General features: G+C 47.5%; 56 protein-coding genes, 1 tRNA gene and 6 pseudogenes. 36 read left to right on the top strand and 27 right to left on the bottom strand.

Annotation, left to right across the window (positions count from 1 at the left end):
* Positions 1-145: 145 nt before the first annotated feature.
* The 3 genes from OH663_RS23200 to OH663_RS23190 form a co-directional block, all read right to left on the bottom strand.
* Positions 146-227: transfer RNA gene (locus OH663_RS23200), tRNA-Pro, on the bottom strand.
* A gap of 111 nt (positions 228-338) precedes the next feature.
* Positions 339-1211 (bottom strand): hypothetical protein, encoded by an 873-nt coding sequence (locus OH663_RS23195; protein ID WP_200011521.1) that lies wholly within the window; start codon positions 1209-1211, stop codon positions 339-341.
* Positions 1212-1778: 567 nt separating this feature from the next.
* Complete coding sequence (locus tag OH663_RS23190) at positions 1779-2093, bottom strand: hypothetical protein (protein ID WP_200011524.1); 315 nt, start codon at positions 2091-2093, stop codon at positions 1779-1781.
* 266 nt (positions 2094-2359) lie between these two features.
* Between OH663_RS23190 and OH663_RS23185 the strand changes: the two are divergent.
* Positions 2360-2536: pseudogene (locus OH663_RS23185) on the top strand (isocitrate/isopropylmalate family dehydrogenase); the annotation flags it as partial.
* Positions 2537-2845: 309 nt separating this feature from the next.
* On the opposite strand, the gene OH663_RS23180 reads toward OH663_RS23185, so the two are convergent.
* Positions 2846-3733, bottom strand: a complete 888-nt coding sequence (locus tag OH663_RS23180) for a LysR family transcriptional regulator (RefSeq protein WP_045441863.1) — start codon at positions 3731-3733, stop codon at positions 2846-2848.
* Between the two features lie 98 nt (positions 3734-3831).
* Here OH663_RS23180 and OH663_RS23175 point away from each other — a divergent pair, with 98 nt between their 5' ends.
* On the top strand, positions 3832-4812 hold the full coding sequence (locus OH663_RS23175) for a Rossmann-fold NAD(P)-binding domain-containing protein (protein WP_156184445.1): 981 nt from the start codon (positions 3832-3834) through the stop codon (positions 4810-4812).
* A 404-nt stretch (positions 4813-5216) separates the two neighbouring features.
* Positions 5217-5372: pseudogene (locus OH663_RS26160) on the top strand (NADP-dependent isocitrate dehydrogenase); the annotation flags it as partial.
* Between the two features lie 333 nt (positions 5373-5705).
* On the opposite strand, the gene OH663_RS23165 reads toward OH663_RS26160, so the two are convergent.
* Both OH663_RS23165 and OH663_RS23160 read right to left on the bottom strand, forming a co-directional pair.
* A complete protein-coding gene (locus OH663_RS23165) occupies positions 5706-7004 on the bottom strand; it encodes an anaerobic C4-dicarboxylate transporter family protein (RefSeq protein ID WP_200011530.1) in 1299 nt (432 codons plus the stop codon).
* 107 nt (positions 7005-7111) lie between these two features.
* Entirely contained in the window at positions 7112-8542 is a 1431-nt protein-coding gene (locus OH663_RS23160) for an aspartate ammonia-lyase (protein ID WP_200011533.1), read from the bottom strand.
* A 136-nt stretch (positions 8543-8678) separates the two neighbouring features.
* Here OH663_RS23160 and OH663_RS23155 point away from each other — a divergent pair, with 136 nt between their 5' ends.
* The 10 genes and pseudogenes from OH663_RS23155 to OH663_RS23110 all read left to right on the top strand — a co-directional run bounded on the left by OH663_RS23155 (position 8679) and on the right by OH663_RS23110 (position 14482).
* The gene (locus tag OH663_RS23155; RefSeq protein WP_045441878.1) at positions 8679-9620 is read left to right on the top strand and encodes a LysR family transcriptional regulator; all 942 of its coding nucleotides are present in this window, start codon (positions 8679-8681) and stop codon (positions 9618-9620) included.
* A 312-nt stretch (positions 9621-9932) separates the two neighbouring features.
* Positions 9933-10649 (top strand): YebC/PmpR family DNA-binding transcriptional regulator, encoded by a 717-nt coding sequence (locus tag OH663_RS23150; RefSeq protein WP_045441888.1) that lies wholly within the window; start codon positions 9933-9935, stop codon positions 10647-10649.
* A 133-nt stretch (positions 10650-10782) separates the two neighbouring features.
* Positions 10783-10896: pseudogene (locus OH663_RS23145) on the top strand (hypothetical protein); the annotation flags it as partial.
* 728 nt (positions 10897-11624) lie between these two features.
* On the top strand, positions 11625-12005 hold the full coding sequence (locus tag OH663_RS23140) for a hypothetical protein (RefSeq protein ID WP_200011536.1): 381 nt from the start codon (positions 11625-11627) through the stop codon (positions 12003-12005).
* Between the two features lie 24 nt (positions 12006-12029).
* Entirely contained in the window at positions 12030-12284 is a 255-nt protein-coding gene (locus OH663_RS23135) for a membrane lipoprotein lipid attachment site-containing protein (RefSeq protein WP_045441892.1), read from the top strand.
* 494 nt (positions 12285-12778) lie between these two features.
* Complete coding sequence (cspE, locus tag OH663_RS23130) at positions 12779-12991, top strand: transcription antiterminator/RNA stability regulator CspE (RefSeq protein WP_045441895.1); 213 nt, start codon at positions 12779-12781, stop codon at positions 12989-12991.
* 10 nt (positions 12992-13001) lie between these two features.
* Positions 13002-13190 (top strand): cold shock small protein YmcF, encoded by a 189-nt coding sequence (gene ymcF, locus OH663_RS23125; protein ID WP_071829076.1) that lies wholly within the window; start codon positions 13002-13004, stop codon positions 13188-13190.
* Between the two features lie 77 nt (positions 13191-13267).
* Positions 13268-13495: a hypothetical protein gene (locus OH663_RS23120; protein ID WP_045441897.1), complete on the top strand. Its 228-nt coding sequence runs from the start codon at positions 13268-13270 to the stop codon at positions 13493-13495.
* Between the two features lie 332 nt (positions 13496-13827).
* Positions 13828-14001 carry a GnsA/GnsB family addiction module toxin gene (locus OH663_RS23115; RefSeq protein ID WP_045441900.1) on the top strand — a complete coding sequence of 58 codons (174 nt, stop codon included), beginning with the start codon at positions 13828-13830 and terminating at the stop codon, positions 13999-14001.
* A 178-nt stretch (positions 14002-14179) separates the two neighbouring features.
* Complete coding sequence (locus OH663_RS23110; RefSeq protein ID WP_200011538.1) at positions 14180-14482, top strand: putative quinol monooxygenase; 303 nt, start codon at positions 14180-14182, stop codon at positions 14480-14482.
* Positions 14483-14570: 88 nt separating this feature from the next.
* On the opposite strand, the pseudogene OH663_RS23105 reads toward OH663_RS23110, so the two are convergent.
* Positions 14571-16657 (bottom strand): annotated as a pseudogene (locus OH663_RS23105) (TonB-dependent receptor).
* A gap of 434 nt (positions 16658-17091) precedes the next feature.
* On the opposite strand from OH663_RS23105, the gene OH663_RS23100 reads away from it, so the two are divergent.
* From OH663_RS23100 to zinT, 7 genes are all read left to right on the top strand, one after another.
* On the top strand, positions 17092-18678 hold the full coding sequence (locus OH663_RS23100) for an ABC transporter substrate-binding protein (RefSeq protein WP_200011540.1): 1587 nt from the start codon (positions 17092-17094) through the stop codon (positions 18676-18678).
* Positions 18678-19652 (top strand): ABC transporter permease, encoded by a 975-nt coding sequence (locus OH663_RS23095; RefSeq protein WP_045441907.1) that lies wholly within the window; start codon positions 18678-18680, stop codon positions 19650-19652. The genes OH663_RS23100 and OH663_RS23095 overlap by 1 nt, the downstream gene beginning before the upstream one ends.
* Positions 19642-20454, top strand: coding sequence for an ABC transporter permease (locus OH663_RS23090; RefSeq protein ID WP_200011542.1), 813 nt, complete (start codon positions 19642-19644; stop codon positions 20452-20454). Before OH663_RS23095 ends, OH663_RS23090 begins: the two co-directional genes overlap by 11 nt.
* A complete protein-coding gene (locus OH663_RS23085) occupies positions 20448-21242 on the top strand; it encodes an ATP-binding cassette domain-containing protein (protein ID WP_200011552.1) in 795 nt (264 codons plus the stop codon). The genes OH663_RS23090 and OH663_RS23085 overlap by 7 nt, the downstream gene beginning before the upstream one ends.
* Positions 21226-21831 carry an ATP-binding cassette domain-containing protein gene (locus OH663_RS23080; RefSeq protein ID WP_200011563.1) on the top strand — a complete coding sequence of 202 codons (606 nt, stop codon included), beginning with the start codon at positions 21226-21228 and terminating at the stop codon, positions 21829-21831. Before OH663_RS23085 ends, OH663_RS23080 begins: the two co-directional genes overlap by 17 nt.
* A gap of 59 nt (positions 21832-21890) precedes the next feature.
* Positions 21891-22400 (top strand): phospholipase D family nuclease, encoded by a 510-nt coding sequence (locus OH663_RS23075; protein ID WP_233617153.1) that lies wholly within the window; start codon positions 21891-21893, stop codon positions 22398-22400.
* Between the two features lie 83 nt (positions 22401-22483).
* Positions 22484-23128, top strand: a complete 645-nt coding sequence (gene zinT, locus OH663_RS23070) for a metal-binding protein ZinT (RefSeq protein WP_413814479.1) — start codon at positions 22484-22486, stop codon at positions 23126-23128.
* A gap of 70 nt (positions 23129-23198) precedes the next feature.
* Here the strand turns inward: zinT and ycaC are convergent, their stop codons facing one another.
* A complete protein-coding gene (gene ycaC, locus OH663_RS23065) occupies positions 23199-23825 on the bottom strand; it encodes an isochorismate family cysteine hydrolase YcaC (protein ID WP_045441920.1) in 627 nt (208 codons plus the stop codon).
* A gap of 250 nt (positions 23826-24075) precedes the next feature.
* Here ycaC and leuE point away from each other — a divergent pair, with 250 nt between their 5' ends.
* The 4 genes from leuE (at position 24076) to OH663_RS23045 (ending at position 26309) form a co-directional block, all read left to right on the top strand.
* Positions 24076-24714, top strand: coding sequence for a leucine efflux protein LeuE (gene leuE, locus OH663_RS23060; protein WP_045441923.1), 639 nt, complete (start codon positions 24076-24078; stop codon positions 24712-24714).
* A gap of 175 nt (positions 24715-24889) precedes the next feature.
* Positions 24890-25252, top strand: coding sequence for a DUF1971 domain-containing protein YeaR (gene yeaR / locus OH663_RS23055; RefSeq protein WP_045441926.1), 363 nt, complete (start codon positions 24890-24892; stop codon positions 25250-25252).
* Between the two features lie 3 nt (positions 25253-25255).
* Positions 25256-25438, top strand: coding sequence for a DUF1869 domain-containing protein (locus OH663_RS23050; protein ID WP_045441929.1), 183 nt, complete (start codon positions 25256-25258; stop codon positions 25436-25438).
* A 226-nt stretch (positions 25439-25664) separates the two neighbouring features.
* On the top strand, positions 25665-26309 hold the full coding sequence (locus OH663_RS23045) for a hypothetical protein (RefSeq protein WP_045441932.1): 645 nt from the start codon (positions 25665-25667) through the stop codon (positions 26307-26309).
* Positions 26310-26363: 54 nt separating this feature from the next.
* On the opposite strand, the gene fdhF is transcribed toward OH663_RS23045, so the two are convergent.
* On the bottom strand, positions 26364-28511 hold the full coding sequence (gene fdhF / locus OH663_RS23040; protein WP_200011574.1) for a formate dehydrogenase subunit alpha: 2148 nt from the start codon (positions 28509-28511) through the stop codon (positions 26364-26366).
* A gap of 360 nt (positions 28512-28871) precedes the next feature.
* On the opposite strand from fdhF, the gene OH663_RS23035 reads away from it, so the two are divergent.
* Positions 28872-29120 (top strand): GlsB/YeaQ/YmgE family stress response membrane protein, encoded by a 249-nt coding sequence (locus OH663_RS23035; protein ID WP_045441938.1) that lies wholly within the window; start codon positions 28872-28874, stop codon positions 29118-29120.
* A 49-nt stretch (positions 29121-29169) separates the two neighbouring features.
* Here OH663_RS23035 and yoaJ read toward each other — a convergent pair whose 3' ends face one another.
* The 3 genes from yoaJ to OH663_RS23020 are packed head-to-tail and all read right to left on the bottom strand — an operon-like array spanning position 29170 to position 30418.
* Positions 29170-29244 carry a protein YoaJ gene (gene yoaJ / locus OH663_RS23030; RefSeq protein ID WP_099530266.1) on the bottom strand — a complete coding sequence of 25 codons (75 nt, stop codon included), beginning with the start codon at positions 29242-29244 and terminating at the stop codon, positions 29170-29172.
* On the bottom strand, positions 29244-29345 hold the full coding sequence (locus tag OH663_RS23025; RefSeq protein WP_144243066.1) for a YoaK family small membrane protein: 102 nt from the start codon (positions 29343-29345) through the stop codon (positions 29244-29246). Before OH663_RS23025 ends, yoaJ begins: the two co-directional genes overlap by 1 nt.
* Positions 29346-29392: 47 nt before the next feature.
* Positions 29393-30418: a sensor domain-containing diguanylate cyclase gene (locus OH663_RS23020; RefSeq protein WP_045441941.1), complete on the bottom strand. Its 1026-nt coding sequence runs from the start codon at positions 30416-30418 to the stop codon at positions 29393-29395.
* Positions 30419-30605: 187 nt separating this feature from the next.
* Between OH663_RS23020 and OH663_RS23015 the strand changes: the two genes are divergently transcribed.
* On the top strand, positions 30606-30854 hold the full coding sequence (locus tag OH663_RS23015; protein ID WP_045441944.1) for a putative hemolysin: 249 nt from the start codon (positions 30606-30608) through the stop codon (positions 30852-30854).
* Positions 30855-30861: 7 nt separating this feature from the next.
* On the opposite strand, the gene OH663_RS23010 is transcribed toward OH663_RS23015, so the two are convergent.
* Positions 30862-31209, bottom strand: a complete 348-nt coding sequence (locus tag OH663_RS23010; protein ID WP_045441950.1) for a DUF488 domain-containing protein — start codon at positions 31207-31209, stop codon at positions 30862-30864.
* A 210-nt stretch (positions 31210-31419) separates the two neighbouring features.
* Here OH663_RS23010 and OH663_RS23005 point away from each other — a divergent pair, with 210 nt between their 5' ends.
* Positions 31420-32127, top strand: a complete 708-nt coding sequence (locus OH663_RS23005) for a CTP synthase C-terminal region-related (seleno)protein (RefSeq protein ID WP_200011576.1) — start codon at positions 31420-31422, stop codon at positions 32125-32127.
* A 36-nt stretch (positions 32128-32163) separates the two neighbouring features.
* On the opposite strand, the gene OH663_RS23000 is transcribed toward OH663_RS23005, so the two are convergent.
* Entirely contained in the window at positions 32164-33351 is a 1188-nt protein-coding gene (locus OH663_RS23000; RefSeq protein WP_048221621.1) for a CynX/NimT family MFS transporter, read from the bottom strand.
* Between the two features lie 99 nt (positions 33352-33450).
* Here OH663_RS23000 and OH663_RS22995 point away from each other — a divergent pair.
* A pseudogene (locus OH663_RS22995) lies at positions 33451-34297 on the top strand (AraC family transcriptional regulator).
* Here the strand turns inward: OH663_RS22995 and OH663_RS22990 are convergent.
* The 3 genes from OH663_RS22990 to dgcJ all read right to left on the bottom strand — a co-directional run bounded on the left by OH663_RS22990 (position 34226) and on the right by dgcJ (position 36860).
* Positions 34226-34672 (bottom strand): DUF441 domain-containing protein, encoded by a 447-nt coding sequence (locus OH663_RS22990; RefSeq protein ID WP_045441958.1) that lies wholly within the window; start codon positions 34670-34672, stop codon positions 34226-34228. The pseudogene OH663_RS22995 and the gene OH663_RS22990 overlap by 72 nt on opposite strands.
* Positions 34673-34820: 148 nt before the next feature.
* Positions 34821-35324 carry a YbaK/prolyl-tRNA synthetase associated domain-containing protein gene (locus tag OH663_RS22985; RefSeq protein ID WP_045441960.1) on the bottom strand — a complete coding sequence of 168 codons (504 nt, stop codon included), beginning with the start codon at positions 35322-35324 and terminating at the stop codon, positions 34821-34823.
* Between the two features lie 45 nt (positions 35325-35369).
* Positions 35370-36860, bottom strand: a complete 1491-nt coding sequence (gene dgcJ / locus OH663_RS22980) for a diguanylate cyclase DgcJ (protein WP_045441963.1) — start codon at positions 36858-36860, stop codon at positions 35370-35372.
* Positions 36861-37035: 175 nt separating this feature from the next.
* On the opposite strand from dgcJ, the gene OH663_RS22975 reads away from it, so the two are divergent.
* Positions 37036-37806: a class I SAM-dependent methyltransferase gene (locus OH663_RS22975; protein WP_045441965.1), complete on the top strand. Its 771-nt coding sequence runs from the start codon at positions 37036-37038 to the stop codon at positions 37804-37806.
* Positions 37807-37845: 39 nt separating this feature from the next.
* Here the strand turns inward: OH663_RS22975 and OH663_RS22970 are convergent, their stop codons facing one another.
* Complete coding sequence (locus OH663_RS22970; RefSeq protein ID WP_045441968.1) at positions 37846-39129, bottom strand: YeaH/YhbH family protein; 1284 nt, start codon at positions 39127-39129, stop codon at positions 37846-37848.
* 123 nt (positions 39130-39252) lie between these two features.
* Positions 39253-41187: a protein kinase YeaG gene (gene yeaG, locus OH663_RS22965; protein ID WP_045441971.1), complete on the bottom strand. Its 1935-nt coding sequence runs from the start codon at positions 41185-41187 to the stop codon at positions 39253-39255.
* A 433-nt stretch (positions 41188-41620) separates the two neighbouring features.
* Between yeaG and OH663_RS22960 the strand changes: the two genes are divergently transcribed.
* Both OH663_RS22960 and OH663_RS22955 read left to right on the top strand, forming a co-directional pair.
* Positions 41621-42364, top strand: a complete 744-nt coding sequence (locus tag OH663_RS22960; protein WP_045441974.1) for a MipA/OmpV family protein — start codon at positions 41621-41623, stop codon at positions 42362-42364.
* Positions 42365-42655: 291 nt separating this feature from the next.
* Positions 42656-43510: an aldo/keto reductase gene (locus OH663_RS22955; RefSeq protein ID WP_200011578.1), complete on the top strand. Its 855-nt coding sequence runs from the start codon at positions 42656-42658 to the stop codon at positions 43508-43510.
* Positions 43511-43568: 58 nt separating this feature from the next.
* On the opposite strand, the gene OH663_RS22950 is transcribed toward OH663_RS22955, so the two are convergent.
* Together OH663_RS22950 and gapA are read right to left on the bottom strand one after the other, a co-directional pair.
* On the bottom strand, positions 43569-44453 hold the full coding sequence (locus OH663_RS22950; protein WP_200011581.1) for a D-hexose-6-phosphate mutarotase: 885 nt from the start codon (positions 44451-44453) through the stop codon (positions 43569-43571).
* Positions 44454-44721: 268 nt separating this feature from the next.
* Positions 44722-45717: a glyceraldehyde-3-phosphate dehydrogenase gene (gene gapA, locus OH663_RS22945; RefSeq protein WP_045441983.1), complete on the bottom strand. Its 996-nt coding sequence runs from the start codon at positions 45715-45717 to the stop codon at positions 44722-44724.
* Positions 45718-46058: 341 nt separating this feature from the next.
* Here gapA and msrB point away from each other — a divergent pair, with 341 nt between their 5' ends.
* A complete protein-coding gene (gene msrB / locus OH663_RS22940; protein WP_045441986.1) occupies positions 46059-46472 on the top strand; it encodes a peptide-methionine (R)-S-oxide reductase MsrB in 414 nt (137 codons plus the stop codon).
* A gap of 41 nt (positions 46473-46513) precedes the next feature.
* The gene (locus OH663_RS22935) at positions 46514-46789 is read left to right on the top strand and encodes a YeaC family protein (RefSeq protein ID WP_045441989.1); all 276 of its coding nucleotides are present in this window, start codon (positions 46514-46516) and stop codon (positions 46787-46789) included.
* A 43-nt stretch (positions 46790-46832) separates the two neighbouring features.
* On the opposite strand, the gene yajD is transcribed toward OH663_RS22935, so the two are convergent.
* From yajD to sppA, 5 genes are all read right to left on the bottom strand, one after another.
* Positions 46833-47177, bottom strand: a complete 345-nt coding sequence (yajD, locus tag OH663_RS22930) for an HNH nuclease YajD (RefSeq protein WP_003832478.1) — start codon at positions 47175-47177, stop codon at positions 46833-46835.
* Positions 47178-47274: 97 nt separating this feature from the next.
* Positions 47275-48528, bottom strand: a complete 1254-nt coding sequence (gene chiD / locus OH663_RS22925; protein ID WP_200011584.1) for a chitinase ChiD — start codon at positions 48526-48528, stop codon at positions 47275-47277.
* 232 nt (positions 48529-48760) lie between these two features.
* Positions 48761-49399, bottom strand: coding sequence for a bifunctional nicotinamidase/pyrazinamidase (gene pncA / locus OH663_RS22920; protein WP_233617155.1), 639 nt, complete (start codon positions 49397-49399; stop codon positions 48761-48763).
* Positions 49400-49413: 14 nt separating this feature from the next.
* Positions 49414-50430, bottom strand: coding sequence for an asparaginase (ansA, locus tag OH663_RS22915; protein ID WP_048221612.1), 1017 nt, complete (start codon positions 50428-50430; stop codon positions 49414-49416).
* A gap of 57 nt (positions 50431-50487) precedes the next feature.
* Positions 50488-52344, bottom strand: coding sequence for a signal peptide peptidase SppA (gene sppA / locus OH663_RS22910; RefSeq protein ID WP_200011598.1), 1857 nt, complete (start codon positions 52342-52344; stop codon positions 50488-50490).
* 175 nt (positions 52345-52519) lie between these two features.
* On the opposite strand from sppA, the gene OH663_RS22905 reads away from it, so the two are divergent.
* From OH663_RS22905 to topB, 3 genes are all read left to right on the top strand, one after another.
* A complete protein-coding gene (locus OH663_RS22905; RefSeq protein WP_200011600.1) occupies positions 52520-53071 on the top strand; it encodes an NAD(P)H nitroreductase in 552 nt (183 codons plus the stop codon).
* A gap of 116 nt (positions 53072-53187) precedes the next feature.
* On the top strand, positions 53188-54231 hold the full coding sequence (gene selD / locus OH663_RS22900) for a selenide, water dikinase SelD (RefSeq protein WP_045442004.1): 1044 nt from the start codon (positions 53188-53190) through the stop codon (positions 54229-54231).
* 4 nt (positions 54232-54235) lie between these two features.
* The gene (topB, locus tag OH663_RS22895) at positions 54236-56185 is read left to right on the top strand and encodes a DNA topoisomerase III (RefSeq protein WP_045442006.1); all 1950 of its coding nucleotides are present in this window, start codon (positions 54236-54238) and stop codon (positions 56183-56185) included.
* A 39-nt stretch (positions 56186-56224) separates the two neighbouring features.
* Here topB and OH663_RS22890 read toward each other — a convergent pair.
* Positions 56225-56465: pseudogene (locus OH663_RS22890) on the bottom strand (NADP-specific glutamate dehydrogenase); the annotation flags it as partial.

Here is a 56465-nt window from a genome sequence, read left to right as displayed (position 1 = left end):
TCATCATCGACTACACACAGCTGTTATCCTGCCAGGTGAATTCTAATTTGGGCGGGGTTTCTCCCCAGTAATTCCCCAAAGTTTCCCCGTGCAAAAGACAGGCATAAAAAAACCAGCCGTAAAGGCTGGTTCTTAAAGGAGTTTTTGGTCGGCACGAGAGGATTTGAACCTCCGACCCCCGACACCCCATGTCGGCGAGCTACCGCCTTAAGAACTACTATGTGCCATGAGTGGACATCTATTTAGTGATCCATATGACTGCTGCTTTCGGCATATTATAAAAAATTAACACTAAAAATTTATTCACAATCGATTATGCCTTAAAAATATTTTATAGATCAAACTTGACGATAAAGACCTATATTTTCGGATATTGAAGCTGAGAAATCATTTTTGCAATCGATAAGAGTTTTTAACATTTCTTTAGGATCTGAGGGTTTACTCGATCCATTGATAGAGATATTGGTTAAAATACAAAATTGATGATAGGGATAGCTAGATGCTTTCATATTCGGGAATGAAACAAAAATACTCGCATCTTTATAAAAGCTAGATATAAAACGTGCATCGCTATTTATTAAAGCCTTTGCATATGCCGTGAGGTCATTCCCATTAGAAATAGTTAATTTTACTGGTAAGTAATCCTGAAAATCATAGATAACATCATCTATTGGTAATCCATTAACTAAATTAGCATTACTATAAACCATCTGGTGAATTAGTTCAGAATCTAAACCCTGAAATTTTAATTTACTTTTTAATCGTAAAAAATCTTCCCATTTTAATCTGTGTTCATCTAACTTATACCCCCACTCCATAACCACTTGCTTTTTCTTCTCATTTTCTTGATGATAGTTAAGAAAAGCATCAAAAATAAATGCGGCGACAATAGAGTAACTAACATTCTCGATAACAGCAAAACCTAAAGAACGAAGAAAAATCAAATAACTTAATGCAAGAATGAACAAAGTCATTAAGTTTTTCCTTGTTGCTGCTGATGTACTCCAAAAAAAGCAGTAAGAACTTATAGGTCGAAGTAGAGCCTTAAATTTTTTAGAGTGACTTTTTATTTTGTAATTAGTTATATACTTACTTAGTCCCAATGAGAAAATTAACACAAATACTGACTTAACGATCTCCTCATTGATTTTCATAAAGTTGTAAATGGTAAGTGAGGTTTCCGTCAAGTTATTGACAACACCTGGTAACATTATTAATTCCTTAGATAGAAAAAGGCACTTTTTGATAATTAATACTTATCTCAGCCATACATTTACTCGGTTAACAAACTTGCTCACATTAGGATTATCTTCCATTCTCATCAGGAATATTATCCATTACAGGTAAGCAGGGCAACCGTAAGTTGACATGATCTCAGTCATTGATGCACCCTTGATTAAGGATAGCGTTGCATCGACCCGTTGAACTCACAGCTCATAGCAGACGCTCATATCAGGTATGTCTAAAAAGCAGGTATGAGGGGAAGGTGACAGACTATGGTGAAAGAAAAGTGGGCTGCTGTTTGTGGTTGCATTGAGGGGGGCGAATGAGGCAAAAGAGCAAAAACAAAAAAGCCCGCAGTATAAGCGGGCTTTTTTGTCACTCGGGAGCCACGGCTCCTTTGCGTATCCTTTTTTGTCCCCTCACCGTCTGGTCGGTGTCCTGCTGAGACTGCTAACTTCCTGTTTTTGCTAGTGCTGTCCTGGCACTGTCCAATCATGATTGGTGGAGCTGGCGGGAGTTGAACCCACGGTGATTTTCCCGAGGTGTGAGAACAATTAATCCAGTTTTTCACGCAGTTCTTTGGCGACTGCAGCAATTTGGCTTCTCTGTTTTGAGTTATCAGGCAGAGGAGGGAGCTGCGTTTCAGGAGTCAACCACTGGTCTGCCTCATCTTCGTCTCCAGGAATGCAAACGCTAATATCATTCTGATATTCTTCTCGTAAATCTAATGTTTTTTTAACTGCATCAATTGCTGAACTACGGTCTACGCCATTGACAATCACAAAAGTGGCAGCTGTTTCAGCTATGAAATCTTTTCTTTGTTCTTCAATTTCTTCCATCTGCTGCTCAAGAATGTAGTCGGCGGCCATTATATATCCTTAATTTTAGGAATAAAAAAGGGGTTGTGCACGAAGTAGTATACGGTGGTTAGGGTATGGGATATCAATCAGAGGTCACAAAAATTCCAATGTTCAAAGTTAAAAAACATTGGCCCTGGCGTAATCGAAGGCCAGAAAGTGGTTATCAAAACTCAAAAAAGATCTAGCTAATTCAGACAGTTAGATTCAAGGCAATAAGGCGAGTTTAGGATGGTTGAACGTATATTTCATCCTACTTATCAATTGGTAAAGTGTAATCCCGTAAGATGCTGCTGCGCCACATGGGTTGGGTTGAAGCGGCTGACCTGATTGTTAAAGGTATGGAAGGCGCGATCAACGCTAAGACCGTAACCTATGACTTTGAACGTCTGATGGAAGGCGCTAAACTGCTGAAATGTAGCGAGTTTGGCGACGCAATCATCGAAAACATGTAATATGGTAATTTGTTAAATTTACTAACGGGAGCGTAACGCTCCCGTTGTTTTTTGTTAGGCTGCTAACGGTTATCAAAATTTTATCAAAATAAGTTATCAAAACTTCCTGGTAGTTTGGGGGAGGTTGGTCGGTCAGATGGAAGTTCTATTGCCAGGTTCCCATTAGGCATTCCTCAGCTTTTTATTATTTCTGGTGCACGCTCGTTAATATTTAGGTCCGTTCTGTGCCAGGTGCGGACGTTAATGACATTCATATGTTCTATAAAACGAGGAGTACTTATTACGGGCATTCCCCTGACGTTGCAGGTATTAGTGATGATTTTTTATATACTCAACAAAAGCCTGAAATGCTGCGGAGGCATATTTTCGATTGGAATAATAAAGATAGAAGCCGGGAAGATCTGTCAGCCAATCCTCAAGTAATGAAACGAGTTTGCGACTGTGTATATGGGGTTCAGCCATTTCATACAACACGTAGCTGATACCAGCGCCATTCAGTGCGAGACTTAGTGCAACATCGAGGTCATTTACCTCAAGCATTCCCTTCACATTAATCTCAATGCGCTCGTTATCTCGACCAAATTGCCACTGATAGCTGCGCCCACCAGGATAGCGAAACTGGATACAGGAGTGATTCAGAAGATCCTGAGGCTGCTTTGGGCTGGTATGCGTTTGGAGGTATTCTGGGCTTGCCACAACGGCGTAACGAACAGGCTGACCAAGTGGGATAGAAATCATGTCTTTTTCGATGATATCACTCAGCCTCACTCCGGCGTCGTATTCACTACTCACAATATCAACCAGATTATCGTCCTGAATTATTTCCACTCTGACGTCGGGATAGTCCTTGTTAAACCCAGCAACCAAAGGGGCGAGTCGGTAACGCCCCCCCAGCCTGACCGCGTTAATGCGTAGCGTGCCTATGGGTGTGGCACGATAATCATTTATTGCTTCAATGGCATCCATCGCATGATTGAAAAGTGGGGAAAGCGATTCAAATAATTTATGCCCGGCATCCGTTAGAGATACGCTGCGAGTCGTGCGATTAAATAATCGTACCTTTAATCGTTCCTCGAGCTGGCGGATCGAATGACTCATTGCCGAAGATGTCACGCCTGCGGCTTCTGCTGCCAACCGGAAACTACGAAAAGTTGCTACTGCGATAAAGGGTTCAAAATCGGAAATTTTAACATTCATTACTGATTTAAACTCACTAACTCATAAAAATTAATGAGCTTAATTAAAGTTTATTTGTGTTCTAAAGTCACCTCATCAGCAACGTTAAATGAGGAAATATGATGAATTTCAAACTGACACAGCAGATTTTTATTGCCGGCGGATATGGGATGATAGGCAGTAATCTGGCCACCCAACTGCGGACGCGTTTTCCGGATGCGAAATTAATCCTGGCAGGCCGCTCGCCGCAAAATGGCGAAAAACTTGCGGCCCAGTTGGGAAACGCCATGACTGTTTGTCTTGATTTGATGAGCGGGGAGCTTCCGCCGCTTGTATCGACTTCACAGCTTATTATCAGCGCCGTACCCGATCCAAAACATACGCTAGGTGAATACGCTATTCGCAACAATATTGCTTTTATTGATATTACGGTAGGGACTGCCGACGGCTATGCACCTCTACTGAACATGGCGCTGCTCCATCATGCGACTTCGCCGATCGTACCATTAGGTTACTATGAGGCGGGAATGTTTTTACCGCTGGTTGATAAACTTGCCAGCCAGTTTAATTCTGTTAAACGTGTACAGCTGACCGCAGTGCACGACCCAGAAGATCCTATAGGTAAAGTCACTGAAAAAGAGCTTAATCAGGCGATAGCTCCTGCATTTGTACGGGAAGATGGTATCTGGGGTTATACCGCTGAGCAGAGTAACATTTGCCTTATCAGTGGTGAATGTGTCGAGACTACGCCGTTTGGTATCCTGGATGTCAGCGCTATTGCGGCAATGACTCGTGCTGACAATATCAGGCTTGATGTCGCCGTGGGGACTTCAGAGGGTAAGAGAAATGCCACTCAAGCGTCGGTAGAACTGTATGTTGATATACAGGGTGTTAACGTGTCAGGCGCTTCAGAGTCCAAACGAATTATCGCTTCAGACCCACAAGGACAGGCGCATTTCACAGCCCTTGGCGTTACTATCGTCATCGAAGCGCTACTCAAAAGCCCATTGACCGGTTTTATGTTGCCAGAGCAAATAATGGATCAAGAGGCGGCCCTCACAGCGATGCAGGATGCAGGTGTCGTATTGATTACGGCCTAACCAGTTTTCGTACTCGTCATTTATGAGTTTTGATTCGTACAAAGACAAACTCATACCTACGGGGATTGATGCCAGTAAAAACACTTCAAGTAAGTCGTACTTACCAGAAGTAACTTATATCCCCCGATAGGACTTTATTCAACGTATGCTTCTCGCTCATAGCGGATCTATACGGCTGTATGGCTTTAGCATGGTAGGCATTGAGAGTTGCCATTAGCGGTAACCATTTTGAATGGTCGGGTGGTTGTATTTACCCAAAAACGGTTATCAAAACCCTAAAACATATATTGATCATCAGTGGGTTATGAGAGTCCCAATAGTCAGTGAGATATATGAGAATTGGTTAAATTATACTTTAATATCAGATTGTTGTGATTGAACGATCTAACTACTTCACCGACATATGGGTAGAAGTGGCTGACCTGATCGTTAAGGGTATGGAAGGCGCGATTAACACGAAATCTATAACCTATAATTTCGAATGTCTGATGGACGGCAGCTAAGCTGCTGAAATGTTCGAGTTTGGTGACGGGATCATCGAAAAACATGTAATGCGATAATTTGTTAAATTTACTAACGGGAGCGTAACGCTCCCGTTTTTTTTGGTTAGGCTGCCAACGGTTATCAAAATAAGTTATCAAACCCCTGCAGTAGTTTGGGGGAGGTTGGATGGTCAGATGGTAGTTATACCGCCAGGTTTCAGTTAGATATACCTCAATTTTTTTTTGCGGTTATTACTGGTGGATGTTCGTTAATATTCAGCTCCATTCTTGCCTGGAGCGGACGTTGTTTTTGATAGTTTTGCAAGAAATGAATTGTCATTTATCTGTGAATGACAACATATTTTGGGTTGTTTCTTACTATTTCCTATACTTACTTAGTAATGATATAAATTAAAGAATAACTTTTGCCAAAGCGAAACCTACTGGGACTGCAGTCAATATAGAAATGCAGCCTGGCAAAAAGAATGGATGATTAATTATCTTAGATCCATTCCACCGATTACTTAAAAAAGAGCCTGTATCATCGGTTGCAATTGCAAATGCAGTTGTTGGGTAAATATTAGTGAGATAAAGCGCACTAACAGCGACGAAACTAGCTAATATTGCGTCAGCGCTAATGCCAATAGAAGCAGCAATGGGCATTAATAAAGCACATGTAGCACCCTGGCTGAACAACATTGCGCTGGTACAGAAAAAAACTACCGCCAGTAGTCCTGGATACATACGTAACATATCACTAGCTTGTATTTTTATCTCGTCGATATGGGCGCCAATAAGCGTGCTGCTTAACCATACAATACCTAACACCACAACCAGTGATTCAGCACCAGATTTAAATATAGGTGAGTTCTTCAGTTCTTTCATGTCTAGTTTACAGATAAAAATAATTATCGTGGAAACTATAAACATAGTAATGATTATTAGATCACGGGAGTTAATTGTATGTCCGATAACCGATTTAAACATCAACATGCAAACAACAAATACAACACCTACCAGGAATATTACTACCGAGGATTTAGCACTGGCGGGGATTTTACAGCTGATGTGTTTATTTATAACGACTTTATTTTCCTGCATGATTTTTAGGCAAACGGGATCGTTAGCCAGACTTTCACCTTGTCTGCTGGCGATGAAAGCTGCGACCAACATAGCAAAAAAAGCGGTGGGAAAAACAATCAACATAGCATCACCAAAACTGACTCCCATTATCTCCACGGTGCCATACATAATTGCCGTGGCTGCAGAGATTGGTGAGGCTGTAATACCTAGCTGTGAAGCTACAACGGCAGAGCTTAATGGTTGGCTGGGTCTAATGCCGTTATCTTTTGCAACTTCCTGAATCACATTCATGACCGACATGGCGGTATATCCCGTACCGGAAAGTACAGTCAGGATAAAGGTCACTGTTGGCGCGAGAATATTTAGGTAACCTGGGTTATTGCGTAATAATTTCTCTGTCAGAGTTACTAAATAATCCATTCCACCAGCCTGTTGCATTGCAGAGAGCGCAACAATAGTAGACAGAATAATGAGCATGACGTCGACAGGTGGAGCACCAGCCGGAACATCAAAAATAAAAACTGAAATTGCTAATCCGATCCCGCCAGCAAACCCTACGCCAATTCCCCCCCAACGGGCGGCAAGCATGATAGTTCCCAGCAATAACACGATATGTAACATCACCATAAAATTGACCTGCTTTTATTTATAATTCTCACAAAAGGGATGGTTAGGTAATGAATATAAATATTCATTACCTCCAGTTAAAACTGATTATTTATTTAATTGATAAACTACGAAATATTCATTTCTTTTTGATAGCGTTTAATCACTGCTGTACTTTTTTGTGGATCGGTCATATTCATTGGATCAAGCAAATAATCTGCCTGTACTGGCGTCAGCAGCTTTTCTGCTAACACGACCTGCTTTACACTGGTCTGTTGCTGAAACGCAGTCTTGGCAATTCGAGAGCCAACCTGATAGCCAAACAGTGTTGCGATAATGGTCGCAAGCGCTGTACTTTCCTCTGCATAACGAGCGCTCACTTCTTCATTGATCGCGATATCCTTCAGGCACTTGTCAATAAATAAAGGTATCCCTTTAGTCAATAACGAGCAGGATTCAAAGAGCGCTTTCAACAGCACCGGTTCCCACACGTTCAGATCAAGTTCACCACCCTCAACAGCCATCGTCACAGTTAGGTCATTGCCAATCACCTGATACGCAATTTGATTTATCAGTTCGGGCATTACAGGATTAATTTTGCCTGGCATAATTGAAGAGCCCGGTTGCACCGCAGGGACAATAATTTCATTAAAGCCAGCTCTTGGCCCTGAACCCTGAATACGAAAATCGGTAGCCATTTTGGAGAGAAACGCAGCTATTTTTTTAAGCTGTGCGGAAAATTCAATATAAAAGTCACCGTGTTGGAGACCATCAAAGAAATCTGCTTCCGGGGTATATTTATCACCAGTAATAATTTCCAGCCACTGATAAACTGCCGGGATATATCCTTCGTGAGTGGACAATCCCGTACCTATAGCTGTCGCTCCCAACGGTAAGAATAATGCTTCTTCTCTGACTTCCACCATTTTTGCTTTAAGTCTGCTTACCTGCGTGCGATAAGCGCCAAATTGCTGGCCAAACGTCATCGGCACTGCATCTTGTAAGCAGGTTCTCCCTAACTTCACCTTGTCAGCAAACAGGCAACTTTTTTCTGTTAACACTGCTTCCAGTTTTTCCAATTGGACTAACAATTGATCTATATTCATGCGGCTGGTCATTTTCATTGCCGCTGGGATGACGTCATTCGTTGACTGTCCCATATTTACGTGGGTATTCGGGTGAATCTCATCATATCCACGTTTTCCGGTAATTAGCTCATTAGCACGGTTTGCGACCACTTCATTCATGTTCATGTTGGTTGAAGTGCCTCCGCCTCCCTGAAAAACATCAATGGGGAAATGGGCATCAAAATCACCGGCCATTACCTCCTTCAATGCTGTAACGATGGCCGACGCTTTCTGCTGATCCAGCGCACCAATTTGTCTGTTCGCTTGTGCTGCCGCTTGCTTGATTGCGGCGATAGACCATAAAAAGTGTGGGATTTCTCCTGCTGTTTTGCCCGACACTGAGAAATTCAGCACCGCACGTTGTGTTTGAATACCGTAGTAAGCTTCATCTGGCACCATTAAAGTTCCTAATAAATCCTTTTCTTCACGCATTTCTGTTTCTCTTGTGTATTAAGGTGGTTATACCTTAATTTAGTGATATGACAGATAGTTTGAAGTAGCTCAAAGAAAAAATACCATTTAAAAGTTAGATAGATACTATTAAAAAATGTAATGCTAAGGGATGAGAATGAAGGATATTAACTTCGATTTTAAGCAATTACAGGCATTTTTAGCCGTGATAGACACAGGCTCATTTACAGCTGCAGCCAGGAAACTCAACGTGACTCAGTCATCAATTTCGCAGCAGGTTGCAAACCTGGAGGTAGGATTAAATACTGCTCTGGTCAACCGTTCACAGCGACCAATCCAGATGACAATTGCCGGGCAAGCACTCTACCCGCTAGGAAAAAAAATTATTGATAACGGTGTTCACCTGCAAGAACATATCAATGCAATAAGCGACGGACATATTTCGAATCTGAAAATTGGTTTTGTGGATTCAATTAGTAAAACCGTTGGCCTGGATATCCTTAAGTTTCTGCAACCACAGGTGAAGCATATTTTTCAGGTGACAGGCACAGCATCTGGATTGCTCCAGGCGCTTAATAAGGGGGATATTAATCTGGCTGTAACCATGTTACATACTGAAATGCCGCCCAATGTTAGAATGTACCCGTTGATTGAGGAAGAGTTTCTATGTATTTGTCCCAAAACATGGCCGGAAACAGAGTTGGAAGAATTATGTAAGCAGCGGAACTACATTGCTTATACCCAAAATACGCCAACGGGAATCCAGACACTCAACTGGCTAAAATGGCAAAACTTTTCTCCTGCCATTCAGTTTGAAATGGACAATGCTGATGAGATTTTGAAACTGATAGCCTGTGGTTACGGGTGGACGTTAACTACGCCGCTGTTTATTACTACTATTCCAGCTTTTTCTGACTCGCTAAAGATCATCCGGATCAAAAAACGTAAAGAGCGTCGCAAAATTGTTCTGTTGTGCAAAAATGACGAGTTTTCGGTTTTTTATAAAAATCTGGCATTTGAGATTCGTTCGATACTGGAAACGAAACTGGAGCAGGAGTTTTATAACCAGGTGGATTTGGATGCTAATTTGCCATCATAAATATGTATACGAACATAGCATCTCTCCGACACAGTAGGTGTTTTTGTCTGGATTATCACTTTTGTTTCTCTTGCCTTATGTATTATTGCTGCAGATCAATTATTAAGAAAAAACAAAAGAACCAGAAGGAAGTTCGGAAGTAGCTTATCTACAATATTAGCTATTGATAAAATCAAAGTAACATTTCGTAAAGTTTGGATGTTTTATTTCTCATAGACGAGTATTTACATATTATGATATAATATGACGGAAAAAACTGGCAGGTTATTAACCTGCCAGTAATGTAAATAAATTGTCGAGGAGAGCATTCCAGTGGGACGTAAATGGGCCAATATTGTTGCTAAAAAAACGGCTAAAGACGGTGCAACGTCAAAAGTATATGCAAAGTTCGGTGTGGAAATCTATGCTGCTGCTAAACAAGGCGAACCAGATCCAGAATCAAACTCATCTTTAAAATTCGTTATTGAACGTGCAAAACAAGCACAAGTTCCAAAGCATGTTATTGATAAAGCAATTGATAAAGCCAAAGGTGGCGGAGATGAAACGTTCGTGCAAGGGCGTTATGAAGGCTTTGGGCCAAATGGTTCAATGATTATCGCTGAAACCTTGACATCAAATGTTAACCGTACGATTGCTAATGTCCGCACTATTTTCAATAAAAAAGGCGGGAATATCGGAGCGGCAGGTGCTGTCAGCTATATGTTTGACAATACTGGCGTGATTGTATTTGAAGGCACAGACCCTGACCATATTTTTGAAATTTTGCTTGATGCTGAAGTTGATGTTCGTGATGTAACCGAAGAAGAAGGAAACATCGTTATTTATACTGAACCTACAGATCTTCACAAAGGAATTGCAGCTCTAAAAGCAGCTGGAATTACTGAATTCTCAACAACAGAATTAGAAATGATTGCTCAATCAGAAGTTGAGCTTTCACCAGAAGATTTAGAAATCTTTGCAGGACTTGTTGATGCCCTTGAAGATGACGATGATGTACAAAAAGTATACCATAACGTTGCAAATCTCTAATTATAAATTAAAGGAATCTGTCATTATGGCAGATTTTTTAATTTCATAAATTTGTATAAAAAACATATCTAGCCAGATATATTAATGATGACAAATAGATAAAAACTGCTATCTTCCAAAAGAAATTCCATTAATGGAAGACGCAATCAACGCCAAAACCGTAAGTTATGATTTCGAACGTCTGATGGGCGGTGCTAACCCGTTGGAATATTCAGAGTTTGGCGACGTGATCATCGAAAACATGTAATCCAGATTCTGGGTTGTGGGAGAACGGGAACCGAACGGTTCCCGTTTTTTTGCCTGTCTATCCTTATCGTTTATGGCCTGCACGATGATAAGTTTATCAACATCCAACTTTTATATGTGAAATATTATTGAAATAACTTCGGTTACAATATTTTGTTATATATTGAATAATAAACTTATACATTTTTGCAACGTTCTGTATCGGGCGATATTTAGAGCAGGTGCTTTTCAAATGAATGTCTACATTATTTCATGCGCAATACTCGCAGTCAGAATAATCCCATTAAGGGGTGGGTTGTAAAAACTGTTTGCATATCTGATATGCATGGTGATATTTATTAATACAGCAAAGATGCATTTGGTTTGCGTGTTAATAGCATGTTTAAGATAAACTAAATGCCATGTTTTTGTCGTTAGTAATCTGCCGTCATGCAAATAAATGTCAACATTGATTCCATCGTGAGTCAGAAGTCTATATTTATTAAGATGTTAAATTCGACTTGTGAATGAAAGTAAAATATGCGGTTTATCATTGTGAAGTTGTTATTTTTTACGGAGTTAATGTCTATATTGCCAGAGTGTTTCAGGTTACTGAATGAAGAGCTTCCATTGAGAAAGGGCCGGGATTAAAGGGCGTCCAATATCAGATGAAATAGTTTGTGCTGACAGAAAACTTGAAGCATGTCGTGCGGGCTTTGATACCGCTGAAAATATTTAAGAGGTAATATTATGAAGAAGTTAATTGCTGTGGCTATTGTTGCTGTAATTCATACATCACCGGCTTTAGCTATTAATGCTCAATACCGCGCTCAGCTTGAGCGTTCCGGTTGTACTGAAATGAATGCAGGTACCACTTGTAATATTCACAAAACTGCAGAGCAGAATGAGCGAAATGCTCGTCGTCACGGAGGATATAATTCTCCGGATGTAATCCGCGCGCATTTAAATCAGATGGTTGTGGGATCCTTTCGTGGGGAAGCTGTTGATGTAATGGAGTCTGATGGGTGGAGACGTATCTCTCAGGACGGTAGTAAATATCGTAAGGATGACCGTTATGCGACTCTGGTTTGGGGACAGGATGATGCTGTTGCATCGGTAGTTGTTCGCTAATTTATAATAAAAGAGACACAACACATGAAAAAGTTAATCACATTTATTGTATTCACAACTTTATTGTCTGGCTGTTCTGCGGACTTCGCACAACGTTATGCTGACGCAAAGCGTGACCAGGAGCGTAAGGAACATCACCATCATGAACATCAGAACGACGATTACACCAGTTCCGATGGATATCGCATGGTTACGAGACACGGAGTAACTCTTCCTGATTGCGAGGAACTGCCGGATGCGAGTCAGGCAGATAATGGTGGACGCTGCTGGTATAAGTAAGACAGCCATTTTTATACTCAGAACCGCTATCTCGCAGATTCATCATTCTTTAAGATTTCAATCTCCGGTTTGTACAACCTGAGCCTCCTGCGCCATCGGAGAACCCTTGGCGCAAAATCCCCCCAGATAATGACGTTGATCGATGACAGCATTTTCTTTCTTTCACTAATAGGGCTTTAATATTTTGATATAAGATTATCAGCCAAATTTACTGTATGATTTGCAGTGGCTTACAATAAATTTCATCCTCTTTTTATTGGGAAACTTCACTTGTTCTTCTGTGTGTTGGAAGAAGTAATGAGTCAGGATGAAACTAAAGCTTGCGATGTTTGGTTAACCATGCGTTAATGGTTGTGCGGTTTGATACAAAATTATCTGAAGTAGTTATTGAAGTATTTCTCTTCACTTTCACCTCTTAAGAATCCTTTTGGTTTTTTCTGATAAATTTTTTTCGGACCATTCTGCCTAAGGGCTTACTCATAAAGGTAATAGTGATGTCTAATAAAATGACTGGTTTAGTTAAGTGGTTCAATCCTGAGAAAGGATTTGGATTCATTACTCCTAAAGACGGTAGTAAAGATGTGTTTGTCCATTTTTCTGCCATTCAGGGAACCGATTTTAAAACTCTGAATGAAAATCAGGAAGTCGAGTTTGGTGTGGAACAGGGACCCAAAGGCCCATCGGCAGTTAATGTCGTGACACTTTAAGGTAACTGTTATTACTAATCATATTCACTTCCGGTGTCCATGTTGTCATGGTTCTCAATACAGAACATCGACTTTCGATGTTACTGACAGAAATCCTTTCGGGGCAAAATGTATTTTTTGCAAATCTACAATGATTACATTTGATAATATTGCACTGTACATTCGTTCCGGCCAGGCTCCATTGGATTTCAGGAAATAATTTTATTGGGCTCCTTTATGGGGCCTTTTTTTCAACCTGTTAAAAGGTGTTCCAGTCAGGAGCATCATGGTGCGGTTATGAAAAAAGTGATTGTTTTTTTTAACACAGAACCAGCGGTTACTGTGTCATTGATGGAAGGCATCACCACGATATTACGTGAGTATCCAAATGGTGAGAAAGCTCACCTAACCGTGATGTCAGCTGGCTTCCCTTCACTAACAGGAGATCATAAAGTGGTCTATGTTGCCTCTGATCGTGATGTTAGTTCTGATGAGATTCTTGAGGCTGCATCGAAGTTGTTGTAATGGCTGTCGGGCGTTTTTACTACCAAGTTGTATAAACTCTTCTGCTGTTGTTTCATCTATGAACAATTCTTGTCTAACTAATAGACAGTAACTCTGTGGTTATTGAATCTTCTTACTGAATAGTCTATAGATATCAACGGTTGCATATACTCGTCGTACTTCAGGTTGCATATATGCTGGCTGTGCTTGTCCATCCGGATCACTTACCGGAGTCAGGTCCCCGAGATCGTCTCGCTGGCTGTCTTCCTGCAACTCGATTTATTTAGAGTATAGTTATACTGAATCATACCTACTGGCGCGTTGATGCCGTTACAGACCAGAAGAGGTGCATAGTGAACGTCGAAGATTTGAAACGTAAAACTGAAACAGATATATCTGAATTTATCACAAAGAAAATAGCTGAGCTCAAAAAAAAGACAGGAAAAGAAGTTTCTGACATTCAGTTTATTGCTCGTGAGAAAATGACGGGTCTTGAAAGTTATGATATTAAGATTAAATTGATCTAGTTCCCCAAAGCAATTCAACATTATCAAAAGCATCATCATCCATAAGATGTGATGCTTTTTTGTCCATGAAAAACTGCAGTGAATTTTATCCTATCAGTTCAACCGCCAGGTCAGTCCATCTTGTTTAAAACGGTTCTTTCACACATAGTGTGTAGTCAGATTTAGCCTGGAGGTTCGAATGTTAAAAGTTATTGCCGAAGATTTCATAAAAGTTGAGTGTGTTGATATCGTTATCCCTCTGTATCGTGAGCTGGTATCGGCAACGAAAAAAGAAACTCTCTGCATTTCTTATGATTTGTATATTGATGAAAAGGATCCGGGACACTTTATTTTTATCGAAGAATGGCCGGACCATGCAGCACTCGACGAACACTGTGCAAGTGAACATTTCAGAAGGCTTGTGCCATTAATTGATCAACATAAGCGTCAGGATGCTCGTTATATTCTTATGAATTACTTAGTGAGCGCGGATGGCTCGTAAATCTGATACGGTATTATGCTAAGTTAACATTACTTTCCAGTTGAGTCCGGGCTATAAGTAATAGCCCGGGAAGATAAACTGTGAAAAATTAGAACTGATAGTTCAATGAAACCCAGTAGTTACGGCCAGGTATCACATAGCCGGTCGTGGATTGCGCTGTCTGGAAGTAGTCACCCGCGTAGGTGCTATTGCGGCCTACCTGATACAGTGTGACGTCGCTAAAGTCTTTATCCAGTACGTTATTAACTGCCGTATTCAGCGTCAGTTCTTTGGTCAGTTTATAGGACAGTCCCATGTCCAGAACGGTCCAGGCTTTTAAATTAGCGCCTTTGTCGTCATATACTTTCTTTTGTACCGCGCTGAGATTGTCGTAATTCTCGGTAAAACGTGGGGCTTTACCACGATAACGTGCGCTCAGCCAGGCATTCATATCTTCCGTAGCCTGCCAGTTCAAACGTGCGTTAGCCATATGTTTAGGTGTATAGCTCAATGGCGCGCCTTTATTATCGCCATCTTTTTGTTTGCTCTGAGTGTAGGTGTAGTTGAGGGATAAACTCAGCACGTCCGACCAAAGAGGGAAGGTGCTGGCGAATTCAACACCATCAGTTCTTGCTTTGCCGCTGTTGGTGTAGCTATTGGTATAATCATCAATAGAGTACGAGACAATTTTATTCTTATATTCGGTATAGAAGCCGGTAATGTTGGCGTTCAGTCCCGTATCGTTTTCATAATACAGTCCGGTTTCATAGCTGGTGCTCTCTTCGGGCTTAAGGTCCGGGTTGCCGACCGTATTGACGGTTCCCTGGGCGGTAACACCACTGATACCATTGTGTAATTGGCTGAGTGACGGGGCTTTATATCCTGTCGTGACGCCGCCTTTCAACGTCCATTCTTCAGATACATCCCAGACCAGGTAGGCGCGAGGGCTGAGATGACCGCCAAAGACATCGTTATGTTCGTAGCGTGTCCCTGCGGTTAATGCCAGTGAGTCGAGAATGTGCCACTCATCTTCAGCGTAGGCAGCCCATGTTTTCTGGTGGAATGTTTCGCCAGTATTGGCCAAAACAACACCGTCTTTCATACGCGCATCCCAGTATTCTCCCCCGAGGGTTAAGAGGTGCGAATCACCTAATGGTGTCAGCAGCAGAGAGTCCAGAATGACGTTGGTATTTTTCAGTTCACGGGCATCACCGGCCCGGCCAGCATTTTCTGGTGTGAGCGCGGAAGAGACCAGTTGTCGGCCTTTATTCTCGGTTTCATTCCAGCCCAGGGATGACTTCCAGGTTCCGAATGTTAATGCGGTATCGTGGCCGAGGGTCACTTTGTTACGCTCATAGCGCAGCGTCTTGTCATAACCCCCGGTCAGGCTACCAAGCTGTCCGTCAACGTTATCGTAACGCTGTCTGGCTGAGTCGAGATCCATCCAGAGTGTATTGTTTTCGCTGGTTTTCCAGTCCAGTCGAGTACCGATATTGTAGTTTTCAGATTCAGTTGGGTAGGGCACACGTGTCGAAGATGTATCGCTCAGGGAAGTGATGCTTGAGCCTTGCCGTTGAGTCGTGCTGCCGCGAACCTGCATATCCAGGACGCCTGCGATTAAAGGACCGCTTGACCAAAAGTTGGCGACAGTGCTGTTACCCCATTTATTACTTTCTTGCAGGTTCACGCCGGTATTGATGGAAGTACTCCATTTATCGGTGCTTTTTTGGTAATGATATTAACAACACCACCAATTGCGTCAGAGCCGTAAAGCGTAGACATGGGACCGCGGATCACTTCAATATGATCAATCGCCGCCAGTGGCGGCATAAAGCTGGTGTTCATGGCAGAGAAGCCGTTTGGTGTAACGTCGCTGCTTCCGTTTTGACGAATACCGTCTATCAAAATCAGGGTATAGCTGGCGGGCATACCACGGATACTAATCTCCAGACCACCGGTTTTACCGGTACTGCTTTCAACATCTACCCCTTCAACTGAGCGCAGGGCTTCGCCTAAGTCATTATATTTATTGGTTTGTAATTCTTGCTGTGAAATAACGGAAACGCTGGCAGCAGCGTTGGTGATCTTTTTTTCGTAACCGGAAGCGGTCACGACCATAACGTCTTCTGCGAAGGCATTAGTACAGCTGAATCCAATACAGGACAGAACGACAGAAGCAACGGGCTTTAAACGCATAGTCAAACTTCCTTTGTTAAAAATTAGAAGGAAGTAAGATAAATGATGGTAATGATAATACAAATAATTATCATTATTAATTTACATAAATTGTCACTTCTGGTGTCTTTCTTGAATAAATATACATAAATTGTCATAAATTCGAGTCAGAAAGGACGACAAAATCAGCCAGTAGTTATCTTTGTAATTATTGACATTCATTTAATATCGAATTGAATAAATCAGATGTTGTTAAAACATGCTTTCAGCAAAGAATGTCATGTCGCTTGCTGAATATTAGAAAGTCGTATGATGTTTTTTTAAAATCGTCATACTTTTCTGCGCTGTATCATTTTTTTCGTCGATACTGTCCGCCATAATCCTTTCCCCAGGAAGTCGCCCAACGACAGCGGGTTGTTGTGTGGCATAAAAAAACACAAAATCTGGATAAGATAATGATTAAAGGCAAGCTGGCGCTGCTTACGTGCGCATTGACTCTCGCATTTACCTCACCACTTATCGCTGCGCAAAAGGCGGTCGACGGTCAGATATTAAAGCTGGCTATTGGATCCGAACCAACGGAAGGGTTTGACCCGATGCTGGGCTGGAGCCACGGCAGTTATCTTCTTCTGCATGCACCACTATTAAAACAAAATGCAGATATGAGCTGGGGTAACCTGCTGGCAGAGAAAGTGGTGACCAGTGCCGATGGTAAAACCTGGACGTTAACGCTAAAACCTGATCTTAAATTCTCCGATGGTTCAGCGCTAACGGCTGAAGATGTGGTGTTTACCTATAACAAAGCAGCTCAAAGCGGTGGGAAAATTGACATGGGTAATTTCACCCATGCCCGGCTTCTCGACAGCCGCACGGTGGAAATTACGCTTCGTAGCCCGCAGAGTACCTTTGTCAACGTACTCGGTTCTTTAGGTATTGTGCCGGCAAAACTGTATGACGAAAAAACATTCGCCAAAAATCCGATTGGTGCAGGCCCGTATCGGCTGGTGAGTTTTCAACCGGGGCAGCAACTGATCGTGGAGGCTAACCCCTGGTATGTTGGCAAGAAAAATGATTTTAATAGGCTGGTATTTGTTTTCCTGGATGAAGACAACGCTTACGCAGCCGCGCGTAGTGGTCAACTGGGCCTGGTACGTATAGCGCCATCGATGGCCGTAGCACCACAGCAGAAGGATCTCAAACTCTGGGTTCGCAACAGTGTAGAAAACCGGGGAATTGTGTTCCCAATGGTTCCGGCAGGTAAAAAAGATGCCAATGGCTATCCTGTCGGTAACGATATCACGGCCGATGTTGCTATCAGACGGGCCATTAACTACGCCATCAATCGGCAGCAATTAGCTGATCAGGTTATGGAAGGGCACGCTATCCCTGCTTTTAGCGCGGTTCAGGGGCTTCCATGGCAGAGCAAATCCGTCACTTTCAAAGATGGCGACAGTGAAAAAGCACGGACTATCCTGGAAGAGTCCGGCTGGAAAGTGGGTAAAGATGGTGTACGCGTGAAAGACGGCAAAGAAGCCCGTCTGACCTTATGGTATACGAGTGGCGACAGTACTCGTCGGGATCTCGCTGAAGCCGTTCGTTCAATGCTGGAACCTGTCGGTATTGCAGTATCCCTGCAATCAGGAAGTTGGGAAACCGTTGAGCGCAATATGCATGCTAACCCGACGCTATTTGGATGGGGGAGCCTGGATCCGATGGAGCTTTTCCATCATTACAGCGGGCAGGCTGCGGGTGTGGAGTATTACAATCCCGGTTACTACAGTAACCCTGTGGTGGAGCAACATCTCAAACAGGCCATTGATGCCCCGGACTGGCAGCATGCGTTACCTTTCTGGCAACAGGTGGAGTGGGATGGGAAACACGGCGCTGGCGTACAGGGCGATGCTGCATGGGCATGGTTGCTAAATATTCAGCACACCTATCTGGCAAATCCGTGCATTGACTTAGGCTCTGGTGCTCCGGAAATTCACGGTAGCTGGTCACTACTCAATAATCTTGATGAATGGACCTGGACCTGCCGTTAATGAAGTTTGCTTTGGCGTATGTTCTTCGGTTGGCCGTTTTGTTGGTGCTGGTAGCTGCTGGCACCTTCATCTTGCTCAGTTTTTCACCGGTCGATCCCATTCGTGCCTACATTGGCAACGATCTCCTGCACGTTCCACCCGAGCAATATGGGCGAATTGCCGCTCGCTGGGGGCTGGATCAGCCGCTGTGGGAGCGCTTTGGACACTGGTTTTTGCGCGTGCTACAGGGCGATCTCGGCTATTCCATGTTGTTTAATGCGCCGGTAGCCAGCGTGATCAAAGAGCGTTTTACGACGTCCTTTGCACTGCTTGGCGGGGCATGGTTGATGTCAGGTTTGCTGGGAACAGCAATGGGATTTGTCGCCGGACGTTTCCTGAACCGCTGGCCAGACCGAGCTATTTGCCGACTCAGTTATCTGCTTTCTTCCTTACCGACCTTTTGGATCGGCATGCTATTGCTGGCAGTATTCGCGGTGCACTGGCCTGTGTTGCCCGTCTGCTGCGCATGGGAGCCGGGCAATAATGGTGAAATGGCGACGTTTGCTGAACGTCTTCGTCATCTGGTGCTTCCCGTATGTGCCCTCAGCTTGCTGGGACTGGGGCAGATTACGCTCCACACGCGAGAAAGTATCGCCAGCGTGATGAAAAGTGAATTTGTCCGTTTTGCCCGTTCTCAGGGGGACAGAGGATGGTCGCTTTTACGCCACCAGGTACTGCGTCATGCCATTACGCCTGCGCTGTGCCTGCAATTTGCTTCGCTCGGCGAACTGTTTGGCGGCGCATTGCTGGCTGAAAAAGTCTTTGCTTATCCCGGACTGGGTCAGGCTACGATTGATGCCGGATTACGTGGTGATGTGCCGTTGCTAATGGGGATCGTCTTGTTTAGTACTGTGCTGGTGTTCATCGGCAACTCCGTTTCAACCTGGCTTGTCCATTTTCTGAATCGTGCTCTGGAGCGTCCTGATGCTCTATAACCCGACACCAACGTTAATTCGTCTTTTGCTGTCCGTAGGCTGTTTATTATTTATTGCCGTGTATGGCTCAGTTTCGCTGGATAATCCAGTAAACGTCAATCTTCTTGCCCGGCACTTGCCTCCGGATGCGCTGCACTGGTTTGGTACGGATAATCTTGGGCGTGATTTATGGCTTCGATGTTTTCAGGGGGCGTTAACCAGCCTGCAAATTGGGATTGGTGCAGCGTTGTGCAGCGGTTTGATTGCCTTGTTGATGGCTGCCGTTTCGCGTTTGCATCCGCGTTTGGATGTTCTTATGCGGTTAATAACCGATGCTATGTTGTCGATGCCGCATCTGCTGTTGCTGATCCTGATTTGTTTTACGCTGAGCGGTGGAAAAAGCGGGGTGATTATGGCGGTTGCGCTGACCCACTGGCCGCGTCTGGCATTGATCCTGCGTGCTGAAGCGGAACGCGTTGCACACAGTGACTACCTGACACTGACCTGGCGGTTGGGACACGGTCATTTTTACTGTTGGCGCCATCACTATTTACCGGCGTTATTGCCTCAATGGCTGACAGGCACGCTGCTGATGTTCCCTCATGCGGTGTTACATAGCGCAGCGCTGAGCTTCCTTGGGTTTGGGCTAGCACCGCATGAACCTTCACTGGGTTTGTTGCTGGCGGACGCCCTGCGGTTTATCAGTCATGGTAACTGGTGGTTGGTGTTGTTTCCGGGGCTCATGTTGTTCAGCCTGGTGATGTTATTTGACCAGTTCGCCAGGGCAGTGCATTGTTTGTGGCTAAGGGGTAATGCATGTTGAGTTTGAAGCAGGCCTCGCTGGAGGTGGCTCGTTATCGCTGGTACGGCGCGAGAAATTGGTCATCGCTGCTGCAAGATATCTCTTTTGATGTTGCCCCAGGTCAGATGGTGGCGTTAGTCGGAGGAAGCGGAGAAGGTAAGAGCCTGCTGTTACAATGCCTGCTTGATCTTTTGCCGGAAAACTTGCGCTTTCAGGGGACCATTACTTTGGATGGTAAGAAGCTGGAGCGCAATGACATCCGGGCGTTTCGCGGTAATACCTTCAGCTATGTGCCACAAGGTGTGCAGGCGCTTAATCCGCTGCTGACTGTTAAAAAACATCTGAAAAGGGTAAGTCAGCTCTCCGGTCAGGCATGGAAAACGGAGGAAATAGAGCATTTGCTCCAGCGTAGCGAACTTGAGTCAAGCGTGCTGGAAGCATTTCCGCGCCAGCTTTCCGGCGGGATGGCGAAACGTGTCCTGGCGTGTCACGCGTCGCTCAGTCAGGCTCGTTATATCCTTGCTGACGAAATTACCGCCTGGCTTGATGCCCCATTGGCGAATCAGTTGCTTGAGCAGTTGCGTGGTCTTTGCGAGCAAGGCCGTGGCGTTTTATGGGTGACACACGATCTTACGCTGGCAGCGCGACATGCCGACCGGATTGTCGCGCTGCATCAGGGGCGGGTATCGGATAACGTGAGCCGGAAACAGCTTCTGCGAGGGGATATTAGTGAACATTTGCAGCGACAATGGCAAGCATTACCTGAACAAAATCAACTTTTTGGAGAGCTGAATGCTGTGCTGTCGTGATGTTGTGATTCGCCAGGGAGGGAAAGTGCTGTGGCAAAACCTGAACTTCTCGCTTGTTGCCGGGGAACGCATGGGAATTTGCGCGCCCAGCGGGACTGGGAAAACAACGCTGGGACGCGTTCTCGCTGGCTGGCAAAAACCGACATCAGGCGAAGTACTGGTGGATGATTCACCGTTGCCAACTCATCAATATTGCCCGGTGCAACTTGTCCCACAACACCCTGAGCTAACTTTTAACCCCTGGCGAAGCACCGGTGATGCGGTACGAGATGCGTGGCAGCCAGATGCTGACATGCTTGCCCGTCTGCATATCAACCCTGAATGGCTAACCCGCCGGCCCAGGCAGCTTTCAGGCGGTGAACTGGCCCGTATTGCAATACTCCGTGCGCTCGATCCGCGTACGCGTTTTCTGATCGCAGATGAAATCACTGCCCAGCTCGATCCTTCCATTCAAAGAGATATATGGATGTTGCTCCTTGAGGAATGCCAGCGCCGCCCATTAGGTATGCTTGTGATCAGCCATCAGCAGGCATTGCTTGCTCAGATTTGCCCCCAGGCGTTACTCTGTCCGACATCCACCTTAATCTGAATTTGCCGTCGGGTTTGCTTCGGCGTTTCTTCTTCTCCCGGTAATACATGAAAGTGAGTATGAAACATATTGTTGCTGCTGCCATTTTATTTGGGTCAGTGATCCCGAAGGCTAATGCCTCGATACAGGTGGGTTTTTCTCCGGAAGGCTCTGCTCGGGCATTAGTACTGGATTCAATTAACCATGCAGAACACACCATCGATATGATGGCTTATTCCTTCCAGTCAGCAGACATTGTAAAGGCGCTGGTGAATGCGGAAAAACGAGGCGTAGTGGTGCGGGCCGTGGTTGATAAAAAACGCAACCAGGGCAAGGTCAGTCAGAAAGCTATCACCTTTGCCACTGCCAATGGGATTGATGTTCAACTGGACGGTCATTACCACATACAGCACGACAAAGTGATGATTATTGATGGCGATACGCTGGAGACCGGATCTTTCAATTTTGCCAAATCCGCAGAGTTTGAGAATTCTGAGAATGTTCTGGTTATCAGGGGAGAGCCTGCCGTTGTGGCACAGTATCAGGCCCATTTTGACAGCCGCTGGAAAATCGCCCACCAGCAAGGTTGAATTTATAACATCAGTGTTGATTATGTTGTGATGTTATATTATAACAATTCACTCGCAAACATTTTGAGGGTGAAATTTTGGCTATTCGTTTTGAAAAACTGGCAGTCGTTCTGGGGATGCTTTTAGCCAGTGGTCAGGTTCTAGCTCATGGTCACCATTCCCACGGTGCACCGATGACAGAAATAGAGCAAAAAGCGTCAGAAGGTGTTTTCGATGATAAAAATGTCAAAGACAGGTCGCTGAGCGACTGGGATGGCATGTGGCAGTCTGTATACCCATATCTGGTAAGCGGTGAACTTGATCCGGTATTCAAAAAGAAAGCGGAGAAGGACAAAAGCAAAACGGCGGATGAGATTAAAGCCTATTACCGTAAAGGTTATGTAACCAATGTGGACACCATCGGCATTGAGGATGGGGTGATGGAATTTCATACCGGTAATCAGGTTGAATCGTGCAAGTATGATTATGCCGGATATAAAATATTGACTTATCAGTCAGGTAAGAAAGGCGTTCGCTACCTGTTTGAATGCAAAGATGCCGGCAGTAAAGCACCAAAGTATGTTCAGTTCAGCGATCATATTATCGCACCGCGCAAGTCGAGCCATTTCCACATATTTACCGGTAATACCTCACAGGCGGCTTTGCTTGAAGAGATGGACAACTGGCCGACGTATTATCCGTATCAGCTAAAAGCAGCAGAGGTCATTGACGAGATGCTGCATCATTAATTTGCGCGACGACCATTTATTTAAACCCGCCGACAATGGCGGGTTTTGTATAAAAAGTGTCACTTGTGAATTATTTTTCGGATGTCAGCGTGGTATAGCTGGTCATCAGGTTGCGGTAGTCAGGAATATGGTTGGAGAACAGGGTTCCCAACCCTTCAATATCATTACGCCAGTCGCGGTGTAGTTCACAGGCCAGACCGAACCAGGTCATCAGCTGGACGCCGGCGGAAGACATACGATTCCATGCGGAGTCACGGGTCAAAGGATTAAACGTGCCAGACGCGTCAGTGACCACAAATACATCAAATCCCGCTTCAATTGCGGACAGCGCAGGAAACGCAACGCACACTTCCGTTACAACCCCGGCAATGATCAACTGCTTTTTGCCCGTCGCTTTAATCGCTTTGACAAAATCTTCATTATCCCAGGCGTTAATCTGCCCTGGACGAGCGATGTAAGGGGCTTCAGGGAACAGCGCCTTCAGCTCGGGTACCAGTGGCCCGTTAGGGCCCGTTTCAAAGCTGGTGGTCAGAATGGTGGGTAGCTTGAAGTATTTCGCCAGATCGGCCAAAGCCAGTACGTTGTTTTTGAATTTGTCTGGATCTATGTCACGAACCAGAGACAGCAAACCCGTTTGGTGATCAACCAGCAGTACGGCAGCCTGATCTTTATCAAGACGTTTATAAGCAATAGTCATTTTTCTTTCTCCAGGTGATGAGAGGGCGCCTCGGAAGGCTTGAGTTATGGATAAACATTAGTGGCTGAGCTGGGTATTGGGTAGGCGCAAAAATGAGTTTCATCGTTGCAAATCTGGAACGAGAAAAATAATGCTGCAATATAGCTGCAACAGAGAGCATTATTCTCAACCATTCCTTTCCATCGCACGGCGCATTCGTTAGCATATTGTCTCGCAGTAAGTGCATGTGTTTTTTCAGGAAGAGGTTAACGTGTTCGCAGAGTATGGAGTTCTGAATTACTGGACGTATCTGGTCGGTGCTATTTTTATCGTGCTGGTGCCGGGACCCAATACGATATTTGTGCTGAAGAACAGCGTCGGACGAGGAGTAAAGGGGGGATATCTTGCAGCAAGCGGTGTGTTTATCGGCGATGCTGTGTTGATGTTTTTGGCTTATGCAGGTGTCGCTGCACTGATCAAAACAACGCCTGTTTTGTTTAATATCGTCCGTTATCTCGGCGCTTTTTATCTGCTGTATCTCGGCGCGAAGATCCTCTATGCAACATTGAAATCGAAAAATGGTAATGCGGCGGCGGAAGAAGTTCCGTTTGGCGCGATTTTCAAGCGAGCATTAATTCTGAGCCTGACAAACCCTAAAGCGATATTGTTTTATGTTTCGTTTTTCGTGCAGTTTATTGATGTCAATGCGCCGCACTCAGGGCTGTCATTTTTTATTTTGGCCATCACGCTTGAGATAGTGAGCTTTTTCTATCTGAGCTTCCTTATTTTCTCTGGCGCGTTTGTGACGCAATATATTCGCACGAAGAAAAAACTGGCTAAGATTGGCAACTCTCTTATCGGTTTGATTTTTGTCGGTTTTGCTGCGCGTCTGGCTACGCTTCAGTCATAATGCCACTGGCCCGCTGTTGGCGGCGGGCTTTCAAAATTCCCCGCTCCTGCTTATTAATTGTGAAAACCCGCAGTAACCAATAAATGGTATTTTAAATATATATTTTGAGGCGTACCCTGTTCACAGCAGCGATTCAATAAAGGTCGCTGGTTGTCGACTGGAAAAGGGAAGAAAAATGCTTCAAATTCCACAGAATCATATCCATACACGTTCAACTCCGTTCTGGAACAAAGAGACCGCGCCTGCCGGAATTTTCGAACGCCACCTTGATAAGGGAACCCGTGCCGGGGTATATCCTCGACTTTCGGTTATGCAGGGGGCGGTCAAATATCTCGGATTCGCGGATGAGCACAGCCCGGAGCCAGAAGAAGTGATGATTATTGAAGCCGGTCAGTTTGGCGTTTTTCCGCCGGAAAAATGGCACAACATCGAAGTAATGACCGACGACACCTATTTTAATATCGATTTTTTTGTTGCGCCTGAAGTCCTGATGGAGAGTGCTAATCAACGAAAAGTCGTGCGTACCGGTAAGGAGTAAATCATGGGTAAAGCAACCTATACCGTCACCGTCACTAACAACAGCAATGGCGTTTCTGTTGATTATGAAACTGAGACACCGATGACGTTGCTGATCCCAGATGTGGCAGCTGAAGTCGTCAAAGACCTGGTGAATACCGTACGTTCTTACGATACCGAAAATGAGCATGAAGTCTGTGGCTGGTAACATTACACATACTGTTACTGGTTAATTTTGTGGTCCTTTCTGTAAAGCCGCAACGCGTTATGAGAGCGTGTTGCGGCTTTTTGTCTTTATAAATTAACCAGTTCCATCATTGGTTATTTATGAAACAACATTAAGAAAACCTTAAGAAATACGCATTCATTGCTAATAGCCAATTATTCACAAGGGTTATGATCGTAAGCCAGACACTGAAAAGAACACTGCGCTTATGAAATTTGATACCCGACTTACATTACCTTCAATCATTCTTGGACTGATTGTCGTGGCGATCCCGTTCACCGCAAACTGGAATCTGCCTCTGCTTAACGGCCTTGTTGTCCGAAGCATTGAGAACGGGCAAGCGTTATGGTTGCTGTTTGGTGCTGTATTTACCGCACTGTACATTCGGCCCTTATCCCGTCCTGAAGGTGGGAAGCAATTTTGGTTATGGGCGACGGTGTGGTGGTTAGTATTGCTGGGAAGAAGTACCAGCTGGGGACGTGATTACTTTCCTGAATATCCAAAGCTTGTATTCCGCGCCATCTCTGTGGTTCTAATCGCCATGATTATACTACCCGTACTGATCTCGAAACGCTTACGTCAGGAAATCGCGCGACGCTTTCGTGAGGAACCGCTGCCGATCTGGTTGCTGGTGATTACGGTATGTGCGTTTTTGATTTCCGACACCGTGGAGCACCATCGTCTGCTGGCACCGCTATTCCTGCACAATGCGCATTATGGCGATCTTATTGAAGAACTGTATGAAATGCCGTTTATGGTGGGGTTATTTTTTATTAACTTCGGCTTTATGCACCGTGATAAGCAGGAAGAGTATGCGTCTGTTCACGTAGGCAAAGCGCAACTGGCCGAGTGACAGGACATGCAGCCTGAGTCCGGAAAGTAAGACTCAGGCTGGTTTTACTACCGCTTACTCAATGGCTTCGCACAGACGTGACTTCATTTCGCTGTACGATTGCGCTGCGTAGTTCTCCGCCCAACTTTGATCGGCAATGTGTTCAATATTCACCGCACAATATTTGGTTTCCGGCGTTTTAGAGATAGGATCCAGGTTATCCTGCGTCAGCTCGTTACATGCGCCAATCCACCATTGATAGGTCATATAAACCGTTCCGCGATTGATGCGCTCTGAGACATCCGCCCGGCTGATCACTTTCCCGCGACGAGAACTGACCCATACCAGATCGCGATGACGGATCCCGTGTTTTTCTGCGTCACTGGCATTGATCTGTACATAGCCAGGCTCATCTGCCAGCGCTTGAAGTGCCGCGCAGTTACCTGTCATAGAACGACAGGAATAATGCCCGACTTCTCGCACGGTACATAACACCATCGGATATTTTTCATCAGGGACTTCTGCGGGCGCCCGCCATTGTGCGGCAAACAGTTTGCCTTTGCCGTTGGCGGTATCAAACTGGCTGTTTTCGTACAGATAGGGGGTGCCTGGATGATCGAGATCCGGGCAAGGCCACTGGACGTGTCCCATATCACCCATTTTTTCGTAGGTAACACCGTAGAACAATGGGCACAGTTCGCGCATCTCATCCCAGATTTGCTGGTTATTTTGATAGTGCATTGGATAGCCCATTTCGCTAGCCAGCAGACTGATAATTTCCCAGTCGCGTTTCACATCTCCGCCTGGTTCTATGGCCTTTTCAAAACGCTGGAAGCCACGGTCGGCACAAGTGAAAACACCACCATGTTCACCCCATGAGGTAGCAGGCAAAATAACGTCAGCCATTTCCGCCGTCTTGGTCATAAAGATATCCTGCACAACGACAAAATCGAGTGCGTTGAACCCTTCGCGAACCAGACCCAAATCGGCTTCGGTCTGCAGCGGATCTTCCCCCATGATGTAGTAGGCTTTGACTTTGCCTTCTATTGCCAGGTGTGGGACTTCAGTGATTCGTGTACCGACCTTGTCATCCATCAGATTGACGTCAATACCCCATGCTTTGGCAAATTTCTCCCTTACTGCAAAATCGGTCACGTCCTGGTAACCCGGGAACTGGTTAGGCAGAACCCCCATGTCACACGCGCCCTGGACGTTATTTTGTCCACGCACCGGACCGACGCCAACATTGGGACGTCCCAGGTTCCCGGTCAGTAGCGCCAGGGATGATAGTCCACGTACAACGTCAACGGCCTGCCCAAATTGCGTTACTCCCATCCCCCACATGACGGTGGCAGAAGGGGCTGATGCAAATGTGCGCATCGCCTGACGCACCTGTTGTGCAGGAACGCCAGTTAAGTGCTCAACGGATTCCGGGGCATAATCCTTAACGGTTTCCCAGTAGGTTTCCAGACCCTCAGCATGTTTTTGCACATACTCACGATCGTAGAGTTGCTCTTCAATGAGAACATGGCCGAAGGCATTTACCAGCGCCATATTACAGCCGTTTTTCAATTGAAGATGCTGGTCTGCAATACGTGCTGTTTCAATACGGCGAGGGTCGCACACAATAATTTTAGCGCCATTCTGACGCGCTTTGATAACCCTGCGGGCCACAATCGGGTGAGAATCTGCGCAGTTATAACCAAAGATGAGCAGGCATTTGGAGTTTTCAATGTCGCTGATGGAGTTACTCATTGCACCATTGCCTAACGTTTCTTGCAGGCCGGCGACGGAAGGGCCGTGGCAGACGCGGGCACAGCAATCGACATTGTTGGTATGGAGCACGCCGCGGGCGAATTTTTGCATCACATAATTGGTTTCATTCCCGGTACCACGGGAAGAGCCCGTTGTCATAATGGCGCGGGGACCATAGGCGTTTTTGATTTCGGATAAGCGTTTGGCGGTGTAACGAATGGCTTCATCCCAACTAACGGGCGTGAATTTTCCACCTTTTTCATAGCGAATCATCGGGCGAGTCAGACGGGGGGTCAGAAGGCGAGTGTCGTTAAGGAAATCCCAACCATAGTAGCCTTTCAGGCATAACTGATTTTGATTTGTTACACCCTCTGCGGCTTCGGCGCGGATGATTTTGTTATTTTCAACAACAAGCTTGAGCTTGCACCCGGCCCCACAGTATGGGCAAACACTGGTGATTTTTTTCATCAATAACAGACCTGTTAAAAGCTGAAATAGCGCGAATTGTAGACGAAGCCACGCGATTGCATCGCGGACTACGATTTGTCGTAGCGACGGGCTGTATAAGCATAAAGTGTGCCATAAGTGAAAACGCAGTTACGGCAAGGGCTGGCTTCGAAAACTGGATGAAAATGACAGTCGATTCGACATTAATGACGATAAACGTCAGATAAAAAACAGTGGGTCTGACTGTTTAAACCGGTGAAACATAAGAAAAAGATGAAAATCAAAAGTGATTAAGATCACAAATTTTAATTTTTCAGGTCTATGCTATGCTTTTATACGGCGAGTAAATCGTTCACGTAAAAACATAAGTGAGGAAAACAAATGGGTATTATTTCATGGATTATTTTCGGTCTTATCGCTGGGATTTTGGCAAAATGGATTATGCCGGGTAAAGATGGCGGCGGGTTCTTTATGACCATTATCTTAGGGATTATCGGTGCTGTTGTTGGTGGGTGGATCAGTACACTCTTCGGTTTTGGTAAAGTTGATGGCTTCAACTTTGGTAGTTTTGTCGTTGCGGTTATCGGTGCGATCGTTGTTTTGTTTATCTACAGAAAAATCAAAAGCTAGGTTAAGAAATAGACAACAAAGGCCACATATCGGTGGCCTTTATTCTGTGTTACCACCAGCCCAGTTCCGTCCCCAGCACCACAATAATGGCTACCCCAATCATAATGAGCGTTGTTTTTTTCATCAAGATGCTCCCGGTGCAGCATAGCCGCCAATAAAAAACCAGGATAAGAAAACGACCGCGGAAATGAAAATGATAATGGGGAATATAATACCGAGTCGCATGCTCTTATCTGCCAGAGTTATTTAAAGATGAGCCAGAATAGCAGGGCTTAATGCGTGACAAAAGTGGTTTTATCCTGACGCTTTTTATCCTGGTACATTGCGCCGTCTGCAATGTGTAGCGCGCAGTTCACGTCGGTCTCCTGTGGGTCTATTTCCACAACGCCCAGGCTGGCACCAGGATAGAACAGCTGGATATTCCCCAAATGATAGTCGCCGCAAATTTGCTGTCGTAAATGATCCTTCACTCTCTGCAGACGGTCACGTTGTTCTATTTCATCTTCTTGTGACATCCCGGCAACCAAAAACTCGTCACCGCCAAGCCGACCGAGAATATCATTCTCACAACATCCAAGACGCAAGCGTCGACCGATCTGGATCAGAAACTGATCGCCAACTTCATGTCCAAACCGGTCATTGATGAGTTTGAAATCATCTAAATCGATATAGGCAACGACAACCTTGTGTTTCAGATGACGGGCAAGTGAAAAGAGGGTTTCCATATTTTCAAAAATAGCCCGACGATTAGGTAACCCGGTTAATGCGTCAGTATAGGAGTGCGCAATCAGCGCGGCGTTTGCTTCACGCAACTGAGCAACCAGTGATTCTTTTTGAATAGACTGGGCGATAAGACCGGCAAACAGATGCAGCACTTGTTCACCACGTTGGCTTAGCGTCTGCTGTTGTCGGCTGGTGGCGCAAAGCGTACCGTAGAACGTGCCATCCGGCAGATGAACCGGGGTGCTCAAAAAAGTGGTGATCTCCAGAGCCCGAGCTGCGCTACAGTCAGGCCAGCGCGCTGGCACGTTATCGCTGTACAGGCAGTTTTCTTCTATAGCACGTTTGCACAATGTTTCATCCCACGGCACGGATAGCCCTTCGGGGATCTGCATCTGCTTGCTGTTACGCGCATACAGAATATGCTGCAGGCGGGCATCTAAATCGACTTTAGTTAAATAGGTCGATTCCATGTCAGTCACCACTTCCAGCATTTCCAGAAGTTGCCGAACCAGACTCTCAACAGACTGCTCAGTGGCTAAAGATTGTGAGACTCGGGCGAGGATCATGTCCGACATGAGATCTAAGTACTCCTGGGTACTGATAAGGGCGATATTGGTCTGCATGATAAAACATCACTGTGAAAGATGAAACATGCCACACTGGTCATAATGTAAACATCAGATTGAAACAGTTCAGTAAAACATGGAGATGGACTGGAAGTAGGGGTAATCTGCCGGGATAACATTCTGAACAGGAGTTAACATGAAATCCGGGTTTATCGTATTGGCAGGTATTCTGGTACTGGCTGGATGTAAAACGCAGCCTGAAGCGCCAACCCCACCGAAAATTGGCATGGCAAATCCTGCTTCTGTGTACTGCGAACAAAAAGGCGGCTCGCTGATTGCAGTTCAGACTCCGCAAGGAGTACGGTCTGACTGTAAATTACCCGGCGGGGAAGTCATTGATGAATGGGCGCTCTGGCGCAGGGATCATCCGACTGCCGGGCAGTGATGGCCAGTCACCATTGACGTAGCCACTCAGCAAGGACGAGCGCGTGGTTTTGCTGCGTGTTTTTTGCTGCATACAGCAGGGTTAAGGTTTGCTGACGCGCAATCGCAGCGAGTCGCTGGCCTTCCTGCTGTTGCCGGGCGAGTTCTGCGCGGTATTGCTCGGAAAAGTGTTCAAAATCAATCAACTCTGCGTGGAACGCTTTACGTAAGTCTGATGATGGAGTGAGAAGTTTATTCCACTCGTTGAAGGCCAGATCGGTTTTTTTTATCCCGCGCGGCCACAATTTATCCACCAGAACTCGATAGCCATCACTCTTTTCTGCCGGATCATAGACGCGTTTACACTGAATATTCATCTGTTTCCCTCTACGCAATACAGTCTGTTAAGAAACCGCGCTTGTCATTTTCTGGCTGTTTGTTACGGTCAGATAAGATCACTAAAACGTGAGCATTATAGCATTTTGAATATGCACACTCCCAATTTAAGGGATTGTGATAACAACAAAAAATCAGTAGGCTGAGGCTCCTTATGTTGTCCCTTATTGCTCTGACATAAGGAATTTTTTATGGAAATGTCTCCTGTGAAAGATACGCTTCGTATTGCGCTGGTGGGCGATTACAGCCCTGAAAATGTGGCGCATCAGGCTATTCCCCTTGCAATCGATGATGCTGCCGCTGTTCTCGAATTGATGGCTGATTATGACTGGTTAACTACCGCTGATATCAGTAGTAGCGAAGATCTGGTCGGCTATGATGCTATCTGGGTCGTACCCGGTAGCCCGTACAAACACCCTGAAGGCGCGTTGATTGCGATTCGCTACGCTCGTGAAAACAGCATCCCTTTTCTTGGAACCTGCGGCGGTTTTCAGCATGCTATTATCGAGTATGCCCGTAACGTTTTGGGCTGGAGCGATGCCGCCCATGCAGAAACCGATACTGAAGGTCGCATGGTGATCGCACCGTTAGCTTGCTCACTGGTTGAAAAGACCGACGATATTGAACTGCGGGCAAATACGCTGATCGCAAAAGCCTACGGACAAGATATTATCTCTGAGGGATATCACTGCAATTATGGCGTATCTCAGGCATTTGCCGTCGAGCTTGAACGAGGTGATTTGCGTGTGACGGGCTGGGATGAAGCCGGTGATATTCGTGCTATTGAGTTAGTGACGCATCCTTTTTATGTTGGCACGCTTTTTCAGCATGAACGCGGAGCGCTGGTGGGAAAACCGGTTCCACTTGTCCAGGCGATGCTGCGCGCGGCTCGCGAGTAAAAGGAGGGCAGGTTTACCATTAACCTGCCCGCTGCGTTATGAGGTAGCTATCTCCCGATTGCTACCAGCACAAAATCCAAACACAGCCATCACTGTTGCTAACAGGGCGACGCCGATCAACGGTATTTGCCAGTTACCGTTGAGGTCGTGAATTTTGCCCATCAGGGGCGGTCCGCATGCGGCCAGTAAATACCCGACAGATTGCGCCATGCCGGATAAGGCAGCAGCCTGATGTGCTGAACTTGCACGCAGGCCGATGAAAGTTAATCCCAGAATCATCGATGCCCCTGACCCAAAGCCAAACAGAAGGGTCCATAGCACCGCCCGGTCGGGCATCAACCAGAAACCAGCAGCACCGATAGCGCACATTAGGGCGACCAGGGCGGCGATGGCCCGCTGATCTTTAAATCTGTACAGGATCAGGGGGATCAGTATTCCCGGCGCGGCGGTGGCTAATTGCAGTAAACCGTGCAGCGATCCGGCCTGAGCTTCACTGTAGCCATGGCTAATCAAAATGGCGGGTAACCAGCCAATTACCACGTAATAGATAAGTGAGTTGATCCCCAGAAACAGAGTAACCTGCCAGGCAAGACGGGAGCGCCAGATAGCGCGGGAATGCAGCGCACGTGAGTTACTCATCGTGGCATGGGCTTTCTGGCGCCACTGCGGCAGCCAGATAAACAGAGCCAGCAGAGGAAAGGCCATTAACATCAACAACGCGCCACGCCAGCCGAATCCGTTAAGCGCCAGTGGTACCACGATTGCTGAACCAATTGCTGCCGCTGCGCCCATCGTCAGTGAGTATGCGCCGGTGAGTTTCGCTACATGCTGCGAAAAATCGCGCTTGATTAGCCCTGGTAGCAGAACGTTTCCTAATGCTATTCCGCAGCCAATGAGGGTGGTTCCGCCAAAAAGGAACAGTGGTGAGGATAAAGATCGTATACCAATACCTACGCAAATCAGCAGCATGGCGGCAAATAAGCTGCGTTCAATTCCCCATCGACGTGCAACGGCCGCAGCCAGAGGCGAAACCAGCGCAAAAGCGAGAAGGGGAAGTGTTGTCAGGAGTCCTGTCTGGGCGGTGGTTAACCCGTAATCAGCCCGGATAGCATCCAGCAGTGGGGCTACGCCGGTAAAGGTCACGCGTAGCGTGGTTGCGATCATCAGGATACCCGCGATAAGCAAAGCACCCTGTTTGCCGTGGGGGGAAGAGTAATGTGTCATTGTTTTCTCATGTCGTCAGGCGAGGCGATACCTTACCGTTTTTACATGATGGATGAATCAAGCTAAAATGACAGTTTATCGCTAAAATCGGACATTATTATGTTGGGACTGAGGCTGGATGGATATCAACCCGACCTGTATCACGACGCCGCTGTGGCTTTTTGTATTCAGGCCCGGGAAGACGAACTCTTTAGCCCACTGCATCAGCACCGAAAGGGTCAGTTGATTCTGGCGTTGCACGGCGCGATTACGTGTGAAGTGGAAAATGCCATGTGGATGGTTCCTCCTCAGTATGCGGTTTGGATCCCTGGTGAAATTCCACACAGTAATCACGTTACTGTTGGTGCCGGCTTATGCTTTCTGTTTATTGAACCGAATGCAGTGGTGATGCCGGAACGCTGCTGCACGCTGAAAATTGCGCCATTGTGTCGGGAACTCATTCTCTCGCTGGCATCGAAAACCGATGCTCAGCGGATGGATCCGTCAACACAACGTCTTACGCAGGTATTATTTGATGAGCTACCGCAGCAGCCGCAGGAGCAAATGCAGTTGCCGGTATCCGACCACCCAAAAATTCGTAAGATGGTGGCGACGATGGCGCAGGAGCCAGCGCAATGGCAAACCCTGGGCCAGTGGGCCAGTGTATTTGCTATGAGTGAACGTAATCTTGCCCGGCTGGTGGTCAAAGAGACTGGGCTGAGTTTTCGTCGCTGGCGTCACCAGCTACAGCTGATCCTGGCATTACAGGCGTTGATAGAGGGGCGAAACGTACAGCAGGTCGCTCAGATGCTGGGTTACGATTCGACTACCGCATTTATCACCATGTTCAAAAAAGGCCTGGGCCAGACGCCAGGCCGTTATCTGACAGGGTTGACTACTGCTTCCCAACAATCAACGAGACCAGACCCGCCGCAATGAGTGGTCCAACCGGTACGCCGCGAAATAAAGCCACGCCCAGCACCGTTCCCACCAGCAGACCGGCGACCAGCTGCGGCTGATTACCCATCAGCGTGACACCGCGCCCACCAAGCCAGGAAACAAATACGCCGATAGCAATGGCCACCAGCGACTTCCAGTTCACAAATGAATGGATGAGCGTGGAAGGGGGGAGCGTACCGCTGGCGATTGGCGCCATCACGCCGATGGTCAGAATGATAATCCCGACGGTCAGGCCCTGTTTTTCAATCCACGGGAAGAAGGTATTCAGAGGCGTAACACGGACTATAATCAGCACCAGAATTGAAACGGCGACAGTGGTGTTATGGCTGACAAAGCCCAGAGCTGCCAGTCCGAGCAGGATCAGCAGAGTGACATCAAACATCGTAGTTTCCTTGCCAAAAAAAAAGATAAGCCTGCTTACTGTACGCGCAAACGCGTGACGGAACAGGCTTTTTTTATTGATAAAGACAATTTTTAGGCGAACGCATAAGATCGCGTTTTTATGCCGATAAACCGGTCACTATTTCTGGCTATTGTGCGCGGCGGAACTGGACTAATTCTGGTCGGGCTATGCGCAAATAATCTTTAGTATCCATGATGACCGATTTTTCCAGCATCCCGGCATTAAACGCAATCTCATTAAAGCGCTCGAATAAAAGCGGATCGGCGACCAGCTTGAGATTAGGATGGAAACTGAAGGGAGGGATGGCGCCAAAGACACAGCCCGTTAGCTCATCCACTTCTGCCGGGCTGGCAAGAGAAGCTCTTAAACCGCCGAGATGGCTGGCTAGCTGACTCAGGTCGGCCTGTTGGTCAGCGGACAGAATAGCCAGCACATGCTGATTGACGCCATTGCCTTTCACTTTGCATACCAGAGCTTTTGCCCCCTGACCCAGCGCAGTGCCGCGGATCTCTGACACGGCTTCGCACTTGCCGACTGCTTCATGGCTGATTACGCGGTACGTGGCGCCTTGCTCTGACAACAATGAAATCAAACGTTGATGGGTCTCATTACCTTTATTCACTTCCGTCATTTCTTACTCCTGGTACAACGATAAAAATCCTGCGCAGAAAAATTTTCACGAACGAAGGTGTTTTTTCTGTTTATTAAGATAGAGTTGAGCATCAGATGCTTTATAGGCATCATTAATGGTGTCGTTTGGTTGCATATTGTATATCCCTGCGGAAAAGCTGACTGATTTATCCGGCGCAATAATTTGTAAGTTATGGCTAATGCGTTCCAGCAGGCGAGGTGTAAGTTCGGTGGCGTAATCGATGAGAATAATACAGAACTCGTCCCCACCGAGGCGAATCGCATAGTCACTTTTGCGAATAGATGACTGAATAGCTTTTGCCAGAATGGTGATAACGCGATCGCCTTCCTGGTGCCCCAACGTGTCATTAATTGTTTTCAGTTTGTCGCAATCAATAGCGATAAATGTCACCAGTGTTCCTGCATTGACCAGTTGCTGCAACCGCTGTTCAAGCGTAGGGGTTAAAATTTTGCGGTTATAGAGACCGGTCATCGCGTCACTGATATTTTCGCGAGTTACGTTGTGATACAAACGGAAATGCATCCTGACCATATTCAAAAGAAGTACCGTTGCCAACAGATAAAAGGCGAATATCTTCCATGACGAGACAATAAAGTACATGAAATCAAGCGATAACGTGATGCGTATTCCACCGGGTATGTCATTGATATAATGCACATACTGAAACAGATTGCTCTCGCTTTGGTTAACGATAATCTCCTTTCCCGAGCTGATATCAGACAGGGTGACGTTAAGATAACGCCATACAAGAGGACGGTCGTTGGTATAAAAAATATGTTTCAAATTCTCTTTGTTCACATCCACCATGACCACGCCTTTTAGTTTGCCGTCTGAATAGACTGGCGTTAAAAAGCTCATGACTTTTTCTTGCGTAAGGTCATCTTCGTAAATACTGGAAATGACGGTTCGGCCAGTAAATACATCGTCAATATCATTCTGATTAATTCCCAGGGTGCCTTTTTGCAAAAAGGACCAATGGTTCATGGTGAACTGGAGTGAGTTAACGAGATTGTAGAAATAGATGTAATTATTTTTTAGGTCAATGTAATAACGAAACTTGTATTCCAGCGTTCCTAACCCCTGACCGTAATCGACCAGCTCACGATTCACATTTACCGCCTGGTCGAAGGCCGGCAGCAGGAATATGTCATCAAGTTGTTCGACGCAATTACCGGAATGGGTCTGCAATGTACCGCGTAATGGAAGATAGTTATGGTTGGTGAGGTTGAGTCCATGCGTGCCGTTAACGCTCTCGAAAGCGTTGCACAGCGCTTTTCGTTGCTCGGGTGAAATACTCTCTTTGGGGGATGAAAAACGGCGCATAAGATGGGCTGCGATGCTCTGATTTGTATACTTATCATAGAGAAATGATGAATCTGCTTTCTCAATGATATACCGCATATACGCGCTCATTGCCCGATCGCTGGCAACAAGTTCGTAAACCAGAAAGGTCGATGTCAGAACAATAACGCTTACGGAGATAAAGTGCCTGAGCGCTTTATGTTGCAATTTCATAATGATTTACAGCCCTGTAAGTCAGATACTTCAGTCTATCACACGCTATACGTCCGCTCTAACGGTATGGGAATTGTCGCAGAGGTCTATTTTGTAATAAAAATCATTCGCACACTTCACCTTTGAATCTTAATGTTGTATTTATAATGCAACTTATGAAAAAGGAGACAGGCAAATGAGCACGACTGAAAAAGCGGGCCATACATTTTTAGCCAGCCTGGGTAAAACCCGTCTACGCCCAGGCGGAATTGAAGCAACTGACTGGTTGTTCAACCAGTCACAACTGACGCCTGATTGCCAGGTACTTGAGGTGGCATGCAATATGGCGACGACGGCGATAGAGCTGGTTCAGCGCTTTGGCTGTACGGTTTATGCCATTGATATGGATAAGGACGCGCTCGCCAGAGCGAGAAGTAATGTGGCTGTTCATGGGCTGGAAAATCACATCCATGTAATGGCTGCTAACGCGAGCACTCTCCCTTTTGCTGATAACAGTTTTGACGTTGTGATTAACGAAGCCATGTTGACAATGTATGCCGACAAAGCCAAGGCGAAGCTGATTGCAGAATACCATCGGGTGCTGAAACCCGGGGGACGGTTATTAACTCACGATATTATGTTCACCAGCCAAAAACTGGGTGAGGGCGATCAAAGTCAGCTAATGCAGGTGGTGAAGTCAAACGTAAGCCCGATGACCCGGCAGGGCTGGAGTGAGCTCTTCCTGAATGCCGGGTTTGAGCATGTTATGCAGAAAAATGGCGAAATGTCGTTAATGTCGCCTCGCGGATTAATTCGTGATGAGGGGTTAGGTGGCGCACTCAAAATTGCATTTAACGGCTTACGTACGCATGAAAATCGGCGTCGGTTCCTTAAAATGTTTCGCTTTTTTAAATCCCAGCGACATCAATTAAATTATATCGCTTGCTGTTCGGTGAAGGGAAAATAAAAACAGGCCAGAACGTATGTTCTGGCCTGTTAGCGATATCTAATTATTGCTGGTGGTACTCTGCTTATGGAACAACTCGCGGAATACCGGGTAAATATCATCCTGGTCACGAATATGCTGCATAGCAAAGTTTTCAAAGGTCGATTGCAAATGTTCGTACTCACGCCATAAGGTTTGGTGCGCACGACGGGTGATTTCGATATAGCTATAATATCGCACCACCGGCAGCAGTTTTTTCGCCAGAATCTCATGGCACAGCGGCGAATCATCAGCCCAGTTATCTCCATCCGATGCCTGCGCCGCGTAGATATTCCATTGGGCAGGATCGTAGCGGTCTTTCACCACTTCATCCATCAATTTTAGGGCGCTGGAGACAATCGTCCCCCCGGTTTCCTGAGAGTAGAAGAACTCGTGCTCATCTACCTCTTTCGCCTGAGTGTGGTGGCGAATATAGACCACTTCTACGTTCTTGTAAGTCCGGCTTAAAAAAAGATACAGCAGAATATAAAAACGCTTTGCCATATCTTTTGTCGACTGGTCCATTGAACCGGAGACATCCATCAGGCAGAACATAACCGCTTGGCTGGAGGGATCGGGGCGTTTTTCATAATTCTTGTAACGTAAATCAAAGGTATCGATAAACGGTACGCGTTCGATTTTTGCCCGTAGTTCGGCAATCTCTTTACGTAATCGTTCTTCTTCCAGCAGCTGAACGGGTTCACTTTTGGTGATGGTCTCCAGATCGGCTTCAAGGGCGTGTAACTCCCGACGTTTACCCGCTGTCATTGCCGTACGGCGTGCCAGTGAGTTTTGCAGGGATCGCACCACGCTGATGTTGGCTGGCACACCATTAGAGGTAAAACCTGCACGATGCGTTTTGTACTCCGTTAACTGACGCTGCTGATTTTGCTTCAGATTAGGGAGGGCCAAATCCTCAAAGAGCAGATCCAGATACTCATCTTTAGAAATCTGAAACACGAACTCATCCTGGCCCTCTCCATCCTGGCTGGCCTGGCCTTGTCCGCTGCCAGAACCACCGCCGCCGCCCTGAGGACGTTCAATACGGTCATTCTGGACAAAATGGTCGTTACCCGGATGTACACGATGGCGCAGCCCCCCGCGCCCCTGATGAAACATCGGTTCGCTAATATCATCGGTCGGGATAGAGACAGATTCGCCACTATCGACATCAGTCACCGAACGCTTGTTAATGGCCTCGGAGATAGACTGCTTAATTTGCGATTTATAACGGCGTAAGAAGCGCTGACGGTTAACCGTGCTCTTGTTTTTGCCGTTAAGACGCCGGTCAATAAACCAGGTCATAAGCTCCTCCCGTGCTGCCAACTTTTCGCAGTGTGCATAGTGCCGGAAGTCGCTTACGCGCGTCCGGCCTACGCTGCATGTTTTTGTAGGCCCGGTAAGTGCAGGCACCACCGGGCATTTGCATCACGATGATTTACGCACGCGCAAATACCATTCGCACAATAAACGCACCTGTTTACGCGTGTAGCCTTTTTCCATCATACGGTCGACAAAATCGTCGTGCTTTTTCTGCTCGTCAGTCGAGGTTTTAGCGTTAAAGGAAATGACCGGCAGCAGTTCCTCGGTATTCGAGAACATTTTTTTCTCGATAACCGTGCGCAGTTTTTCGTAACTGGTCCAGTTTGGATTGCGACCGCTGTTATTCGCTCTGGCGCGCAGAACGAAGTTGACGATCTCGTTACGGAAATCTTTCGGGTTACTGATGCCTGCTGGCTTCTCAATTTTCTCCAGCTCTGAGTTGAGCGACTCTCGGTCAAACAGTTGGCCAGTATCCGGATCGCGATACTCTTGATCCTGAATCCAGAAGTCCGCATAGGTGACATAACGGTCAAAAATGTTCTGCCCGTATTCGGAATAGGATTCCAGATAAGCCGTCTGGATCTCTTTGCCAATAAATTCGGCGTATTTCGGGATCAGATAGCCTTTCAGGAACTCCAGATAACGTTCTGACTGCTCCTGCGGGAACTGTTCGCGCTCGATTTGCTGTTCAAGAACATAGAACAGGTGTACCGGGTTGGCCGCCACTTCGGCGTGGTCAAAGTTAAACACGCGGGAGAGGATCTTAAACGCAAAACGCGTGGACAGGCCGTTCATGCCCTCATCAACCCCGGCGTAATCCCGATATTCCTGGTAGGATTTCGCTTTTGGATCGGTATCTTTCAGACTTTCGCCATCGTAAACACGCATCTTCGAGTAAATGCTCGAGTTTTCCGGTTCTTTCAGGCGCGAAAGAATAGTAAAGCGAGAGAGCGTTTCCAGCGTGCCTGGTGCGCAAGGCGCGTGGGTCAACTCACTGTGGTTAAGCAATTTCTCGTAGATCTTGATCTCTTCGGAAATGCGTAAGCAATACGGTACCTTCACGATGTAAACACGGTCGAGGAAGGCTTCGTTATTCTTGTTATTGCGGAACGTTACCCATTCGGATTCGTTCGAGTGCGCAAGAATGATGCCGTTAAACGGCAGGGCAGAGATACCTTCTGTGCCGTTGTAGTTTCCTTCCTGAGTCGCGGTCAACAGAGGATGCAGCACTTTAATCGGTGCTTTAAACATCTCAACGAATTCCATGATCCCCTGGTTAGAACGGCACAGTGCGCCTGAGTAACCGTAGGCATCAGGATCGTTTTGGGCGTGGTGTTCGAGTTTACGAATATCCACTTTCCCGACCAGGGCGGAGATATCCTGGTTATTTTCGTCGCCAGGTTCTGTTTTGGCGATAGCAATTTGCTCCAGAATAGACGGCCAGACTTTGACGACGCGGAATTTAGTAATGTCCCCGCCGAAATCATGTAAACGTTTTGCCGCCCATGGCGACATGATCGTACCGAGATAGCGACGCGGGATCCCATACTCTTTTTCCAGGATCTGGGCATCTTCCTGTGGATTAAACAGGCATAACGGATGGTCGTTGACCGGACTCCGCTCGCCGTTAGCACTCAGGACATAAATCGGTACTCTTTGCATCAGCGATTTCAGCCGCTCGGCAAGAGACGATTTCCCACCCCCAACAGGCCCCAACAGATACAAAATCTGTTTCTTCTCTTCCAGCCCCTGAGCCGCGTGTTTCAGATAAGAGACAATCTGTTCAATCGCGTCTTCCATGCCGTAAAACTCTTCAAACGCGGGATAACGAGCGATCACCCGGTTAGAAAAGAGTCGAGAAAGTCGAGGTTCATGGGCAGTATCGACCATGACAGGCTCACCAATAGCCATTAATAGCCGCTCTGCCGCGTTGGCATAAGCACTGCGATCTTGCCGACAAGTGGTAAGAAACTCCTGCAGCGTGAACTCTTCGTCCTTGGCAGCTTCATAACGCTGGCGATAGTGATCGAATATATTCATGGTATGCCGTCCTTTCGTTTTTTAGCACATGTTAAGAGCCGTTCATATGAATAGTAGAGGCCCCTGAAGAGGTAAACTGAACGACGTCGCTGCTGAAGAAATAAGCAACTCTCATGCCATTTTGGTGGTCAGGAGATCAACGTATTCGGTGATACACCTTCTAAAATTAAGCGTAGATGGCATTTGCAAAACTTGCCTGTGTGCGCAAACGAATTTCAATGGCATATCAATAACTCATCAGCAAAAAAAGCACATCTAATGTAAAGAAATAGGGTTGGATTCATGCGGTATTCATCGTTCTGCAAGCAAAATGTCATCACTCGCAGAGAAATTAGGGGGTTACATTACGTGGCTAATACGTAAAATAGTTGGGCTGTAACGTAATGACGGTTACACTTCTGTTGCTATACATTTGAATAAGGAATTATGGATTGTGACCAAACTCAAACTTCTGGCACTTGGCGTGCTTATCGCCACTTCCTCTGTTGCGCAAGCAGAAAGCAACCTGACGCTGGGCGCAGGCGTTGGTGTGGTTGAACACCCCTACAAAGATTATGATACTGACGTTTATCCCGTTCCTGTCGTGACCTACGAAAGCGAGAACTTCTGGTTCCGTGGTCTGGGCGGTGGCTACTACCTGTGGAATGACAACACAGATAAATTATCAGTCATGGCGTATTGGTCGCCAATGTACTTTAAGCCGGGCGACAGCGATGACAGCCGCCTGCGCAGCCTTGATAAGCGTAAGAGCACCATGATGGCTGGTCTGTCTTACGTTCACAATACGCAATATGGTTTCCTGCGCACCAGCCTGGCGGGAGACACGCTGGACAACAGTAATGGTATCGTATGGGATCTGGCGTGGTTGTACCGTTACACCAACGGTGGTCTGACGCTGACACCAGGTATTGGTGTTGAGTGGAACAGCGAAAACCAGAACGATTACTACTACGGTGTATCGCGTCACGAATCTTCCCGCAGTGGTTTGCGCAGCTACGATCCTAACAGCAGCTGGAACCCGTACCTTGAATTAAGCGCAAACTACAATTTCCTTGGCGACTGGAGCATGTACGCCACTGCGCGTTATACCCGTCTGTCTGATGAAATTACCGACAGCCCGATGGTGGACAAATCCTGGACGGGTCTGATCTCAACCGGTATTACTTATAAATTCTGATTTCACTAAATGAAGAACAGATGATTACATGGAAGCCCGCAGAAATGCGGGCTTTTTGTTTTATCACCATGGGTAAGCTTCGATACTTATTTTTAAACGAGGAAAGTTGTCTTTTATTCACTGCGCGTGAATCACACTATTAACGCATATTCTGTATCTGGCTGCAGACATCTTGTCACTCATGATCCGCGTAAAAATCAGTCCAAACTATGATGGTGCAATTTGTGCACCATTACAGGACACACCCGCGTTGTTTTGCTTTACTGTGGTGCATAAACACAGGAGGGGGTGATGACAAACAAGCAGGTGATTTTTGCTCAGCAGATTGCGCTTCCGGCTATCGGGCAGGGTACATGGTATATGGGCGAGAATGCCAGCCGCCGTCGTGATGAAGTAAATGCGCTGCGGGCAGGGCTGGATCTTGGTTTACAGCTTATTGATACGGCCGAAATGTACGCTGATGGTGCAGCGGAAGAAATCGTTGGCGAGGCATTGACGGGGCGACGCGAACATGCGTTTTTAGTGTCAAAAGTTTACCCATGGAATGCGGGCGGCCAAAAAATGATTGCGGCCTGTGAAGGGAGTCTGCGTCGGCTGAACACTGACTATCTGGATCTCTATTTATTGCACTGGATGGGGGATTACTCATTTGAAGAGACCGTGAGTGCAATGGAAACATTGATTGCGCAGGGGAAAATCCGTCGCTGGGGAGTCTCTAATCTAGATTACGATGACATGCAGGCGTTATGGCAGGTTACGGGTGGGCAACAGTGTGCCACTAATCAGGTGCTGTATCATGTGGCATCGCGGGGTATTGAGTATGATTTACTCCCCTGGTGTCGGCAACAGCAGATGCCGGTCATGGCCTACAGCCCGCTGGCCCAGGCAGGGCGTTTACGCAGTGATGTGCTCACGAACACCGTGGTTAACGATATCGCGAGAGCTCGCAATGTCAGCGCCGCTCAGATTTTGCTGGCGTGGGTTATTCGTCATCAGGGGGTAGTGGCGATTCCAAAAGCGGCAAACGTGGCACATGTGGAGCAGAATGCAGCCGCGCTCGCGATTACGCTATCCGCCGACGAGCTGAAATTGCTGGATAAGGCATATCCTGCCCCGAAAGGTAAAACTGCGTTGGATATGGCCTGATTTTACCGGATGGTTGTCCGCACACTTTTTCGGTCAATCATCCGGTATTAATTATCGCTTATCGTTTAGCAACACGAATAGTTTGTGCCAGACGAGAAGGTTTCTCTGCCGTTGTTTTCTGCGTTTCGGTGGCGTAAGCAGTTTCTACGCAAACAAACGTTTTGTAACCATCATCCGGCATATCTCCCATGCTGACAGACAGCGCCGGGCCTGGGTTCCAGCCGACTACATTCAGATGGTGGTGATGCACAACGTCGATATTGCGGTTCAGTGAATCATCGTGAATGACGCTGCATGCTTCCGGGTTCAGATACACACGATCGGTACGGTCCGGGAACGTCTGGATACCATCAGCCAGTACATCTTCTTTTGCATCGTTAACTTTATCGATCAGGCGGTCGCCAAGGCCACTTACTTTCACCGCTGCGATATCTCCCACATTAAAGTAGGTGTGGAGTGCAGAAGTGGTTTCAAACTCACCATGGGCTTCCAGCTCGATCTCACAGGTTTTACCCACTTTGAAGCGTGCTAACAGCGTAAACTCATGCGGCCAAAGCTGATGCGTTTCAGCATTGCTTTGCAATTCAAATGTCAGAACAGCGCCGTTGTCATCTTCATTGTGCGCTTTCAGCGTCCAGGGCAGGTTACGGGCAAAGCCGTGAGAAGGTAGACCCTGCTGGGCAGCCGGACCGAACCACGGCCAGCAAATTGGAACACCGCCACGCAATGCGACGCCCGTCTTAAACGGTGTGTTGTTGCTGAGCCAGAGGACTTCTTCTTCGCCGTTTGGTTTCCAGGAGAGGAGATGAGCGCCCTGCAGCGCGAAAGAGGCTTTAACCTGCGGGTGATCGACAACAATGATTTCAAGATCATCAAGCTGGCGACGAGAGAGGACAGGGGTAATTTGCTCGATTACCGGAAGTGCAAAAATTTTATTAATCATTACGCAATCCTTTTTTACCCTGAATAATTCGAATTACAGGAAGTGGCAAGTGAACGACAAATTCGTCAGGAACGAATTTGAACAACCGAAGGCAATCTTCGGCCAGGACATGAATGCCCCTGATTCATCCCGATGAGCTTACTGTTGTAAGCGAACAGGGGGAGATAACGTAGCCAACACACCTGCAAGTTGAAGTATGGCGGGTATATCTTCAGGCAAAAAAAAGAGCGACCTGAGTCGCTCTTACAGATTACTGTCTCATCTCAACTTATTTGGAGATGTGAGCAATCAGATCCAGAACCTTGTTGGAGTAACCGGTTTCGTTGTCGTACCAGGATACCAGTTTCACGAAGTTGTCGTTCAGTGCGATACCAGCTTTAGCATCGAACACAGAAGTGCAAACTTCACCGTTGAAATCGGTAGAAACAACGTCGTCTTCGGTGTAACCCAGAACGCCTTTCATCGGGCCTTCGGAAGCAGCTTTGATTGCTTTCTTAATTTCTTCGTAAGAAGCAGCTTTTTCCAGACGTACGGTCAGGTCAACAACGGATACGTTCGGAGTAGGAACGCGGAACGCCATACCAGTCAGTTTGCCATTCAGTTCTGGCAGTACTTTACCTACAGCTTTAGCAGCGCCGGTAGAGGACGGGATGATGTTCTGAGCTGCGCCACGGCCGCCGCGCCAGTCTTTGTGAGACGGGCCATCAACGGTTTTCTGAGTAGCGGTGGTTGCGTGAACGGTAGTCATCAGACCTTCGATAATGCCGAAGTTGTCGTTGATAACTTTAGCCAGCGGAGCCAGGCAGTTAGTGGTGCAGGATGCGTTAGAAACGATGTCCTGACCTTCGTATTTGTCAAAGTTAGCGCCTTTAACAAACATCGGAGTGTTATCTTTGGACGGACCAGTCAGAACCACTTTTTTCGCGCCAGCAGTGATGTGCTTACGAGCGGTTTCGTCTGTCAGGAACAGGCCAGTAGCTTCAGCTACTACGTCAACACCAACTTCGTCCCATTTCAGGTTAGCCGGATCACGTTCAGCGGTAACACGGATTTTTTTACCGTTTACGATCAGATGACCGTCTTTCACTTCAACGGAACCGTTGAAACGGCCGTGAGTGGAGTCATATTTCAGCATGTAAGCCATGTAGTCAGCGTCTAACAGGTCGTTGATTGCAACGATCTCGATGTCAGAGCGTTCTTGAGCAGCACGGAAAACAATGCGACCGATACGGCCAAAACCGTTGATACCTACTTTGATAGTCATATATTCCACCAGCTATTTGTTAGTGAATAAAAGGTTGCCTGTAAAATTACAAAAACCTTACGCAGCGTCAAGCGGAATCGTGTCAATCATTGCGACAAATCAATCTGCTGCCTAAGCTTTGCGCAACTGACTCGCCTCACTCTTCCTTTGGGCTTGAAACCACATGGGGGCGGCGGCCCGAATTTTAAAGGGCAATCAAGATAAAAACGTGATTGTGATCACGATTAACAGGCTGCCATTTCGCAAGTATCAAGTTTAGAACAAAAGTTCGCACTACGGTGTTAATGTTTTGTTAGAATCTGTCTCGCGATGTGAGTATAGATAAAGTGAGATGTGAGCAAATGGCTAATCAACCTTCTCCAGAAGAACTGAAAAAAAATTTGTCCGAAATGCAGTTCTACGTGACGCAAAATCATGGGACAGAACCGCCATTTACCGGGCGTTTGCTGCACAATAAGCGTGATGGCGTTTACCATTGCCTGATCTGCGACAAACCGCTGTTTCGTTCAGATACTAAATACGATTCCGGCTGCGGCTGGCCCAGTTTTTACGAGCCTGTTAGCGAAGAGGCCATTCGTTACATAAAAGATACGTCACACGGTATGCAGCGCATCGAAATCCGCTGCGGAAACTGTGATGCACACCTCGGACATGTCTTCCCTGATGGTCCAAAACCTACCGGGGAACGTTACTGCGTAAATTCGGCGTCTTTGAACTTCACCGATGATGAAAATGGTGAACAAATCAAAGGCTGAGGAAACGATTCAGCAAATTATTCTACGGGAATGGATTTAACATGAATCTTGATGAGATGATCAACAGCATGACGCCGGAAGTGTATCAGCGCTTATCTACTGCCGTTGAGCTGGGAAAATGGCCGGATGGCGTCGCGCTGACGGCAGAACAAAAAGAGAACAGTTTGCAGTTGGTGATGCTATGGCAGGCACGCCACAATGTTGATGCGCAACATATGACTATCGACACGAAGGGTGAGATGGTGATGAAGAGTAAGCAACAGCTGAAAGTTGAGTTTGGTATTACGCCAGAGCCCATTGCGACGTTCAAATCCTGAGTCACAGGCCCGGTAGCACATCACGCCGGGCCTGCTGTATTTGTTATTTCTTGTTCATCATCGCTTTAAGATCGGCAAACGGGTTATATTTCGCCTCGCCAACCGCTTTTTGCGCATCTTCACCCGCAACCACCGTTGAACCATACTGGTCCGCTTCCGTATATTTGGAATGCTCATGATCGTGGCAATACAGGCACAACATCTCCCAGTTGCTACCATCTTCCGGGTTATTGGAGTGATCGTGATCGATATGGTGCACTGTCAATTCACGCAGGTTGGAATAGACAAACTCACGGGAACAGCGTCCGCAAACCCAGGGGAAGAGTTTAAGTGCCTTTTCCCGGTATCCGACTTCCAGACGGGCATAATTTTTAGGGATAAAAGCCATAACGCTTCATGCCTCCTGTAGAAAATAAAAAGCCGCACCAGAGCAGCCTGGTGCAGCGGATTGTGATAATCATAACCTATTGTGCCAGGCGTTGGGATCAGTGTTTAATCCCTAACGACTCGGCCAGCTGCTTCGCTAACTGATTTTTATCATCTGCGCCGTACTCCCAGAACATTGCCCCTCCCAACCCCTTGCTCTTGATATAGTCCGCTTTGATGGTGACCGAACGCGGGTTTTCAAAAGAGAGGGCGAAAAGTGCTTTACCGTCGGCAGACTGTACTGACAACCACGGCACTTTGGCCTCATCATCCCAATGCTGACTAAAGCGCTTTTGTGGATCGTTGATTAACTTAGCCACGATATCGTTGTACTTCACATAGGTATCTTTGCTCAGATCAACCCCCAACGATTTGAACAACTCAATGTGTTGTGGTTCGAAGTAGGGTTGGGTTGCCGGATTTTTCTGGGCATCTGGTTTGCTCCAGTCAATACCAGGTTCGATGGCGCGTTTTGGTACCCGGCCGTAGAAGCCAATCCCGAGATTCATCTGACCTGGTTTTAATCCTGCGGCGAGATAGTTATTGACCACAAAATCGGCGCTGTATTTATCTGCTGCAGCCACCGTTGGCCACTGGGTCGAATCATACAGGTTTGAGTTGAAGTACTGAGTACCGTAAGCCATGTCGTAGGTCATCAGGTTGATATAATCGAGCAACGGGGCAATCGCTTTCACATCTACCCAGCTTTTCGGACTTTCAGCGTTCGCTCCGACGGCGATAGTGACCAGCTTATTATGGCCAAATGTGGCGCGTAGCTCTTTCAGTAACGCGGTAAAGTTATCGCGGTCAGCCGGTTGGCTTTCGACCAGCCCCCATGCGCCGTTGACCGGATATTCCCAGTCGAGATCGATGCCATCCAGGCCATATTTCTCAACAATCGCCTGTGCAGACTGAATAAACACCGTGCGGGATTCCTGCGTAGCCGCCGCGCCAGAAAATCCGCGCGCCCCCCAACCCCCAACAGAAAGCAGAACTTTAAGGTTTGGGTTTTGCTTGCGTAGCACCGGAATTTTTTGCAAATCAGCCTGTACTTTTTCTGACAGCCAAATCTGGTGTAGCTTGCTGGCGTCTTTCAGGGCGTCATTGGTTTCGTCTTTTTCATTGTTGTAGACAAGACCAAACGAATAGTTGAGATGGGTTATCTGGCGGACATCCAGCTTATTGATATCACCGCCAGGGCCGGCAGTAACATCGCCACCGCCGTTAAAGTAGCCGACAGACATCAGGGAGTTTGCGGAAACAACGCTTGCACAAAGCAGGGGTAATGCTGCCAACAAAGGCAATAGTTTCATCGGTGTTCCTCTTTGACATTTAAAAAAGCAAACACGCCACGCCAGTGGGTGGCGAAAAAAACAGCTCTTGCAGACTAACAGTTTAAAAAAAGGAAAAATGCGAAGCTGTTCACGCCATGCTGGCGAAGCGGCGAAAGCGATGTGCCGGGTATCGCGGGGATACCAGAGAAGGCCGAGAGGGGAAGGTAACAGGGGACCTGGTGACGACATAAGTTCCGCCACCAGGCATGGTTTAACGCTGGGTTTCTTCCCAGTCTGCCAGCGTGTACAGCGTTGCACCCGCTGCCGCCATTTCCATAAAAGCATGCGCGCTATCTTGCGGCTGAATGTTCACACCACGACAGCCATCAGTAATGACGTTGACGGTATAGCCAAGATCCAGCGCATCAAGAACAGTAAATTTAACGCAATAATCAGTTGCCAGGCCCATGATGATGAGTTCAGCAATACGATTCTCCAGTAGCCACGCATTCAGCGCAGTTGCCTGTCGACGGCCGTTATCAAAAAACGCGCTGTAGCTGTCGACCAGCGGGTTCTCGCCCTTACAAAAGGTCTTATTAATTGCGAGTTGGTTCAGCAACGGATGCAGGGCTGCACCCTCAGTGTTCTGAACACAGTGATCCGGCCAGAATGTCTGCGGCAGACCGTCAAGTTGTCCCTGACTGTAAGGCGTGACATGATGCTGGCTGGCAAAACTACCGTGATTTGCCGGGTGCCAGTCCAGACTGGCAACTATCACGTCACCACGCGATGTACACCAGTCAATAAGACGATTGGCGACATCCACGGTGCTATCTCCCTCAGGGACGGCGAGAGCACCGCCTGCACAAAAGTCGTTTTGTAAGTCAACCAGCAGTAATGCTCTGGCCATTATCGTTTACTCCTCTATTCGTCCGGCGTGAGCTCACCACGCAGGTTTTGCGTCATCGCCGTGCGAATGGCCTGCGTATCCAGCCCCTGGCTCAGCAAGTAATGCAGCTTGGTGAGCGTTGCTTCAACGGTCATATCTGCGCCACCAATAACCCCGGCATGCGCCAGCGCATTCCCCGTTGCGTAACCGCCCATGTTCACCTTGCCGGACATACACTGGGTGAGGTTAACCACCACAATGCCACGCGAACTCGCATCTTCAAGCTCTTTCAGGAACTCTTTATTTTGCGGCGCATTACCCACACCGTAGGAGCGAAGAATTAATGCTTTTACCGGTTGGCGCAGGAAATTGCGCACCACGTCAGCGGAAATGCCAGGGTAAATAGTGACGACGCCAATCGGCTGCGGGGTGATAGGGTGAACAATCAGTTCGCCTGCCCCGTGTGGCGCTGGTGGCGTTCCCAGGCGGCGGATATGGATCCCGGCTTCCAGCAACGGGGCAAGGTTTGGTGAGGCGAAGGCGTCAAAACCGTCGGCATGGGCTTTGGTTGTACGGTTACCGCGAAACAGTCGATTGTTGAAAAACAGGGTAACTTCGTTGATGGGATAATTCGCTGCGACGTATAGCGCATTCAGCAAATTGATTTGTCCGTCAGAACGAAGCTCTGCCAGCGGTATTTGTGACCCTGTCACAATTACCGGTTTACCCAGATTCTCCAGCATAAAAGAGAGCGCTGAGGCAGTAAACGCCATGGTGTCGGTGCCATGAAGGATCACAAAACCATCGTAATCGTCGTAGTGCGTTTTAATGTCTTCAGCAATATGCTGCCAGTCTTCTGGCGTCATATCGGATGAATCCATCAGCGGGACGTATTCGTGGATAGTGAAATCAGGCATCTCGGGGCGGTGGAATTCAGGCATCAATGCCAGTTGGCGCTGAAGATGGCCGGAGACCGGAATATAACCTTGTTCTGAGCGCTGCATACCAATAGTACCGCCGGTATAGGCAACGTAAATCGATTTCTTCTGCATGACTTTTTCTTCTGTCTCAAAGAAAAACCCCTCTTCATCCCGAAGAGGGGTCAAGAGTTAGCGAACGTTGGCGCAGGTCAGACAAAACGCATAACGGTTCTGCGGATCGTTAAACGCCGCCAGCTTATCGCCTTCGGCTTTTACCGCACTGGCAGCAGAGGCCAGCGGTGCCGGAAGCATTGCCTGGATGGCTTGTGGCAGCATGGCGCGAACTGAACCCGACATACTGTCCATAACCATATCGACGAATGTCGGTTCGTCTTGATAATACTCAATGTGCCATTGTTTCAGTTTGGCAAGCTCTGCCGCTTTTGCCACCGCATCGTCAAAGTCGCCCAGACTGTCCACCAGACCGTTAGCTTTCGCATCCTGACCGGTCCAGACGTGGCCCTGAGCAATTTTATCAATCTGCTCTGGCGTAGTCTTACGTGCATCCGCAACCAGAGTGATAAAGCGCTTATAGCCATTCTCAATGCTCAGTTGCATCATCTGCTGGACTTCTGGCGGTAACGCTTTGGTGATGGAAATATCAGCCAGCGGCGAGGTTGAAACGCCATCAGTATGGATGCCAATGGAATCCAGGCTATTTTCAACGGTGTTGATAACGCCAAAAATACCGATTGAACCAGTCAGAGTACTGGGGTTCGCCACAATGTAGCTTGCCGGTGTGGAGATCCAGTAACCCCCTGAAGCCGCCATACCGCCCATAGAAACGACCACAGGTTTACCCGCAGCCTTAGCTGCAGCCAGTTCAGAGCGAATCACTTCAGAGGCGCTGACGCTACCGCCAGGACTGTTAACGCGCAGAACAATCGCTTTCACTTTTGGATCGAGGCGTGCTTCACGGATCTGTGCGGCAGTGGTGTCACCGCCTACGTTCCCTGGTGTTTCTTCCCCGTCCATAATTGCGCCATTGGCGAAGACCACGCCTATGCTGTCGCCGGTCTCAGCCGGGGTTTTCAGCGAGTAATCGTAATAGCTGACGGCGCGGTAATTTTTGTCCGCTTTGCTCCAGCCAAACTGTTTAGTCAGCAGTTTTTCGACTTCAGCGCTGGAGGCGAGGGCGTCGACAAGTTTGTTATCGAGGGCATACTTAGCGGTATCGCCATCTACTTTCGTCAGACCGTCCAGCATCGCCTGCGCGCCCGGGAACACCTGCTGGGCCGGGATCTGGCGATTGGCCGCAACGGTGTCGAGATAGTTTTGCCATAACTCGCCAATCCAGCGGCTGTCGGCTTCACGTGCGGCCGGGGACATATCGTCACGAATAAACGGCTCAACGGCGGATTTATAGGTCCCGACACGGAATACGTGGGTGGAGACTTTCAGCTTATCCAGCAGTGACTTGTAATACAGGCCATTGGTAGCAAAGCCGTGCAAGTCAACCGAACCTTGTGGGGAGAGCCAAATTTTGTTGGCAAAACTGGCGAGGTAATACTGACCCTGGCTGAAGTTATCGCCGATGGCAAAAACGGGTTTCCCGCTGTCGCGGAATTCACGCAGCGCTTTACCGATGTATTGCATGGAAGGCTGATCGGCCCCGGCAAAGTTTTTCAAATCCATCACGATGCCGGTAATGTTGCGGTCATCTTTCGCCTGGCGAATGGTATTCACGATGTCGAACAGGGAGTTTTCCTGTAGACGATCCGAGCTGGCGCCAAACAGCTGGCGACCAATGACGCTTAAGCGACTGGTACTTGAGGGCTTGTCGACAATCACCCCTGAGATATCGAGCAGCAATGCGCCACGTCCGGCCTGTTCGCTGGTATTAGTGCTACTGACCTGCATCCAGATACCGACGCCAACCAGCACCAGAAAGATAAAGAACAGGTTAAGCACAAATTCACGGACGAAATTCAGTAATCGCCACGTCCATTTAAAAAATCCGGCAATGAATCGCCACAGGGTTCGCATGTATTCTCCCTACAGATTAACAACACGCCTCCCCGTTAGACGGGAGAAAGGCGTTAAGATGTGGCTATCGTAATGACCCGACAGGCACTTGTCAGCAGGAATCACCGCCTGTGCTGTAACAAAATCCACTCACGTGTTAATTTTGTGAACAGATTTTATTGTTGGAGTTAAGCAAATGGATGCACTCGAATTACTTTTGACTCGTCGTAGCGCTTCTCGCCTTGTCGAACCGGCCCCGGCGGGGGAGCAGTTACAAAACATTCTGCGGGCGGGGATGCGTGCGCCTGACCACAAATCTTTGCAGCCATGGCGTTTTTTTGTGATAGAAGGCGATGGTCGCGAGCGTTTTAGCGTTGCGCTGGAAAAAGGTGCGATTGCCGCACAGGGTGACGAAAAAGCGGTAGAAAAAGCGCGTAGCGCGCCGTTTCGTGCACCGCTAATTATTGCAGTAGTGGCAAAATGCGAAGAAAACGGCAAGGTTCCTCTCTGGGAGCAGGAAATGTCAGCCGGTTGTGCGGTCATGGCTATGCAGATGGCGGCGATTGCACAAGGCTTTGGCGGGATCTGGCGTAGCGGTGCCTTAACGGAAAGCGCGGAAGTGCGTGAGGCTTTTGACTGTCGACCACAGGATAAAATTGTTGGTTTCCTCTATCTGGGTACACCGCAGCTAAAAGCTTCCACCTCGATTAGCCTTGCCGATCCGACCTCATTCGTCCGTTATTTCTGATATCAACAGCAAAACTGTCTGGATTATGAGCAAAGACACCCTAATTCAGACAGTCACTCTTACCACATCATGGAATGAGCGCTACCATATCCGGATTGCAATGACAGGAGATGTCCATGAGCGAGCAAGCTATTCGTTTAACGCAATACAGCCACGGAGCCGGTTGCGGTTGTAAAATTTCCCCCAAAGTGCTGGAAACCATCCTGCACAGTGAGCAGGCGAAGTTCGTCGATCCGAACTTACTCGTGGGTAATGAAACCCGCGATGATGCGGCAGTGTACGATCTGGGAAATGGCACCAGCGTTATCAGTACCACCGATTTCTTTATGCCGATTGTCGATAATCCGTTTGATTTTGGCCGTATCGCTGCGACCAACGCTATCAGCGATATCTTCGCGATGGGCGGCAAACCGATTATGGCAATCGCTATTCTGGGCTGGCCTCTCGATAAGCTGGCACCGGAAATTGCCCGTGAAGTCACCGAAGGCGGACGCTTCGCCTGTCGTCAGGCGGGTATTGCCCTGGCGGGCGGTCACTCTATTGATGCTCCGGAGCCGATTTTTGGTCTTGCGGTTACAGGCGTCGTTCCTACCGAACGCGTGAAGAAAAACAGCACCGCCGAGGCGGGATGCAAACTGTTCCTCACCAAGCCTTTGGGAATTGGTGTGCTGACTACCGCAGAGAAAAAATCGCTGCTCAAGCCTGAACATATTGGGCTGGCAACGGAAGTGATGTGTCGCATGAACGTCGCGGGTGCAGCGTTTGCGGATATTGAGGGCGTGAAAGCCATGACCGACGTGACCGGTTTTGGTCTGCTGGGACATCTGAGTGAGATGTGTCAGGGCGCGGGTATCCAGGCGCAGATCGTTTATCAGGACATTCCAAAGCTCCCTGGCGTTGAAGAATACATTGCGCAGGGCGCAGTACCGGGTGGTACGCAACGTAATTATGCCAGCTATGGGCATCTGATGGGCGAAATGCCGAAGTCGGTACGTGACCTGTTGTGCGATCCGCAAACTTCGGGTGGTTTGTTGCTGGCGGTAACGCCGGAGGCCGAAGCCGAAGTCAAGGCGGCGGCTGCGCAGTTCGGTATTGAACTCACTGCGATTGGTGAACTGGTGGAAGCTCGTGGCGGTCGCGCCATGGTTGAGATCCGTTAACTTGATGCGGTTGTTTATTGCCGAAAAACCGAGTCTGGCTCGCGCGATTGCAGATGTGCTACCTAAACCGCATCGCAAAGGTGATGGTTTTATTGAATGCGGAAATGGGCAAGTGGTGACCTGGTGCATCGGTCATCTGCTTGAACAGGCGCAGCCAGATGCCTATGACAGTCGCTATGCTCGCTGGAGTCTGGTCGACTTGCCGATTGTCCCGGAAAAGTGGCAGCTACAGCCGCGTCCCTCGGTGACCAAACAGCTCAACGTGATTAAGCGCTTTTTACATGAAGCAAGTGAAGTTATTCACGCGGGAGACCCCGATCGTGAAGGGCAACTGCTGGTGGATGAAGTGCTTGATTACCTGCAACTCGCCCCAGAGAAACGTCAGCAGGTACAACGTTGCCTGATCAACGATCTTAACCCACAGGCGGTAGAGCGGGCGATTTCCCGCCTGCGCGCTAACAGTGAGTTTATCCCGCTATGCGTGTCGGCGCTGGCGCGTGCGCGTGCGGACTGGCTGTATGGCATCAATATGACGCGAGCCTACACCATTCTTGGGCGTAACGCGGGCTATCAGGGGGTGCTCTCCGTTGGTCGCGTACAAACTCCGGTTCTCGGACTGGTGGTTCGCCGTGATGAAGAGATTGAAAACTTCGTCGCAAAAGATTTCTTTGAAGTGAAAGCACATATCGTGACGCCTGCCGATGAGCGGTTCACCGCTATCTGGCAACCCAGCGAAGCGTGTGAGCCGTATCAGGATGAAGAAGGACGTTTGCTTCACCGCACGCTGGCAGAACACGTGGTAAATCGTATCAACGGCCAGCCTGCAATTGTCACCAGCTATAACGATAAACGGGAATCAGAATCCGCACCGTTGCCGTTTTCGTTATCGGCGTTGCAGATTGAAGCGGCTAAACGCTTCGGTTTAAGTGCGCAAAATGTGCTGGATATCTGCCAGAAACTGTACGAAACCCACAAGCTGATTACCTATCCACGTTCCGATAGCCGCTATCTGCCGGAAGAGCACTTTGCCGGACGTCATGCGGTAATGAACGCTATCAGCGTTCATGCGCCGGATTTGTTACCGCAGCCAGCGGTTAACCCCGATACGCGTAATCGCTGCTGGGACGATAAAAAGGTGGATGCGCACCACGCCATTATTCCCACAGCGCGCAGTTCATCCATCAATCTGAATGACAACGAAGCGAAGGTGTATAACCTGATTGCGCGTCAGTATCTGATGCAGTTCTGCGCAGATGCAGTATTCCGTAAATGCGTCATTGAACTGGACATTGCGAAAGGGAAATTTGTTGCCAAAGCGCGTTTCCTCGCCGAAGCAGGATGGCGTACGTTGCTCGGCAACAAAGAACGCGATGAAGACAACGATGGCACGCCGCTGCCGGTAGTGGCAAAAGATGATGAGTTGCTGTGCGAAAAAGGCGAAGTCGTTGAACGCCAAACCCAGCCGCCGCGCCACTTTACCGATGCTACGTTGCTGTCGGCGATGACCGGGATTGCGCGGTTTGTGCAGGATAAAGATCTGAAAAAGATCCTTCGTGCAACCGACGGTTTAGGAACGGAAGCCACGCGCGCCGGGATTATCGAACTGCTGTTTAAGCGCGGATTTTTGGTGAAAAAAGGCCGTTATATACACTCAACGGACGCCGGAAAAGCGCTGTTCCATTCGCTTCCTGAAATGGCGACGCGCCCGGATATGACCGCGCACTGGGAGTCGATTCTGACACAAATCAGTGAAAAACAGTGTCGTTATCAGGATTTTATGCAGCCGCTGGTAGGGACGTTGTATCAGCTTATCGATCAGGCTAAACGTACGCCGGTGCGCCAGTTCCGCGGGATTACCGCTCCGGGTGGTGGTGAGAAGAAAAAGAGTGCGCCGCGCAAACGCTCGGCGAAAAAAAGCCCGCCATCAGTTGAGGCGGGCGGAGATACTGCGTAAGCCTGATGAGCTCAGCATCATCAGGCAGAAGGGGCAAGATCAGATAACACCCTGACCCAACATCGCGTCGGCAACTTTCACAAAGCCCGCGATGTTGGCACCGCGCACGTAGTTGGTTTGTTTGCTCTCGCCACCGTACTCGACGCAGGCATGGTGAATATCCAGCATGATGTGGTGCAGGCGCGCATCAACTTTCTCTGCTTTCCAGCCAAGACGCGCAGCGTTCTGCGCCATTTCCAGACCTGACGTCGCCACACCGCCAGCGTTGGCCGCTTTACCC

This window comes from Citrobacter sp. Marseille-Q5395, from assembly GCF_947057495.1.
Classification (GTDB): domain Bacteria; phylum Pseudomonadota; class Gammaproteobacteria; order Enterobacterales; family Enterobacteriaceae; genus Citrobacter; species Citrobacter murliniae.
This window is presented reverse-complemented; position numbering and strand designations above follow the sequence as displayed.

What these genes read in the sequence shown, in the direction of transcription:
- OH663_RS22935 (WP_045441989.1), top strand. Translation starts at nt 46,514, where the DNA reads ATGAATCTTGATGAGATGATCAACAGCATGACGCCGGAAGTGTATCAG.
- yeaG (WP_045441971.1), bottom strand. Translation starts at nt 41,187, where the DNA reads ATGAATATATTCGATCACTATCGCCAGCGTTATGAAGCTGCCAAGGAC.
- msrB (WP_045441986.1), top strand. Translation starts at nt 46,059, where the DNA reads ATGGCTAATCAACCTTCTCCAGAAGAACTGAAAAAAAATTTGTCCGAA.
- OH663_RS23135 (WP_045441892.1), top strand. Translation starts at nt 12,030, where the DNA reads ATGAAAAAGTTAATCACATTTATTGTATTCACAACTTTATTGTCTGGC.
- fdhF (WP_200011574.1), bottom strand. Translation starts at nt 28,511, where the DNA reads ATGAAAAAAATCACCAGTGTTTGCCCATACTGTGGGGCCGGGTGCAAG.
- gapA (WP_045441983.1), bottom strand. Translation starts at nt 45,717, where the DNA reads ATGACTATCAAAGTAGGTATCAACGGTTTTGGCCGTATCGGTCGCATT.
- OH663_RS23165 (WP_200011530.1), bottom strand. Translation starts at nt 7,004, where the DNA reads ATGGTGATGTTACATATCGTGTTATTGCTGGGAACTATCATGCTTGCC.
- OH663_RS23080 (WP_200011563.1), top strand. Translation starts at nt 21,226, where the DNA reads ATGCTGTGCTGTCGTGATGTTGTGATTCGCCAGGGAGGGAAAGTGCTG.
- OH663_RS23155 (WP_045441878.1), top strand. Translation starts at nt 8,679, where the DNA reads ATGAAGGATATTAACTTCGATTTTAAGCAATTACAGGCATTTTTAGCC.
- OH663_RS23045 (WP_045441932.1), top strand. Translation starts at nt 25,665, where the DNA reads ATGAAATTTGATACCCGACTTACATTACCTTCAATCATTCTTGGACTG.
- OH663_RS23000 (WP_048221621.1), bottom strand. Translation starts at nt 33,351, where the DNA reads ATGACACATTACTCTTCCCCCCACGGCAAACAGGGTGCTTTGCTTATC.
- OH663_RS23050 (WP_045441929.1), top strand. Translation starts at nt 25,256, where the DNA reads ATGGGTAAAGCAACCTATACCGTCACCGTCACTAACAACAGCAATGGC.
- OH663_RS23075 (WP_233617153.1), top strand. Translation starts at nt 21,891, where the DNA reads ATGAAACATATTGTTGCTGCTGCCATTTTATTTGGGTCAGTGATCCCG.
- selD (WP_045442004.1), top strand. Translation starts at nt 53,188, where the DNA reads ATGAGCGAGCAAGCTATTCGTTTAACGCAATACAGCCACGGAGCCGGT.
- OH663_RS22950 (WP_200011581.1), bottom strand. Translation starts at nt 44,453, where the DNA reads ATGATTAATAAAATTTTTGCACTTCCGGTAATCGAGCAAATTACCCCT.
- OH663_RS23005 (WP_200011576.1), top strand. Translation starts at nt 31,420, where the DNA reads ATGGAAATGTCTCCTGTGAAAGATACGCTTCGTATTGCGCTGGTGGGC.
- OH663_RS23180 (WP_045441863.1), bottom strand. Translation starts at nt 3,733, where the DNA reads ATGAATGTTAAAATTTCCGATTTTGAACCCTTTATCGCAGTAGCAACT.
- OH663_RS22990 (WP_045441958.1), bottom strand. Translation starts at nt 34,672, where the DNA reads ATGTTTGATGTCACTCTGCTGATCCTGCTCGGACTGGCAGCTCTGGGC.
- OH663_RS23190 (WP_200011524.1), bottom strand. Translation starts at nt 2,093, where the DNA reads ATGGCCGCCGACTACATTCTTGAGCAGCAGATGGAAGAAATTGAAGAA.
- topB (WP_045442006.1), top strand. Translation starts at nt 54,236, where the DNA reads ATGCGGTTGTTTATTGCCGAAAAACCGAGTCTGGCTCGCGCGATTGCA.
- OH663_RS22905 (WP_200011600.1), top strand. Translation starts at nt 52,520, where the DNA reads ATGGATGCACTCGAATTACTTTTGACTCGTCGTAGCGCTTCTCGCCTT.
- OH663_RS23010 (WP_045441950.1), bottom strand. Translation starts at nt 31,209, where the DNA reads ATGAATATTCAGTGTAAACGCGTCTATGATCCGGCAGAAAAGAGTGAT.
- OH663_RS23175 (WP_156184445.1), top strand. Translation starts at nt 3,832, where the DNA reads ATGATGAATTTCAAACTGACACAGCAGATTTTTATTGCCGGCGGATAT.
- ycaC (WP_045441920.1), bottom strand. Translation starts at nt 23,825, where the DNA reads ATGACTATTGCTTATAAACGTCTTGATAAAGATCAGGCTGCCGTACTG.
- OH663_RS23195 (WP_200011521.1), bottom strand. Translation starts at nt 1,211, where the DNA reads ATGTTACCAGGTGTTGTCAATAACTTGACGGAAACCTCACTTACCATT.
- OH663_RS23110 (WP_200011538.1), top strand. Translation starts at nt 14,180, where the DNA reads ATGTTAAAAGTTATTGCCGAAGATTTCATAAAAGTTGAGTGTGTTGAT.
- OH663_RS23120 (WP_045441897.1), top strand. Translation starts at nt 13,268, where the DNA reads ATGAAAAAAGTGATTGTTTTTTTTAACACAGAACCAGCGGTTACTGTG.
- OH663_RS23020 (WP_045441941.1), bottom strand. Translation starts at nt 30,418, where the DNA reads ATGTCGGACATGATCCTCGCCCGAGTCTCACAATCTTTAGCCACTGAG.
- cspE (WP_045441895.1), top strand. Translation starts at nt 12,779, where the DNA reads ATGTCTAATAAAATGACTGGTTTAGTTAAGTGGTTCAATCCTGAGAAA.
- OH663_RS23160 (WP_200011533.1), bottom strand. Translation starts at nt 8,542, where the DNA reads ATGCGTGAAGAAAAGGATTTATTAGGAACTTTAATGGTGCCAGATGAA.
- yeaR (WP_045441926.1), top strand. Translation starts at nt 24,890, where the DNA reads ATGCTTCAAATTCCACAGAATCATATCCATACACGTTCAACTCCGTTC.
- OH663_RS23015 (WP_045441944.1), top strand. Translation starts at nt 30,606, where the DNA reads ATGAAATCCGGGTTTATCGTATTGGCAGGTATTCTGGTACTGGCTGGA.
- OH663_RS23090 (WP_200011542.1), top strand. Translation starts at nt 19,642, where the DNA reads ATGCTCTATAACCCGACACCAACGTTAATTCGTCTTTTGCTGTCCGTA.
- chiD (WP_200011584.1), bottom strand. Translation starts at nt 48,528, where the DNA reads ATGAAACTATTGCCTTTGTTGGCAGCATTACCCCTGCTTTGTGCAAGC.
- OH663_RS23035 (WP_045441938.1), top strand. Translation starts at nt 28,872, where the DNA reads ATGGGTATTATTTCATGGATTATTTTCGGTCTTATCGCTGGGATTTTG.
- OH663_RS23085 (WP_200011552.1), top strand. Translation starts at nt 20,448, where the DNA reads ATGTTGAGTTTGAAGCAGGCCTCGCTGGAGGTGGCTCGTTATCGCTGG.
- OH663_RS22975 (WP_045441965.1), top strand. Translation starts at nt 37,036, where the DNA reads ATGAGCACGACTGAAAAAGCGGGCCATACATTTTTAGCCAGCCTGGGT.
- OH663_RS22985 (WP_045441960.1), bottom strand. Translation starts at nt 35,324, where the DNA reads ATGACGGAAGTGAATAAAGGTAATGAGACCCATCAACGTTTGATTTCA.
- OH663_RS23095 (WP_045441907.1), top strand. Translation starts at nt 18,678, where the DNA reads ATGAAGTTTGCTTTGGCGTATGTTCTTCGGTTGGCCGTTTTGTTGGTG.
- OH663_RS22955 (WP_200011578.1), top strand. Translation starts at nt 42,656, where the DNA reads ATGACAAACAAGCAGGTGATTTTTGCTCAGCAGATTGCGCTTCCGGCT.
- dgcJ (WP_045441963.1), bottom strand. Translation starts at nt 36,860, where the DNA reads ATGAAATTGCAACATAAAGCGCTCAGGCACTTTATCTCCGTAAGCGTT.
- OH663_RS23140 (WP_200011536.1), top strand. Translation starts at nt 11,625, where the DNA reads ATGAAGAAGTTAATTGCTGTGGCTATTGTTGCTGTAATTCATACATCA.
- OH663_RS22970 (WP_045441968.1), bottom strand. Translation starts at nt 39,129, where the DNA reads ATGACCTGGTTTATTGACCGGCGTCTTAACGGCAAAAACAAGAGCACG.
- ansA (WP_048221612.1), bottom strand. Translation starts at nt 50,430, where the DNA reads ATGCAGAAGAAATCGATTTACGTTGCCTATACCGGCGGTACTATTGGT.
- OH663_RS23100 (WP_200011540.1), top strand. Translation starts at nt 17,092, where the DNA reads ATGATTAAAGGCAAGCTGGCGCTGCTTACGTGCGCATTGACTCTCGCA.
- yajD (WP_003832478.1), bottom strand. Translation starts at nt 47,177, where the DNA reads ATGGCTTTTATCCCTAAAAATTATGCCCGTCTGGAAGTCGGATACCGG.
- OH663_RS23025 (WP_144243066.1), bottom strand. Translation starts at nt 29,345, where the DNA reads ATGCGACTCGGTATTATATTCCCCATTATCATTTTCATTTCCGCGGTC.
- sppA (WP_200011598.1), bottom strand. Translation starts at nt 52,344, where the DNA reads ATGCGAACCCTGTGGCGATTCATTGCCGGATTTTTTAAATGGACGTGG.
- pncA (WP_233617155.1), bottom strand. Translation starts at nt 49,399, where the DNA reads ATGGCCAGAGCATTACTGCTGGTTGACTTACAAAACGACTTTTGTGCA.